We start from the raw sequence: 57,671 nt of genomic DNA, 5'->3' as shown, positions 1-57,671 counted from the left end.
AAAAAAAGTAATTACTTGTTCGTCTTTGGGATCTTTGGTTGGATCTGCCAATTGATCAATCATTTTGATAAAAACTTCTGCTGTGGCAGTGGCATCCGCAAGTGCACGGTGATGGTCTTCTAATTTGACTTTGAAAAAAGTTGCCAATCTTTTTAAAGAAAAATATTTTAAAAGATTACTGAAATAACGTTGAGACAATGCCATGGTATCAATAATGGGTTTTGGTTCCAAAGATATTTTGAGTTCTTTTGCTTTTTCTTTTAAAAAATTAATATCAAAAGAAGCGTTGTGAGCCACTAAAACACAGTCTTTGGCAAAAGCTAAAAATTGTGGTAAAACTTGGTCAATTGTTTGTTGTCCTTGAAGCATTTCATCCGTAATATTGGTAATATCGGTGATAGTTTTGGTTAATTTTTGTTGCGGGTCGATAAATTTTCGAAACTCGCCTATTTTGTTTCCGTTTTTAATTTTTACTCCAGCGATTTCAATAATTTTGTCACGAACATTAGATAATCCAGTAGTTTCCAAGTCAAAAACCACATAAGTAGCTTCTTTTAAAACAAAATCCTTTTCTAAATTATCTTCTTTTTGATTGGTGATATAAATAGGTTTTTCTTCAATAAAATCAACTTCCACTCCATAAATAGGTTTAATTTTTTTATTTTTGGCATGTTCGTTAATTTCAGGGTAAGCATAAATGCCGTCATGATCCGTAAAAGCAATCGCTTCGTGTCCCCATGATTCTGCTATTTGTAAATATTCTTTGGAACTGTTAATGGCGTCTAAATTAGACATTTTAGTGTGAGTGTGAAATTCAATTCTTTTTTTGCCTTGAAAACCGAAGTCTTGGCGGATTAATGAAGTCGAAATTGAATCTGATTCTAGGGTTTCGTATTGTGTCATCATTAAATGAACATCGTCCCAAGCACTATAATTAATTCGAGCTGTGATTCTAAATAATTGTCCAGTTTGGTAATTGGATTTTAAAAATTGTTCTTTTTCATCTTTGGACACTTTTTTTTGAATCAAAATAGCATCTTTATTTTCGATAGAAAAATCATTGTCGTTTTCTTCTATAACAAATTTTAAATAAGAATACTGAAAATTAGCTTCTTTGATAGGATGAGCCAAAAAACCTTCAACAATTACATAAGTATTGGGATTTTGACGGTTGAATTCTTCCAGCTCTTGTTTATTTTTAGGAAGATCTTTTATTTTTGTATCTTTAGTTGTCATTTGAGAATTGCTATTATAAGCTCCTTTATTATGATTATATGCTTTTGTTTGGGGTGTTGTTTTTGCTTGTTTTGTTTGATCGGTTTGAGAAGTTGGATTTGATTTGTTATTTGGATTTTTTTCTTGATTTTGTTCGTTGGAGTTGGTTTGATTATTCGGATTTTGTTGCAATTCTTCGATTTCAATATTTGTGGATTTTTTTCTATTGATATAAATTTTTCTATCTGTTGATAAGATAAATTCATTTTTAAAACCATAAAATTTAGAAAAAAAATCTTGAAGAATCCCCATTTTTTTATTTAAACATTTAAATGCATTAGGATTTACAAAAATGATAAATTTGCCGTTTTGAAAATTTACTTGGTGATTTTGAATTGCAAAATAATCTAAATCATGATATTTTTTTATTAAACTGGCTTGGGTTATAATATAATTAAAATAACTTTCTGCCAAAGATTCTAGATAATCCCAATTTTCAAAATCGATGTGGTATTCAATTTGGGGCAAATTAGGCTTGGTTTGCGCTTGGTTTTTCCATAAAATAGTTAATTCTTGGAGTAATTGTTCTAAAAAAAATGCTAAATCACAAACTAAAGGTAAATGTTTAAATGTGATTTGTAAAACCCATTTTAGGCTTTTTTGGCAAACTGATATTTTTTTTACTTGAGGATTTTGAAAATATTTTTTGCAAAAACCTTTTTGTTCGATAAATTGTTTAAATGAATGAGTAGACACAATAAATACCACCTAATAGTTGATTGGGAAAAGAGGCAAGAAAGAGGCAAGAAATCAAAATTGTTGTTTCAAATCATTTTTTAAAAAATAAAACAAATAAAAAAACACATGAAATTCATGCAATTTTTTATTTGTTATTTCTTTTCATAGATGCAATTATAAATAAAAATAAATTAATGGTACTGATGGTCGGACTCGAACCGACATGAGTATTGCTCGCTTAATTTTGAGTCAAGTGCGTCTACCATTCCGCCACATCAGCTTTTTGTTTTAAATGATAAAAACATCATACTTATATATTATATCATTTTTATTTTGATTTTTGTTTTTTTTCCTCAAAATCATAAACCAAAATAATATTTACATTCCCGCCACCCAAAAAAGACCACATTAGCTAATGGCCTTTTATCAGGTTTCTGTGTTAAAACTTTGAAAAATTATTTATTTATGAAGGATATTTTTAGTAAATATTTTGTTTAATAAATTAGTAATGCTGATAATGATTAAGTAAAAACAAGATATTGTAACAAAAGGTAGAATCGGATTAAAGGTAGAGCCCATATTGCTTTGTGCTTGCCAAGAAAGTTCGGCAATTCCTATAATGGCAAAAAAAGAACTATCCTTAATGTTTGTGATGAATTGTTGGATAATAAAAGGAACTGATCTTTTTAAAGCTTGGGGGAAGATAATAGAGAAAAAAACTTGCTTTTGGTTCATCCCTAAAGAATGAGCGGCTTCAATTTGTCCTTTATTTAAGAATTTAATATTTTGCATTAAAATTACAGTAATGTTTGCTAAAGAATTAAGTACTAAAACAAAAAGACCTGCATACAAACGTTTAATTTCAAAAAGATCTTTGCAAAGATAACCAATACCATAAAAAACAAGCATTGCTTGGGCAGCTACAGGAATTCCTTTTAAAATAAAAAATAAAGTATCTAAAAAATAAGTTGTTCCTTTGTTAATATTTAATATTATTTTATTATGGGATTGAGAGTTTTTAATTAAAGTATATGAAGTTGCAAATAAAAAACCAATAATAAGACCATCAATAGCTAAAATTAAAGTGGTTTTGAGTCCTTCTAGATAAGATGGAAAACTTTCTTTTATTTGATGCCAAGTAGTGCTTTTAGAAAGCATGTCTTTGTGGTTGTCAAAAACTGTTTTTAATCTTGTTTCTGATTCGCTTTCTATTTTTTTTATTTGATTGTCTATTTGTTTGTATTTATCGTTGTCTTTTGTTAAATTTTTACCTTTTTCCTTTAAATCTATAATGTCTTGTAAACTTTGGTTTTCATCTTTTGTAACTAATTTTAAATCGCATAAAATTTTATCCATTTTTTCTTTTAATTCTAGGCTTCGGATTTCTTTTTCTCCTTTAGGCAAAAATATCCCTAAACCTTGAGGACAAACAGAATATTTTGAATCATCTGAGGTCATATCAAAATATACTAAGTCATCTTCTTTTTGACAAGCACATCTAGCCAAATAATTATCTATTACAAAAATATCTGATTTTCCTTGTAAAACATCTTGAAAACATGCAGGAGGACTAGTTAATTCGTTGTTTTTTTTAACATGTGATTTGATATCATCTTTATTTGTTATTTCATCTTCAATCATTTTGATTGCAGCAGTGCTAGTAACTGTTACAAATTTAATTGGTTTTTGAGGTGCACCTTTTTCTTTTAATTTTTGGCAAAATTCCTTATATTCTATTTTTTTATTTTCAACTATTTCTTTGAATCTGTCATCTTTTTTTCTTACTACCATGCTTGTTGCAGTTTGTGTGTAGGCTTTAGAAACTATGAAATTTTCTTTTCTTTGGTCTGTAATACTTAAAGTTGTAATTGCCAAATCTACAGTTCCTTGCTCTAATGAAGTTAGAACTCCTGCAAAATCAAAGACATGAATTTCTAAATTATACTCTAATCTTTCAGCTACATCCTTGATTAAATCTATATCGAATCCTGCTATATATTCGCCATTTGTAGCTTTTATAGCGTTTTTTTGATTTGTAGCTTTAAAAGTATTGGGAATAGAACTATTAGTCATTGCTACTTTTAAAGTTTTGGAATATTTTTGAAGATTTTGTTTTTTTGTTTTGGTTGAAAAATGCCATCCAAATACTGAAAAATGCAACCATACCAACAATATAGAGCTAATTGATAATGTAATAATTTTGAATATTTTTATATTATTTTTCTTTTGGAAAATATTTTTTAAAAATGAGTTTTTATTAATTAAATTAATGAAATTGTTCACTTCCTTTTCTATTCTTTTTCTTTTATTTTTTCAATTTAATATTTTTTTCTAACATTTTGCTTAAAAAACCAGTCATACTAATAATTATTAAATAAAAACAAGATATCATTACAAAAGGCAAGATTGGATTTAAGGTAGCTCCCATATTGCTTTGTGCTTTCCAAGAAAGTTCGGCAACTCCTATAATGGCAAAAAAAGAACTATCCTTAATGTTTGTGATTAATTGTTGCAAAATAAAAGGAACTGACCTTTTTAAAGTTTGAGGAAAGACAATAGAGAGAAAAACTTGCTTTTGGTTCATCCCCAAAGAATGAGCAGCTTCAATTTGTCCTTTATCTAAGAATTTAATATTTTGCATTAAAATCATTGTAATACTTGCTAAAGAATTAAGTATTAAAACAAAAATTCCTGCGTGTAAAGGATTAAAATTTCCTTTAAAAAGAAAAGTAATGCTGTAATAAATAAGCATTGCTTGAGCGGCTACAGGAATGCCCTTTAAGACAAAAAACAAAGCATTTATGGAAGTATTTAATATTTTTATTATAGCAACTATCAAGAAATTATTTTTGTGATAATCTAATTTTATATTTTTAATTAAAGTGCATATAATAGCTAATAAAAAGCCAACAATAAGACTGTCAATAGCTAAAATTAAAGTAGTTTTGAGTCCTTTTAGATAAGATGGAATGGTTTTTTGGGCTTGGATGAAAATCTTTTTTGTTGGTAGTTCAATTGTTTCTTTGTTTTCATTAAAGACTTCATCTAGTCGTTTTTTTACTTTTTTTTCTATTTCTTCTATTTTATTTTTATCTTCTGAACTAACTTCTTCTTTGCTAGTTTCTTTTAATTCATGATTTTTTTTCTTTAAGTCTATGATGTCTTGGAATTCGCCTTTTTCATCTTTTTTAATTAAATCCAATTTTACCAACGCTGCATTTATCTTTTCTTGTAAATTTGGTATTCTTCTATCTTCATCATTTTTTTTAGGAAAAAATATTCCTAAACCTTGGGGACAAGTAGAATGTTCTAAGTTATCAGAATGCACATCAAAATATGTCAAATCTTGATTTATTTCACAAGCCCATCTAGCTAAACAATTATCTGTTATAAACATATCTGATTTTCCTTGTAAAATATCAGTAAAACATGCAGATGAACTTGTTAATTCGTTATTTTTGATGACATATTCTTTTTCTTTATTAGTATCTGATTTGATTTTTTCAATTACTGGGATTGCAACAGTATTTAGAAATGTTATAAATTTAATGGGTTTTTCTTTTTCTAAATCTTTTAATTTTTGGCAAAATTCATTATAATTTATTTTTATTTCTTTGTTATTGTTTGGCTCTTGTTGTTTTCTTAAATTATCCAATAAATCATCAAATCTTTTGTTTCTTACTACTATGCTGGTTCCAGTTTGCATATAGGCTTTAGAAACATCGTATTTTTCTTTTCTTTTGTCTGTAATACTCAAAGACGCAACTGCGATGTCAATTGTTTCTTGTTCTAAGGCATTAAGAAGTCCTGCAAAATCAAAGACATGAAATTCTAATTCTAAATCTAGTTTATCAGCTATATTATTGATTAAATCAATATCAAAACCCGCTATATATTCACTGTTTACAGCTTTTTTGGCCTTCTTTCCCTCATTTTGTTCTAAAACTTTAAAAACATTAGGAGCAGAATTGTTGTTAACTCCTACTTTTAAAATGGTTTTCTTTTTGGAATTATTTTTTATATGGAAATATCCAAATATGGATAAATTCAGCCATATTAAAAATAAAAAACTAATTAATAATGCAGTAATTTTTAACATTTGGGTTTTATTGGTATTTTGGAAAATGTTTTTAAAAAAATGTTTTTTATCAATGAAAATAATCACTTCCTTCTTTTAATTATTGGGTAGTTGTTTGGGTTTTCTTTTTTTAGTTTTTTAGTTTTGGATTTGTGGATTTGATTTTTCAATCCAAAATAAAAAAAGTCTTTGCAGACTTTTCTTTGGGATTTAATTGTTTTATGAAAAATAAGGTATTTTTTAAAAATTACTACATATTTTCTAAAAAAGGAACCCCTAAAATTCTTAAACTTTCTTTAAGAGTGATAAAAACTGCTTGGATTAATAAAAGATTAGTGTTTGTAGTGGTTTTATCATCTGTTAAAATCTTTTCTTGTGAATATAAAAAGTTAACATTTTGAGTTATTTTTAACATATATCTTGCCAAAATACTTGGCATATTGTCTTTTTGGGCTTTTTGCAAAATTAAAGGAAACTGGTCTAATAATTTTACTAAAATAAAATAATGGTCTTTTTGATAAATGGTTTTGTCAATTAAGTTTGTGTCTAGTTTTTCTTTGTTTAAAAGGGAATTTAGACGTGCTGCTGTGTATTGAAGATAAGGTCCTGTTTGTCCTTTAAATTGTAAAATAGTTTCTAAATTAAAATCAATATCTAGATGTCTATCGTTTTTAAGGTCGTTAAAAATGATGGCTCCTACAGCGATTTTGCGTGCAGTTTGGTTAAGATTTGATAAATGAGGATTTTTTTCTTCAATGATTTTTTGGGCTAAAATAGTAGCTTGATTAATTACTTCAATTAAGGTAGTAAATTTGTGATGTCTAGTAGAAATTTTTTTGCCATCCATCAAAACTAAACCAAAATTAATGTGTTTTATTTTAGTGTCACAGTATCCCATTTTTTCAATTATTTGGGCTAATTGTTTAAAGTAAAGTTTTTGTTCGTTGCCTACAACATATAAAACATTTTGACAATTAAAAGTGTTAAAACGATATTTAAAAGTAGTTAGATCTCTTGTTAAATACAAGGTGCTGCCATTAGTTTTTTTCACTAAACCAGGAGGTAAATTATCAAGTTCTATAAGCAAAACTTGGTCTTCTTCTTTTAAAAGTTTTTTTTGTTCTAATTCTTCAAAAAGAGGAGCGATTTTGTCATTATAAAAAGATTCTCCCAAGAAAAAATCAAATGAAATCCCCAAAATATCATAAATTTTGCAAAATTCTTGTAAAGACACTTCGCGGAACCATTTCCACAAATCGAGATATTTTTGGTTTTGTTGTTCTAATTGTAAAAAAGCAAAATTGGCTTGTTCGTTTAATTCAGGATTGGTTTTGGCTTGTTGATGGAAAAAAACATATAATTTTTGTAGTTCGTTAATTGGGTCTTTTAGTATTTTTTCTTTGTTGCCCCATTTTTGATAAGCTACAATCATTTTACCAAATTGGGTTCCCCAATCTCCTAAGTGATTGATTCCTACTACCTCAAAACCTAATTTTTGATAAATATTTTTGAGAGCGTTTCCAATAACAGTAGAACGCAGATGACCAACAGAAAAGTTTTTAGCAATATTAGGAGAAGAATAATCAATAACTATGATTTGATTTTGATTGGGAAAATTGCCATAATTAGCTTGTAATTCGTTGATTTTGAGTAATATTTCGTAAGCTAATGAAGCTCTTTTGATTTTGATATTTATAAAACCGTTTAAAAACATTAATTCTTGGATTTCGTTTATTTTGACAAGGTTTTTTTTGATATTTTCAAAAATAATATGAGGGTTAGTTTTGGTTTTTTTGGCATAAGCAAACAAAGGTAAAGAAAAATCAAATTTGTCATTTTCCAGTTGTTCTTGTAAAATTAATTCTTCTAATAAAACTTTTTGGATTGCATTTTGGATTTTGCTTTTGATGGTTTGTAAATTCATGATTGCAGTTCCTTTCTTTTTGGATTGTAAAATAAAAAATGATTCCTGAATGATGACAATAAATGATAAAATAATGAAATTATTAAAAACTTTTTACCTAAAATTTGTCTCGTTAATTTTTTGATAAACATTTTTGATATTTTAAGATATATAAACATATTTTATAAAACTATTATAGCATTTTTTATAATTTTTGTTTGAAAAAAGTTAAGATACTTATTTTGGCATTTGTAAATTAGATAGAAAAATATTAAGAATTGCAAAAAAATTTTTGTTGTTGGGTTTGGTTTGGTTTAATTTTATTAATAAAATGTTTTTAAATTCATTTATGCATTTTTTTATTCATAACATTTTATTAAATAATATTAAAAAATAGCCTAAATGTTAAAAAGTACTCTTTTTATATTTTGGTATTCCTAATTAAAATTAAAAAAACAACTCTTTAATTTGCAAAAGAGTTGTTAAATAATAAATTATTTTTTTAATTAGAAAGTAAATATTTTATCTAGTTTGGTAAGGTTAGTTAATATTTCTTAAAAAATCAACTTTTAAACCAAATTTTAATATTAAAATTAATAAAATAATACCAATAATTATTTTGATGATACTATGTAAAAAGAAAAAAAATAATCCGATGATAAAAGCAATAATTATCATTTGATAATTGGGATTTAATGTGTTCCAAAAAGAAAATATATTGCTTATAATTTGTTTTTTATCGATGATTTTAAAACCTTACTAATAATTGTATTTTTCGATGTTCAACATTATTAAAATGCTATATTAAAAGTCTAAAATAGTTTTAGAAAATATTTTAATAAAAAATAAACACCAATATTAATTATAAGTGATTTTGGATTTTTTCAAACTTGTTTTAATAATTAGTTTGTTTTTAAAATAATTTTTTTAATTCGGGGTTAAAAACTTTGGCTTTAATCATTTCAATTTCGCGTTTATAAGGTGCTTTGTCATTGATATAGGGAGTTTCTAAAATTTTAGGGATACAAGCAAAAGCACGATGATAGATAATTTTGAGTAAAGTTTCAAAACCGATTTTGCCAAAACCGATGTTTTCATGGCGGTCTTTGTGACTATTACATTCGTTTTTAGAGTCGTTAATATGAATTACAGAGATATTTTGAAATCCTAAAATGGAATCTATCTTTTGGATAATTTCTTCTAAGTTTTCTTTTAAATCATAGCCAGCATCAAAAAGATGACAAGTATCAAGACAAAAAGAAACTCTTGTGTTGTTTTTAACTTGGGTTCTTATTTGTTGCAATTCTTCTAGGTTTTTCCCAATTTCAGTTCCCTTGCCTGCCATAGTTTCTAAGGCAACTTGAGTTTTTAAATGTTTAGTTTTTTCAAAAATTAAATCAAGGCTTTGAGCAATTAAACTAATTCCTTCTTGGAGGTTTGTTTTGAGATAGTTTCCTGGATGTAAAACCATTTTATTAATTTTCATTGCTGCAAAACGTTCTAATTCTTGGGATAAAAAATCAATTGCAAAATTCCTTTTAGTCTCGTCGGGATTAGCAAGATTGATAATATAAGGAGCGTGCCCTACCAAATTATTTAAAGATAAATTGTTGTTTTGGACAATTTCTAAGGCTTCTTTAATTTTTAATTCTTCGGTTTTGGTTCTTATCGTATTTTGTGGAGCACCGCTATAAACCATCAAAGCATTAGCACCATAAGAAATGGCAGTTTGGATGGCTCCTTGAAAATTATGTGGTTTTTTCATAGCAACATGGCTTCCCAAAAATAACATGATAAAAGCTCCTTTATTGTTTTGTTTTTTGATTTATTAGTTATAAATTAGTTTAGTTTTTTCTTGATAATTAGTTTTGTAATTCGTTAATTTATTTTTTTGATGGTTTTTGTGATTTGTATTTGGCTTTTGGTTTGAATTTTGTTTGTAAAAAAGTACTTTTGCTTTTGGGGGATTGGTTTTCTTTTTGGTTCTTTTTCTTATAATTGGGTTTTACTTGTTTGCTTTTAGTTTTTTTGTTGTTGTTTGTTTCTTGGACTGTGTTTTGAGTTTTATTTGGTGTTTCCAAAGTAGAATCTTTATTATTTTCTTTTTTAGGAAGTTTGGATTCTTTGGTAAATTTGTTTTGTTTGAAAAATTGTTTTTGGCTAGATTGGTTGTAATTGTTTTTTTGGTTAGTTTGATTGTTTTGATTTTTTTGAATGTTTTTGGTATTTTTATTTTTTTTATTTGGCTTATCAGTTTTGGTAGTTGTAATAGTTTTGTAATTTTGAGTTCTTATAAAACCATCTTTATTTAAAGAGGCTTGATGAAAAGTAATTCCTAATTGAATTAATTTATTAATTTTGTCTTTTTGTTTAATGTCTTGGGGGTCGTACAAAACAATGATTTCACCTTTTTTGCCCATTCTTGATGTTCTACCACTTCTGTGGAAAAAAAATTCAAGGTGTGAAGGTAAGTTGTAGTGAATAACACAAGAAGCATCAAAATCAATTCCTCTAGCTGCAAGATCTGATGCAATTACGTACTGATATTTTAATTTATGGATAGCTTTAAGGCTTTGTTTTCTTTGTTTAACTGATAAAGCAGAGTTGTAATTAAGCAATTTGAGACTGTCATTTTGTAAAGTTTGAAATACTAATTCTTGTTCTTTTTTTTCATTGACAAATACGAGTGCTAAATAAGGATTAAGGACTTTGGTAAGATGAATTAAGGTCTGCATTCTGCTTGTAGTTGTTTCTAATAAATAAAAAGTACGATTAAGATTACTTTGTTTATAAACATCAATAAAAGTAGATTTACCAAAATAACGATTAATAAAAGGTTTTAATTGTTCGGTAATGGTAGCTGAAAATAATAAAATTTTGGCTTTAAGATGATTAATTAAAGGGTCTAGAGAAGTTAAAAATACCTCATCAAACATCATATCAGCTTCATCAAGGACTAAATAAGATACATATTTTAAGTTAATTTTTTTGAGTTTAAACGCGTATTCTAATAACTTATCGGGAGTTGCAATAATTAATGGAGGTTGTTTTTTTTCAAAAGTAGCAATTGTTTTTTGTTTATCCATTCCTCCGTAAAGAATTTTGGTAAAATTAGTTTTTTCAATTTGTTTAAACATTTCCCATACTTGAAATACTAAATCATTGGTAGGGACTAAAATAATTGCTTGAGTAAATGGTTTTTGGAAATCAATTTTACTTAATATCGGTAAAAGATAAGCATGGGTTTTGCCTGTTCCTGTAGGAGCAATTCCTACTAGATTACCTGGTTTTTCAAATTGTGAAAAGACTTCTTTTTGGATGGGAGTTAAAGTTTGGAATTGAAGTTGTAATATTTTTTTTGGAATATAGTTTTGCAAGTTAGAAACCTCCTTAAATCATATATATTATACCAGTATTTTGGTAATTTGGAAGTATTTTAGTAATAAATTAATTTTGTTGCAATAAATTGTTGAAAAAAACTTATTTCCAGTTAAAATATAAGTAAGTCTTTGACTTGATTATAAATTATAATGACATATATTAAGGAAAGAAAATAGGGTAATGAAAACAAATAAAAATAATAAGAATAATAATAAGAAAAAGAAAAAACAAAACAATAATGATTTAAAACAAAGTAATAAATATAATAATAAAACTAAATTAACCAAAGATAATAAAAATGTTAAATCAAATAAAAAAGGTTTTAACTTTAGTTTTTCTAATTTATTAGCTTGGGGTGTTGTTGTTTGTTTGTGTTCAATTCCTTTATATTATATATCTGCTACTGTTTGGGAACAAATAAAGAAATAATTAAAATTTAATCTAAGATATAAAAAAACTATTTTCTTAATGAAAATAGTTTTTATCTTTATATATGGATTGTTTAGTTAATCAATTGTTATTTAGTATTTTTGTCTAATTCTTCTTTTCCTTTGGGAGATAATTCTTTGTATATTACATTATAAAGATTTTGTTGTTCTTTTAAGGCATAATCTAATTTTATCTTGTCTCTTTTAATTTCAGTTTCTAGATTATTTTTTGCCTTAATTGCTTTTTGTTTTGCAGCTAACTTGGCTTCGATTTTAGTTTGTAATTCCTTTTCTGGTGTTATTCCCCTCATTTGTTGCTGATATAAATTAAAATTTTAATATGTTCATCATATTCCTTTTGATATTGTTCTATTTTGGGGTCTTTTTCTTTAGTAGCAATTTTTCTTTGTAATTCTTCAATTTTTCTTTGATAATCTTCAATCTCTTTTTTTATTTCTTTTAATTCATTAATTTTGTTGCGGTCCAAGCTTGTTTAGTTATTTTCTGATTCATTTTTTCCTTTATCAATGAATGATTTATCTTTATCTATGTTGTTAATTAAGTCGTTATTGTGTTTAATTTCATCATCTATTTTAATCATTTCTGGTAATTGTTGGTTTTGAAAAGTTGCAGCTTTAATGCGTTCTAAGGCTTCATCAATCTGTTGTTTATATTCGTTATATGCTTTTGGTGATAATTTATTTTTTTAGTTTAGGTAGTAAAAAAGATTGCATTATGTGTTTCACGAAGTTTAAACCGTCTTCTTGGGTTGGTTCAATTTCTTTTCTTTCGATTTCTTGTTTTATGTCATCCATTTTATTTTTAATATCTAAAGGTGCATTTGCCATATAGTATTCAAATTCAAATTTAGAATTAAGTTATCTAAATAAATGAAACAGTTAGTTATTACTTCCTGTTGTGCTTGTAGTTGTTTTGCTTGTGTCTTCTTTGGCAGGTTCTTGTTTAGATTTTAAAACCCAACAAATACCTAAAATTAATCCTAACATTAATACTGTAAATTCTACTGTTAATATTATAAAATTTTTATTATTTTTTTGTTGTAAATGCATTTTCAATTCCTTTTTATTTAATTTATTAGTTATATTTAATTAAGTAATTGCTCTTTTTCTCTAAGTTTTTCCAATTCTTCTAAAATATCATTAACTTCTTTTATTAATCTTTCTTGAACTTCTTTTATTTCTTTTGTTTTTTTACCGTCTGAATTTGATATTGCAGTTTCTAAATCATTTTCAGAATCTTTTAATGGTTTTTTAATTTGTGATAATCTTAGTTTTAATGATATTTGTTGGGAATTAATTTGTTCTAGCATAAGTTGTTTTTTTTGTCATTTTCGGTCTGCCTGATATCATTTCATTATTGTTTTCAATTTCATCATCTATTTTACCTATTATTTTTTTTGCGTATTCATTTGACTCCTCTACTTTTTTACTTTGTGTTTTGTTTTTTTTGAAACTCTTCGATTGATGTGAATATAAAACAAATAACAAAAAATACAATTGCAATTACAACTACAGGTTTATTTAGTTTTTTTATCTTTAATAAATGGATTCCAAAAAAACATTCCTTTACTCTCCTTTTAGTTTTCAGGGAATAAAAAAACTCCCTTACCTTTATTTTACTCTTTTTTTTGCAAGTTTTTTGCTCATTTTCCATTAATTTTCTCATCTTTTATATCATTTTTCTTATCTTTTCTTACTTTTTACTAATCTTTTTTGTTATAATTAACAAAGAAATTATTATTTATAAATAATATATATAAGCCGATATAAATATAAAGGAATATATTAAAGGAATTAAAATGAAAACCAATAAACATCAATTTATTAAAGTTCGCGGAGCTCGTCAAAATAATTTAAAAAATATTAATATTGATATTCCCAAAAATAAATTAGTTATTATAACAGGATTATCAGGTTCTGGCAAATCTTCTTTAGCTTTTGATACTTTATATCAAGAAGGAAAAAGAAGATATGTAGAATCATTAAGTGCTTATGCTAGACAATTTTTAGGTAGTTTTGAAAAACCTGATGTAGATAGTATTGAAGGCTTGAGTCCTTCTATTAGTATTGACCAAAAAACAACTTCTAATAATCCTCGTTCTACTGTGGGAACTATTACAGAAATATATGATTATTTAAGATTAATTTATGCCAATATTGCAGTTCCTTTTCATCCTGAAAAAAATATTGTCTTAGAAAAACAAACCAAAGAACAAATGATTACTAAAACTAATCAAATATTTTCCAAGCAACTAATATTAATTCTTGCTCCTATAATTGAAAGAAAAAAAGGTACCCATCAAAAAACCTTAGAAGCTCTTGCCAAAGATGGTTTTAATAGAGTAATGATTAATGATACTATTTATTTAATGGATGATATTCCTTCTTTATCAAAAAATCAATATCATAATATTTATGTAGTAATTGATCGTTTTGAAGTTAATTCAGATAATCAAACTCGTCTTTTTGAAGCCTTAGAACAAGCTCTAAATTTAGCTCAAGGAAAAGTTTTTATTATGAATTATCAAAGTAAAAATAGTAATGATAGTAATAAGAATGAAAACAACAATAAAAACCATCAAATATTAAAACTAAATTGCAATTATCATTTAGAAGGTATTAATTTTGATATTCCCTTGCGCGAATCAAGACTTTTTTCATTTAATACTCCTTTAGGAGCTTGCCAAATTTGTAAAGGGATTGGAAAAACAGCAGAAATTGATTGCGATATGATTCTAGATTATGAAAAACCATTAAATAAAGGTGCAATTTTAATTTTTAAAAGTAATAATGAATATAATAATTTTGCTAGCAAAGAACAAGAATTAAAAGTTGTATGCAATCATTATCAAATTGATATGACTGTTCCTTTAAAAAAAATAGATCCCCAAAAACTAAATATTATTCTTTATGGTTCACCTAACCAAATTCCTTTAACGCCTCCTTTGCGTTTTTCTCGTTTTTCCAAAAATACCACCACCAAAACTCCTAAATATGATTTTTTTGAAGGTATAGCTTCTATGCTTAAAAGACGTTTTGAAGAAACAACCAGCGAATGGCTCAAAAAATTGCTTTCTAATTATATGATGGAAAAAAAATGCAAAACATGCCAAGGACAAAGACTTAATCAAGGGGCTTTACTTTTTAAAATTAATAATAAAAATATTTATGAAATAACTGATTTATCAATTGAACAAACCCTTGCTTTTTTCCAAAATTTAGAATTGTCCAACGAAGAGACAAAAATTATTAATTTAGCTCTCAAAGAAGTTATTAATCGTCTTACTTTTTTACAAGAAATTGGGTTAGGATATCTTTCTTTATCGCGCAGTGGAGCAACTCTTTCGGGAGGAGAAGCACAAAGAATTAGACTTGCTACTCAAATTGGCTCCCAACTTTCAGGAGTACTTTATGTCCTTGATGAACCTTCTATTGGATTGCACCAAAAAGACAACGATCTTTTAATTAAATCACTTCAAAAAATGCGAGATTTAGGCAATTCTTTAATTGTAGTAGAACACGATCATGATACAATGCTTGCCTCTGATTATTTAATTGATATTGGTCCTCAAGCAGGCATTTTGGGAGGGAAAGTACAAGCTTTTGGCACACCCCAAGAAGTAATGCAAAACAAAAATAGCCTTACAGGAAAATACTTATCTAAACAAATCCAAATTACAGTTCCCAAAACTAGAAGAAAAGGCAATAAAGATCATATTTTAGTTACCAAAGCTTCTAAAAATAATCTTAAATCAATTGATGTTTGCTTTCCTATGCAACAATTAATTGTAGTTACAGGCGTTTCTGGTTCGGGAAAATCTACTTTAGTAAATGATGTTTTACTTGATTGTTTACAACAAAAATACAGCAAAAAAAACAAAACTCAACAAAAAGATTTTAGTCATTTAGTAAACGATTTTAACAAAGTCAAAAAAATAGTTGAAATTTCACAAGACCCAATTGGTAAAACTCCTCGCAGTAATCCCCTTACTTATACTGGTGTTTTTGATGAAATTAGAGAACTTTACTCCAAAACTAAAGAAGCCCAAATGAAAGGTTATAAAAAAGGGCGTTTTTCTTTTAACGTTAAAGGCGGTAGATGTGAGGCTTGTAGTGGCGATGGAGTTAAAAAAATATCTATGCATTTTTTACCAGATGTCTATGTTATGTGCGAAGCTTGTAAAGGAACTCGTTATCAAAAAGAAACTTTAAGCATCAAATACAAAGATAAAACTATTGCAGATATTCTTGCTATGAGTGTCGAAGAAGGGGTTTTATTTTTCCAAAATCATCCTAAAATTAAACATCAATTAGAAATTTTACAAAATGTAGGGCTTGGCTACATTAAATTAGGACAGTCCTCGCCAACTTTATCCGGAGGAGAAGCCCAACGAGTTAAATTAGCAAGCGAACTACAAAAAAAAGTTATTCCAGGTGCTTTGTATATTTTAGATGAACCTACCACAGGACTTCATTCAGAAGATGTTAGACAATTGCTTAAAGTTCTTCATCAAATGACAGATCAAAAAGCTACTATTATTGTAATTGAACATAATTTAGATGTAATTAAAAATGCTGATTATATCATTGATTTGGGTCCTGAAGGAGGAGTTTGTGGCGGATATGTAGTTGCAACAGGAACCCCAGAACAAGTAAGCCAAAATGAAAAAAGTTATACTGGTAAATATTTAAAAAAGATTCTTAACGAAGAAAAATAAATCCAAAATTTAAAGATGCAATCAAACTTTTAATTTAGACAAATCCCAACTAACTACATCCTAAACATTGGACTAATTAAAATCAATTTAACAATTTAAAAAACTAATATTTAAAAAAATTGCAAAATGGGCAAAAACAAAAACCACTTTTAAACTCACACCAACCAAACAATTTTAGGAAATATTTTATCCTTCTACAAAAAATATTTTAATTGCAACCTCACCAAAAAACCATTTAATCAGAAAGCAAAAATTACTAATAATTTCAAGAAATATTTAGTTATTATGGTATAATAAATAGTAGGAAGGAAAAGTAATTTACACAATTACAAAATTTATAAATGACAATTATTTTTCTACCACAAAATATTTATAAAAAAGATTAAATGAATTAAAAAAAGCTAAAAAATTAAACTAAATAAACCCGCGAACCTAAAAAACAACTTTTAATTTAGTTAAAAAAACTTAATTATAAATTAGTTGCCAAATTGTAAAACAAAAATGCAAAAACACAACTTGTTTCCCCAAAAAACAATTAACACTAATTTAATTGGAATTTGCTTATATAATCAATATATAAATGAAAAAACTCATAATTATTTGCAACTATTTGCACCAATCAAACCAAATAACCCCCCCCCAACAACAATATTTTTTAGTTTTTATTGATGCTTCATAATCAAAATAAATAACACCCCAAAACATAAAACAAACCCCAACAAACTAAAAAGGAAAAGGTATTAAAAATGGAAATTAAAAAAATCAACGATCAAAAAGTACAATATTTTTTTGAAGTTTCTTCAAAGGAATTAGAAACCCAACTGGCTAGTGCTTATGAAAAAATTAAACCAAAAGTAGAAATTAAAGGTTTTAGAAAGGGGCACGTTCCAAGAAAAATTTTTGAAAATCGTTTCGGTAAAGACAATTTATACTCCGATGCATTAGAAAATATCGTGCAAACCAAATATCAAGAAGTCCTACAAAAAAAAGATTTCGAAAGTATGGGAATGCCTCAAGTAATTGATTTAGACGAAAAAAAACTTAAAGATAATCAAAATTTTACTTTCGGACTGGAATTTATCGTTAAACCTAAAGTTACTTTAAAAAAATATTTAGGATTAGAAATTACAAAAGACGATCTTGAAGTAACAGATTGTGAAGTGGAAGAAAAAATAAATTCCTTATTAGAAAAACAGACAACTTTGGAACCCAAAACCCAAAATGACTTTTTGGAATTAACAGACACTGCTATTTTTGATTTTGAAGGCTTTGTTGATGACAAACCTTTTGAAGGTGGCAATGCTAAAGATTTTAGTTTAAAAATTGGCTCTGGTCAATTTGTACCTGGTTTTGAAGACCAAATGTTAGGGATGAAACAAGGACAAACCAAAGACATTAATATCACTTTTCCAAGCGATTACCACCAAAAAAGTTTAACTAATCAAAAAGCTGTCTTTAAAGTAACTCTACACCAAATCAAAACTAAAAAAATACCTCAACTAACAGATAATTTGGTAAAATCACTTAAACTTGCCAATGCTTCAACCGTAGAAGAATTAAAAAACAACACTAAACAAACTCTTTTAGCTCAAAAAAAACACAAAGACAAAGAAAACGTTGAAAAACAAGTAATAGAACAATTAGTTAAAAATTCCGAATTAGAAATTCCTCAAGAAATTGTTTTCCAAGAACAAATCCGCCTCCAAAAAGAATTTGAAGCACAATTAAAACAACAAAATTTAACTTTGGAACAATACAAACAATATTTAGGTATTGATGATGAAAAAATGGAAAAAGAATTCAGCCAACAAGCACAAAAAAACCTCCAATATCAACTTATTATGGAACAAGTTGCAGCCCAAGAAAAACTAACTATTTCCCAAGAAAAAATCGAACAACAATACCAAAACTTAAGTAACCATTACAAAGTTCCAGTTAATCAAATCAAACAAAAACTTCCTGAAAAAAACCTAAAACATTCTCTTTTGATGGATGAAGCCTTAGAACTTGTTATTAATAAAGTTGTTGTTGCTAAATAAAATTTATCACCCCACCAAAAAAATCACTCCACAACTTAAAAATGAAAAAGTTTAAAAGTTAAAAAAATATCGAAAGGATGAAAATATATGAAAACCAAAAGCAAAAAATTAAAATCCGATCTTTCTATGGATACATTTGAAGATATTTTTCAAGAAATTCATGAACAACTTCCAGTTGTAGTTATCAGCGAAGTAATGCCTATTCCAAATATTGATTTTCGTATTGAATTATCAGACAATTCTTATTTAAAAGCTTTAAAAGAGTCAGAAACTAACGCAAATTCTTTTGTTATTCTTTTAACTCAAAAAGATTTATCACCCAACAAACCCAAACTAACTAACCTTCAACGTTACGGTGTATTGGCACAAATAATTACTAAAGTAAAAATCCCTCACGGCGATTTTAAAGTGAGATTTCGCATTTTAAAAAGAGTAAAAATTGATAAATTTTTGCAAAAAGAACCTTTTTTAAAAGCCTCATATGAAAAAGTCAATACCATTTATGGAAACGTTGAAGAAGAAAAAGCCTTAATCAAGCTAGTTATAGAAAAAATTATGGACAAACCTTTTCAACTGCTTGTTCAAAACACCAATAATTTTTTAGATATCATCAAAACAGAACCAGAAACAGAAAATATCACTGATATCATTGTTTTTAATTTAAAAATCGATGATTTAGATAAATATAAATACCTTAAAGAAGCTCACCTTAATAAAAGAATTTTTTATATTCTTCAAGACATCCAAAGTTTACTTATAGGACTTGATTTAGAACAAAAAATCAATGAAAAAGTAAAACAAAGTATTGATGAAAACCAAAAAGAATTTTATTTAAGAGAAAAAATGAAAGCGATTCAACTAGAATTAGGGGACAAAGCCAAAAAGGAAGAAGAAATTGCAGAATTGCGCAATAAAATCAAAAAAACTCCTTTACCTTCCGAAATCAAAAAAAAAGCTTTACAAGAATTATCACGTTACCAATCATCATCATCTTTAATAGCAGAATCTTTTGTAATTAAAAATTATCTTGATTTTTTACTGGAATTACCTTGGGGCAAAACCAGCCAAGATGAAAACGATTTAGTTGCCATTGAAAAATCCTTAAATAACCAACATTACGGACTTGAAAAAGTCAAAGAACGTATTTTAGAATATGCAGCAGTCAAAATAATGACTAGGAAAAACCCTCAAAATATTTTATGTCTTGTAGGTCCTCCAGGAGTGGGGAAAACCTCACTTGCTTCTTCTATTGCCAAAGCTTTAGGACGCCAATTTGTCAGACAATCCTTAGGCGGTTTAAAAGAAGAATCAGAAATTAGAGGCCACAGAAGAACTTATATTGGAGCTATGCCTGGACGCATTCTTGCAAGCATTAGAGACGCCAAAACAGTTAATCCTGTCTTTTTATTAGACGAAATTGACAAACTAGTAGCCAATTATAACTTTGATCCTGCATCAGCTTTATTAGAAGTCCTTGACCCACAACAAAATATTAATTTTATGGATCATTTTTTATCCGAACCATTTGATTTATCCCAAGTATTATTTATCACCACTGCCAATTACCTTGACAATATTCCCGAAGCTTTAAAAGACCGTATGGAAATTATCGAAGTAAATTCTTACACTGAAAAAGATAAAATTAACATCGCTTCTAAATTTCTTTTAAAAAAACAACTCAAAAATCACGGAATCACTGACACAAATTTAGTTATTGACAATGATACTATCCTTTATTTAATTAGACATTACACCAAAGAAGCAGGAGTAAGAGAGTTAGATAGAATCCTTGCAGAACTAGCTAGAAAAACAGTTAAAGAATTTTTAATTACCAAAAAAGAACAAGTAATTATTACTCCTCAAAACGTTACTAAATACTTAGGTAAAGAAAAATACCTACATCTTTTAGATGAACAAAAAGAAAAAATAGGCTCCACTAACGGACTTGCCTATACTTATTTTGGAGGCGATTTGCTTCCAGTAGAAGTTACTTATTACAAAGGTAAAGGACAATTAATCCTTACAGGTAAATTAGGAGAAGTCCTTAAAGAAAGTGCTTATACTGCTTTAAGTTTCATCAAAGCTAACTGTCAAAATTTAGGAATTGATGCCAATATTTTTGCAGAAAACGATTTTCACATTCATCTTCCAGAAACAGCCATTCCTAAAGATGGTCCTTCAGCTGGAATTACTATTGCTACTTCCCTTGTCTCTGCAATTACCCAAAAATATGTTAAAAAAGGTTTGGGAATGACAGGAGAAATTACTTTACGAGGCAATATTTTAGCTATCGGAGGCTTAAAAGAAAAAGCTATTGCTGCTAATCGTAGCGGTCTTGACACTATTTTTATTCCTCAAGAAAATATCAAAGATATTGAAGATATTCCTGAAGAAGTAAGAACTAAATTAAATATTATTCCTGTATCAAAAATTTCTGATGTTTTTTCGCAAGTATTTGTTTGATTAAGATATAAAAAAAACACCATCTTAAAGATGGTGTTTTTTGTTTTTATACATAATTAAAAAGTTTTCAAAACTTCAATTATTATTTTAATATTTATTTTTTTCGATAAAAATTACAAAAGAATAAAGGGGGAAAAAATCATTTACAAAGAAAAATTTACTTTCCTCCAATATTTAAATCCCCTACATAAACGCTAGAACTACCAAATCCTGAAGTTTGAAATTCAAAATCATTAGCAATGGTGTCTACATTTTTAAGAATATCAAAAAAATTACCAGAAACAACAATCATTTTAACAGGAGTTGTAACTTTACCTTTTTCAATTCTAAAACCACTAGCTTGTAGGCTAAAATCTCCACTAACAGTTTTAATTCCTGCATGCATCCCTACTAAATCAGTAATATAAATACCATTTTGAATAGGTTCAATCATTTTTGAAAAACTTTTTTTGCCAGGCACCAAATAACAATTAATCATAGAAGTACTGCCATCAAAACCGTTTCCAGTTGGAGCTTGTTTAAAAATGCGAGCAGTTTTTAAGTTGTGGATAAATCCTTGAAAAAATCCTTTAGTAATAATGGGTTTGGTTTGGCAAGCTACTCCTTCATCATCAAATTTTTCTTTAAAATAAGCCCCATCGTTTAAAGGATCATCAATAATACTAACTTTTTCAGAAGCAATTAAACAATTAACTTTATCTTTTAATTTAGTTAAGTTGCGATAAGCACTTATACCAGTAAAAATATCGCTGAAACTTTCCAAAAGGTCTGCAAACATTTCATTAGAAAAAACAACTGGATATTTTTGAGATACCAAAGATTTAGCTCCTAATTTTTTTTCGCCCATCTCAACAATTTCAGTACCTAATTTAACAGGATTGAAGGTTACAAAATCCTTAGCTAAAATACTTTTGCCATAACTTTCAATTTCGCCTTCTTTTTGAAAAACCGCAGAAGCATACAAATAAGCAAAGCTGTTTTGGTGCGATAAATTGAGCCCTTTGGAATTTAATAATGTTTTTTTATGACAAACTTCTTGGTAAATAATGCCATTAGTAGCTTGCAAATGGGAACTTTGCAACATTGTTTTTTCTAACTGCAACAACAAATTTTGTTTTTGTTCTAATGGAACTTGTCCAAAATCAAAGTTATTTTCCAATAATTCAGGATAACTGGAAGATCCTTCAAAAATAAGAGCAGGTTCTTTAGAAGTAATTGTTTGGCAATTTTCTTTGAGGGTTTCAAAAGCATTATCAAAAGCGCTGTCAGTTAATTGTTCTAAAGCAATAGAAGTTTTTTTATTGGAAAAAATACCTCTTATAACTGCAGAAGCAACATCGCTCCAAACACAAGCATCTATTTTGCCTTTATCCAAAGATAGTTTAAAAGTTTGACTTTCATGAATTGCAATTTCTAATGCTTCAAAACCTTGTTGCATTCCTTTTTCTAACCATTTTTGATAATTGTTAGGAGTGGGGTTTGTGTGAGTGGTTTGGCTTTGGGGTTTTGGGGTTTTTGTTACGTTGTTTATCATTTTTGATTTCCTCCTACAATCATTTCTTTTACTCTAATAGTGGGTTGTCCTACATCAACTGGTAGAGAACCAGAACAAGAACCACACATTCCTTGACCTAAAACTAAATCATTGGCAACACGGTCAATTTTAAATAAAATATCTGCTCCATGACCAATTAACATCACTCCTTTAACATGGGTTGTTAATTTACCATTTTCGATTAAATAGCCTTCATTAACTACAAAATTAAATTCTCCAGTAGCAGGAACAACTGTTCCACCACCTAGACTTTTAGCATAAAGACCGTAAGGAGTATCTGCAATAATTTGTTCGGGCGTTTCTGTGCCTTTTTCGATGTAGGTGGAATTCATGCGCGAAGTAGGAGAGTATTTATAAGATTGTCTACGTGAAGAACCGGTAGATTGCATCTTCATTTTGCGTCCGTTTCTAAAATCAATTAAATAACCTTTAAGGATACCTTTTTCAATTAAAAGATTTTTTTGAGTGAGATTTCCCTCGTCATCAAAATTAAGACTGCCCCAAGACTCTTTAATAGTTCCATCATCATAAGCAGTTACAACTTCAGAAGCAACTTTTTGATTTAATTTATTACAAAAAGGAGAAAGGCCTTTAGCAACTGCAGTAGCTTCAAGGGGGTGCCCGCAAGCCTCATGGAAAATAACGCCTCCAAAACCATGATTAATTACAACTGGCATAGTTTGAGGTTTTAAAGATTTAGCATCTAATAAAGCAACTGCTTGTTTTGCTACTTGTTTGGCAATTGTTTCTAAATCAATTGCATCCAAGAATTCCAATCCCATTGCGCGTCCAGGACCTTCAAAGGCTTCTTGCATTTCTTGTCCTCTTTGTGCAACTCCTACAAGCCCACATCTAATATAATTGCGTGTGTCATTTTGATAAACTCCTAAAGTATTAGCAATTAAAACATGTTGTTCTTTTTGGCTTAAAGAGGTGATGGATTGAATAATTTGAGGATCATAATTTTGAATAATAGCCGATAATTTAAGTAATTTTTGGGCTTTTTGTTCTTGAGTCATACTATTATAAGGTTTTTGGATAGTATTTTTTAGGGGTTTTTCGGTTTTCAAGACAATAACTTTATTTGCTTTTCCTTGAAAAGATTTTTTTAATTTTAAAAGCAAGGATAAAACATTTTGATAATCAGTTTTATTGGTATATCCATAAACTTCATCAAAGCCTTTTAATAAGCGAATTCCTACTCCAAAAGTATTAGAAGTATCAGCAGAAACTACATCTTTGCCAATTACTTTAAGGGTATGAGAATAAGCATTTTCAAAAAATAATTCTGCAAAATCAGCTCCCTTATCTAAAGATAAATTTAGAATTTTTTGAATATCTTCTTTATTTAACATCAAATAATATTCTCCTTTATGTTGTTTGTAAATCTCTTTTATTTTATCATTTTTTTAAGCTTTTTAAGCATATTATATAAAAGTTTTCCAAATGAATTTATTATTGTTTTGTTAATTTTTTTGTTTTTATCAAAAATATGTTATAATAAAATACACAATTAAAGAGGAGCATATAAAACCATAAAAACGTTGAAATAAGTATTTTTAATTCGTTTATTGCATTTCATCATCAAAATATTAACTTAAAAAACTTGATATAATATAAATATTTATTTTTAAAATCATTATAATATTATAAAAAGAAAAGAGGCAAGTAAATGTTTAGAATCAAATTTATTATTTTTAAACCAGAATTAGATAAACAAGGAAGAAAGCAAATAGATTTTTGGAAAACTCAAATTAAAAATATTTTTAATTTCCTTTTCTTTTTGGTAATTTTGTTATCTTCGGGGGGTTTATTTCATTTCATATAGATAGTATTTTAAAACAAAATACCACATTACACCCTTTAATGAAAAATTTTCTTATTATGGTGAAATTATTTTTTTGGATATGTGCACTTTTATCCCTTCCATTTGTTTTTTGCTCGTTTTTTTTGATGGGTGTAGATAGTATGAAAGGAAGAACATTTAGCCAATTCATTTTAAGTAAAATATATTCAAAACCACAAATTGATCCTAATGGTAAAAATAATCAATCCAAAAATAATACAAATACCCCCAAAAAATAACAAAAATAAATATAAATGTCAACAATAAATAAAACAAAAACTCCTTATATATTATAAGAAGTTTTTTCAATATTCTTTTAAATCTTTGAAACAAATAATTATTTAGTAGCAAGAATAGCAAGAAAGGCTTTTTGAGGTAATTGCACTTTTCCTAATGTTTTCATTTTCTTTTTACCCTTTTTTTGTTTCTCTAATAATTTCTTTTTACGAGTAACATCGCCTCCATAAAGTTTAGCTGTTACATCTTTACGCATAGCTTTGATAGTTTGTCTGGCAATAATTTTTTTACCCAAAGCTGCTTGAATAGGAATTTCAAACATTTGTTTAGGAATAAACTCTTTTAAAGTCTCACAAATAGCCTTTCCTCTTTCATAGGCAAAATCATGATGAACAATTAAAGATAGAGCATCAACAATTTCTCCATTTAATAAAATATCCATTTTTTGTAATTTAGAAACACGATATTTATCTATTTCATAATCAAAAGAAGCATAGCCTTTGGTTAATGATTTTAACTTATCAAAATAACTATAAATAATTTCTGAAAAAGGCAGCAAATAATTAATCATTACTCTTTGACTATCAATATATTCAATATTTTGAAGGGCTCCTCTTTTGTTTTGGGAAAGCTCCATTACTTTACCAATATATATTTCAGGACACATAATAGTAGCTTTAATGAAGGGTTCTTCAATGCGGTCAATTATTTGAGTGGATGGAAGTTTGGAAGGATTATCAACTAAAAGTTTTTCTCCTTTGATAGAATAAACATGATAAATAACAGAAGGAGCAGTAGCAATTACTTCTACTCCAAATTCGCGACTAATTCTTTCTTGAATAATTTCCATATGCAAAAGTCCCAAAAACCCAGTTCTAAAACCAAGTCCCAAAGCATTAGAACTTTCAGGTTCAAAAATTAAGGAAGAATCGTTGAGTTTTAGTTTTTCCAAAGCTTCTTTAAGGATGTCATATTTATTTGTTTCTACAGGATAAAGTCCACAAAAAACTACTGAATTCATTTGTTTGTATCCCGGTAAAGGTAGCAAAGCTTGATTGTTTTGCGAAGTAATGGTGTCTCCAACTCTTACATGATTAATACTTTTAATAGCAGCAGTAAGATAACCTACATCACCTGGTGCCAAAAAATCTTTTACAATTTGTTTGGGATTATAAACTCCTACTTCAACTACTTCATAAACACTATTACTTGCCATAAAACGAATTTGATCGCCTTTTTTAACTGTTCCATTGACGATTCTAATGGAAGGCACAACTCCTTTATAAGAATCAAAATAAGAATCAAAAATTAAGGCTTGCAAGGGCTTTTGAATGTCTCCTTGAGGAGGTGATATTCTAGTTACTATTTGTTCCAAAATATCAATGACTCCAAGCCCTGTTTTTCCACTTGCAATTAAGGATTGTTCAGGGTCAAGTCCCAAAGTTTCTTTAATTTCTTCCTTAACTTTAGGAACATCTGCGCTTGGCAAATCCACTTTATTCAAAACAGGAATAAGGGTTAAATTGTTATCAACAGCTAAATAAACGTTGGCAAGAGTTTGGGCTTGAATGCCTTGGGTAGCATCAATAATTAAAAGAGCACCTTCGCAAGCTGCCAAAGAACGCGATACTTCATAACTAAAATCAACGTGTCCCGGTGTGTCAATCAAATGCATAATATAATTTTTGCCATCTTTGGACTTGTAGTTAATTTCTACAGCATTTAATTTAATAGTAATTCCGCGCTCGCGTTCTAAGTCCATGGAATCCAAAATTTGTTCCTTCATTATTCTTTTGTCAATTGTGCCTGTAAATTCTAAAATACGGTCGGCCAAAGTTGATTTACCGTGGTCAATGTGGGCGATAATGGAAAAATTACGGATGCGTTTTTGCCTTTCTTTTAATTGTTCTATTTTCATTTTTTGTTTATTTCCTTTATATTTTGGTTGGTTGGTTTTAGTTTGTTTTTGTGGGTTTTAATGTGGTTTGTGCTTGGTAGAATTAATTTTTATGATTTTTATTGGTTTTTAATTGTGAAATGATATTTTATAGTTATTATTTTTTTGGTTATTGGGTTTGGTAGTTTGTTAAGGTTGTTTTATTCTTTTTTAAGTTTTTTAAAATAACTATTATAAATCATTGTAAAGTTAAATTATTTAATATCTAATTCAAAAGTTATTATAACAAAAAAATAGTTTCTAGGTGCAAAATTAGTGTTTTTTTGTAATTTTAAAGTTATTAAAGTTATAAATTATGTTAAAATCCAATTAAATCACATTTTTATTTTGACAAAAAAATTATAAAATAAGAATAAATAAGTAGTATAGCAAGCAAAATTATAATAAATAATTAGCAAAAAAAGACCAACTTAAAGTTGATCTTAATTTGTTTTTAATTTGAAAATATGGCAAGTTTTAAATATTTTGAAAAGCATTGGAACTAACTAAATAATTTATTGTTCAGTTTCTTTGGAATTTTTTGAAGGTGAATTGGGGATGAATTTATCTATAAATTCTTCGGTAAGCATTAAGGCATTTTGAGGACTTATAGGTTTGTTAAGTGTAGGATGGTATTTTTCCTTACCTGGTTTAAATAAATGATATTTTTTGTAAATGTTAGTCATTTTTGGGCTTCTCCAAAAAAAATAAATATTTTGGCTTTCATTTTTCATTTGTAAAATATCATCTAAAGTGTATTTGTTCCAATCACTAATATCAAACTTATCAAAAGGAGATTCAAAATAAATCCCTACTAAATCTAAAGGAGGGGTTTTGATTCCTGTCATAACGCTATATAAAAAAGCGCCTGCAAGATCTTGTCCATTAAACGAAGGGAAACAAGCTACCCAACCATCATATTGAGGTTGTATTTTGTAGATAATTTTATGCATTAAAGTAGGTTTTAGATTTTCCATATAAACATGGGTTTCAGAATTTTTAAGTGTTCCATCTTGCATAAATTCACTATCAGGCACTATAAAATGATAATGTTTTTTGTCATTTACTGTTTGAATATAAAGAGGTAGTCTTTCTTTTTCTTGGTGTAATTCTTGTGTTTTTGGTTTTGTCAAATTGGGAGTTTTGACGAAATTTTGTTGATTGGGTTTTTGGGTTTGGTTATTAGTTAATTGTATTTTTTCTGATGATCTAAAGGTTGAATGTCTTTTTTGTAAACTTAATATTAATAACAATAATACTAATATTATTGATGAAATAACACATAAAAAAGACACTAATTTATATTTTTGATTAAATAATTTAATATTCAAAGTATTTGTTTCCTTAATAAAAAATAAAATAATAGGGTTAAATGAATATTAAATAATTATTTTATTGTAGTTTTTTTAACTGCTCAAGCTAAAGTTTTTTGAATGTTTCTGTAATTAAAAAGGTTTAAGGAGGATATCTATATTTTTTTAATTTGGCAAGTTTGTTTTTTGCTACTGTTATCAAATCAAAAAAATTATTATAAAAATGAGCCATTCATTATGCTTTCTAAAGAAAAAAGAATTTTTACTAAACTTGTTATTTTAAAAGTTTTTTAAAACGATCTAAAATTGGTGTTTTGTTTTTGCTGAGATGTTAATTATTTTATTGTTGTTGTTTTTATTTTTTTGGTATAGAATTATTGTAAATTTTTCATAATTATTTAAGGTATGCTATCAAATAAAATAAAAAAAAGACCTTTCAATTAGAAAAGTCTTTAAAAAATTATTTATTATTTGGGTAGTTTTTCAATTCAATTAGGTAATAAGTTTTTTTATACATTTGTAATTGTTGATATATTTGATCTAATAATTTATTGTTGAATTTATGTTGTTTTTCATCGTTTAAATTGCAGAATTGTTTGGTAATTTCTATTGCCTCGTCGATTATAATGGCATGAGAAATGTTTGTTTCTAACAATTCATAAGTAGCTAAGCGAATAATTGCTCTGTCTACTTTGTTAAGGCGATTTATTTTATAATCATATAAACTTTTTGTGATGATTTCATCAATAAATTTAAGATTGGTGATGATTTTTTGAAAAAAAGTAAAAATGGGATTGGGATTTTTTTGTGACAAAGTCAAATTATTTTGGTAAAAATCATATTGATATAATAATTTCATCACTTCAATTCGTAATAACCGTGATTCTTTTTTATTTTGAGGATGTTTCATGGTAAATTATTTTAATGTTTGAGTAAGGTTATTTTGTACTTTTTCCCAGTCTAAGACACTAAAAAAAGCTTCAATATAATCAACTCTACGATTTTGATAACTTAAATAATAAGCATGTTCCCAAACATCTAGACCCAAAAGAGGAGTTCCTTGGTTTAGAACTACATCTTGATTAGGAGTAAAAGTAATTGCAAGTTTTTGTTGTGGAGTTAATACAAGCCAAGCCCAACCGCTTCCAAAAATGGTTTTAGCAGCATGAGCAAATTTGTCTTTGAAAGAATCTATAGAACCAAATTCGTAGTCAATCATTTCTTTTAATAATCCTTGAGGAGTATTGCCATTATTTACTTTTAGAATGTTCCAAAAAAAAGAATGATTAAAATGTCCGCCACCATTATTTCTAACTGTTTGTCTAATATCTTGTGGTACTAACGATAAATCAGTTAGCATTTGTTCCAAAGATAAATTTAGTTGAGGGTGTTTTTTGAGAGCATCATTAAGGTTATTAATGTATGTTTGATGGTGTTTGAGATGATGTAATTGCATAGTTTGAGTATCAAAAAAAGGTTCTAAAGCATCATATTGATAAGGAAGAGAAAGTAGAGTAAAGTTCATTTGTTTGCTCCTTTAATGGTTAATGAAAAGATTTTTTTGGGGGGTAGTGTTGGAATGAGGGGTTAATTGTGATAAAATGGAATAAAAAAACACTATTTGTAATTATAACAAACAATGTTTTATTGTGTTTTTGTCTTTTGTGTTTTTTTATCTAATTTATTTTGTCGCGCATTTGGTAGTTTGCAAATATTTATTGAGATTTAACTTCTAAAGCTTTAAGCCCTGCTAAATTGAGTAACCCCCAAGGTTTGTTGAAATGGGGTTGGAAGAAAAAGTCAACAAAAGCAAGTTGTTCTACTGTCATTTGGTTTTGCATACAAACACTTAAAGTATTCATTTTTTCAGTTAAATCAACGCGAGAAACAATTTGTCCTCCCAAAATTTTACGAGTTTCTTTGTCAAAAACAAGCTTTAACATTACAGCATCATAATCAGGCATAAATTCAGGTCTATTAGCATCTTTGATTGTAACAGTACCATAGTTTTTACCTAAAGCTTTGGCTACATTTTCAGTAAGTCCTGTTGAAGAAATACTCAAATCAATAATTTTAATGCCGCTTGTTCCTTGAGTTCCTAAATATTTTACGCAAGGTTTTTCAATGTTAAGTCCTACAAGTGTTCCCATTCTAATAGCATTAGTTGCTAAAGGCATGTATTTTACTTCTTGGGTAGGGTTGTAATAAACGTTAACACAATCGCCACAAGCATAAACATCAGGGTCTGAAGTTTGCATATATTCGTTAACAACTAAAGCACCATTAAAGGATGTTTCGAGATGATGAGCAAATAATTGAGTGTTGGGTTTAAAGCTGATACACATAATTACCATTTCGGTCTCAAAGGTGTTTTTATCAGTTTTTACATGAGTCACTAAGCCGTCCTTAGTTTCGAATCCTGCTATTTTTTGTCCTAATGCTAGTTTAACTCTGTGGTCAGTTAAGGTTTTTTGAGCTACATCTGTAAATTCTTTGTCTAAATATTTAGACATAATTCTATCTTCTTTGTCTACTAAAACTACTTCTTTTTTTTGTACCGCAAATGCTTCAGCTAACTCAATTCCAATATAGCCAGCGCCTACTACTGTGATTTTATTAACGTTTTTGCTGTAATTAATAATATCTTTGGCATGATCAAAGTTTTTAGACATTAAAACATTTTTGCAATCAATTCCTTTAATAGGAGGAATAACAGGCCAAGAACCAGTTGCAATTACTAATTTATCGTAGTTGTCTTTAAACTGTTTGCCAGTTTCTAAACTTTGAACTAAAACTTCTTTTTTGTCAAAATCTAGTTTTAATACTTCATGTTTAAGTTTGGTACAAACATCCATACTTACCAGTTCATCAGGATTTGAATAAAAAAGTCCTAGACTGTCTTTGATAACTCCTCCAACATACAAGGCAATTCCACAAGAAAGAAAAGAGATATTATCGTTTCTTTCATATACAACAACATCAGCTTGGGGATTGTTTTTTTTAATTGTTTTTACTGCAGCAGTTCCTGCATGAGTACAACCAACAACGATAACTTTCATATTTTTGTTATTAACTCCTTTGGATTTTTTCTTTGTTTTTTTTATTTAATTTTATTTTTGCTATACACTTTTAATTATACCTAAAAAACACTTGACAAAATAAATAAAATTGTAGAATAATCAAAAAAAATAAAACGAATTTGATTATGACGTGCTTTGTGGCAACTTTTTTAAAATAACAAGGGCTAAGGCGTAATTATCGGTGTGAGTGATAGAAATTAAAATGGGGTTGAAAAAAGTGGTGCATGTGTTGTTTTTCACATAAGGAGCGCCGTTTTTGTCGTTAAGAATAGACCATTTGCAATAGTTTTGGCAAGTGGGGTCGATTTTTTGGGGCGTTTGAAAAGCTTTAAAAAGAGCTTCTTTAGAAGCCCACCTTCCTGCTAAAAAGGTAAGTTGGCTTTGGGGATTTTGAATGATTTGATAAATTTGGTATTCTTCTGAGGATAAAATCCTTGCTGCTAAAATGTCTTTGCCTATTTTTTTAATTTTTTTAATTTCAACTAAATCTATGCCGATATTTTCCATATTTATTTTTTTCCTTAGATGGTGCCAAAATTTGGGGAGTTTCAATTTCACAAGCTAGTTTTTTGATTTTTTGAAAATAATAATTTAGTCCTGATTTAGTGATTTGTTGCTTGTGTTTGTGGTAATATTTTTGAGTTAATTCTTGTAAACTTGCATCAGGGTTTTTTTTTCTTAATAACATAATTTGCAATAATTTAGGTTCAAGGTTGGGAAGTTTTTTTTGGGATTTTTCATTTTTGGGATTTTTCATTTTTAAGTTCGTGTTTTGGGGCTTGAGATTTGGGGTTTGAAAGTGTTTTTCAATCAAATTAATTTGTTGTAATTGTAAATTGGCAGAAGTAAGAATTTTTTTTTCATTTGAAATTTCAAAATTAATAGAGGATTTAATAATGTGGTTTAAGTCTTTTTGAATTATTGTTTTTTCGTATTGAAAAACTATTTCCAAAGCGCCGATTAACCTTAAAAAATCAATAATCATTTGAGATTCTTTCAAATAAACTAAAAAACCTTTTTTGTGATTAATTTGTTTGGCGTTAAGGCTGAAATGAAGCATCAAAGTTTTAATTAATTCAATTTTGTGGCGGTCTTTGTGAAAAAATTCTAGATGATAATTAGTTTTTTTTGGGTCGTTTACAAAACCTATGCATAAAAAAATACCTCTTAAAAATGCTTTTTTGGCTTTTTGGCTTTTGAGCAAAGGTAAAAAATCGCTTGGAGTTTGAGTAAAAAAATGATGTTTTTCTAAAATTAAGGGAATGCCTTTTTCAATTCCTACATGAATGCTTTTTAAATGTGGTAAATTATATTCTTTGCTAGTCATCAAAAAAGAGTTGGTATTAGGATAAAAAGTTTTGATTAAAATAAGGAAACGCCTAGCAATTTTGATATTTTTGGTTTGGAACCACAATAAAGTTTTTTGGTGGTTTTTTTCTAATTCACAGCCAAAATGTAATAAAGCTGTCAATTCAAAAAAATTTTCTATGGGTAAGAATTTTTGACAAGCAATTTCTTCTTTAATTTTAATGTTAAAAGACATTGGCACCTTCTTGGATTTTTTTATTTGTTTTGGGGGTTTAGGGTTCAGTGAGGAGTTTTAGGCAAAATAACGGTGATTTTTTATAATTTAATTTGGCTATTTTCTATAATTTGTTGTAATTCTTTTTCTTCGATAATAGGAATTTGGAGTTTTTGGGCTTTGGTTAGTTTAGAACCAGCATTGATGCCAACTATTAAATAATTGGTTTGTAAAGATAAACTGTTAGTTATAATTGCTCCCATTTGTTCTAAGATTTGTTGGATTTGAAGACGGGAATATTTTTGGAGAGTTCCTGTTAAAACAATTTTTTTGTTGGTAAAAATAGTTTGGGTAGTTGGATTTTGGGGGTTAGTGCTTTGAAAAGAAACTCCTAGTGTTTTGAGTTTGAAAACCTCTTCTAAATTACAAGAATTGGAAAAGTATTGTTGGATGCTTTGGGCAATTTTTATTCCTACTTCTCTTATTTGAGTAATTAATTCTGGTGTGGCTTGTTGGAGGTTTTCGATAGTTTGAAAATGTTTTGCCAAAACTTGAGATACTTTTTTGCCAATATGTTTGATCCCCAAAGCAAATAAAACATCTTCAAATCCTTTTTGCTTGCTTGCTTCGATAGCATCCAAAATGTTAGTAATTTTTTTAGCGCCAAAGCCTGGCATTTCTTGCAAAATATGCTTGTGTTTTTTTAATAAATAAAGGTCAGAAGGTTTGGCAATTAGGTTTTTATCAAAAAAAGCAATGATGGTCTGTTCTCCTAAAACGTTGATATCCATAGCATTTTTGGATACAAAATGAATGAGTTTTTGGATTTTTTGCTCGCGACAATTTGGGTTGAGGCAAAAATAATCAACTTCACCTGGTTGTTTTTCTAAAATTGTTTGACAAGCAGGACATTTTTCAATCATTAAAGTGGGTTTTTGCAAATCAGTTCTTTTGCTTTTTATAACTTCTAAAATTTCAGGAATAACCGAGCCTGCTTTATGAACTATGACATGGTCCTTTATTCTGATATCTTTTTTGCAAATGTAGTCATAATTATGTAAAACCACTTTTGAGACCAAACTTCCATCTACCATAACAGGCATAATTTTGCAAACTGGAGTTATAACACCAGTGCGTCCCACTTGAAAAATGATGTTTTTAACTATGCTTTGGCTTGTAATAGTTGCAAATTTGTAAGCAGTTGCCCATCTGGGAGCTTTGGCAGTGGCACCAATTAAAGAATGAAAGGCAAGCTCGTTAATTTTAATGACAATTCCATCAGTATCGTAGGTAAGTTGTTCCTTAATGGTTTTGTATTTTTCAATTATACTAAGCAAATTTTCAAAATTAGAGACGCAATAATAATGGGAATTTGTGGTAAATCCTAAAGAAGTTAAAAAATCCAAAGTCTCTTTTTGGGTAGGTTTAGTCAAATAAGGATCTGAAATGCCATAGACAAAAATAGACAAATTTCTTTGAGCAACAATTGCTGAATTAAGTTGTCTTAAAGTTCCTGAAGCAGCATTTCTGGGATTGGAAAAAAGGGGTTTGTTTTCTTGTTTTCTTTGGGCGTTGAGTTTTTCAAAAGCGGGATGGGATAAATAAATTTCTCCCCTAACTTCTAAATCAAGATCTTCTTTTAATCTTAAAGGAATGGTTTTAATGGTCTGGGCATTTTTGGTAATGTCTTCTCCCCAAATGCCGTTTCCTCTTGTTAAAGCTTGCATTAAAATGCCTTTTTGATATTTTAAACTTATCGCTACGCCGTCAATTTTTAATTCAGTTAACAAAGAAAAAGTAGGAATTTTTTTGACAATACGGTCATAAAAAGCTTTGAGTTCTTTAAGATTAAAAACATTTCCCAAAGACATCATTGGAGTTTTGTGCTTAATGGTGCTAAATTTTTTTTCTACAAAACCACCAATTTTTAAAGTGGGGCTATAAGGAAGTTTGAACTGGGGATAGCGGGTTTCTAAATTGATTAGTTCTTTGAGTAAAGCATCGTATTGTTGGTCGCTTAGATCGGGATTGCTTAGATTATAGTATTGGTAATTGGCTTTGGTGAGTTGTTTTACCAAGGATTTAATTTTTTGTTTAATTAGATCAAAATTTTGCATTGCTTTGCACCTTTTTTATAAATAAAAATGTTTTTTGGGTTGAGAGTTTTTGATTTAGTATTTTTGAGTTTAGGTTTGATTTTTTTAGGTTTTGGTGTTTGTTTTTTAAAATATTTTGTGTTGATGCTGTTTATTTTTCTTTTTTGAAATTAAATTTATTTTCTGTTCCATTAATAAGGCGCAAAATATTAGAATAATGTTTAGCTATAATAATTAAGGTAGCAAAATTGATCGAAAAGTAAAATAATTCTGTTTTTGAAATCTGGTTTTTAATTGGTCCCAAAGTTCCAAAATTGCCACAATACAAATAATTTAGCCATAAAAAAACATTAACTAAAGTGCTTGCAATAATTGAAGCTAACGAAGCATAACCAAAAAGTCTTAAAAAAATAGCAAAAAAAATGATACCAGAAATACCAATCAAAGGATTAAAAGCAGTGATAATACCTACCGAAGTTGCAATTGCCTTGCCGCCTTTGAATTTATTGAATAAAGAAAACATGTGTCCTAAAATAGGAGATATTGCCAAAAGGGAGATTTTTATTGTGGGGTTTGGTTGTAAAAAAGTTTTTGTGGATGGTTCTGTTAGCCAAAATTTTGATAAATGCAAACAAATTGTAAGTGGCACAAATCCTTTGCAAAAATCTAAAAAAAATACTAATATTCCCCATTTTTTCCCCAAAATTCTCAAAGCATTAGTTGCTCCAATATTTCCAGAACCTGTGTTGCGTAAATCTTTTTGTTGCACCAATTTGCCAATAAATAAGCCTGTAGGAATTGACCCCAAAATATAAAAAAACAAGAATAAGAATAAAAACGATAAGTTTTCCATTTTGCACCTTCATTTCATTTATTGTTTCAAAACTTTATCATTTATTTAATGAATTGTTAAGTTGTGATTATTGTTGTAATTATTAGTTGTGTTTGTTGTTAATTTAGTTTTTTTGTTTCATAAAAAATTTAATAATTATGCGTTTATAAAATAAATAATTTACTATATAATTTTACCACAAACCTTACTTTTCTTTTAATATAATGAGGTTTTTGATTGTCAAAATTAAATAAAATGGTCAGATAAACAAAAAAACCAAACTGCATAAATAGTTTGAGACTCAAATTATTCATTCTTTACTGGGGGCAAATTATTGGAGCGTTTCAGTTAAGTTGGTCTTAAATGTTATATTAAAATATTAAGTTGTCTAAATAAATGAAACAGTTAGTATTTTGATAATAAAAAATGTTATAATATATTTGATAATTTTGATAAATTGGATTAGAGGAGTTTTTTGAAAACAAAAACAAAATAAGAAACACAAATGCAAACTTTGAAAAAATAATTTTTTGCTGTTTAAATTGTTGTCTTTCCAAAATTACAAATACTAACTTAAAAAAATTTTAAAACGATGCAATATTAAAATTATTTTAACTAAATATAATAATCAAATTGAAATTAACAAAATCTTAGGAGCTTTTTATGGATTTTTTAAAAATTAAAAGTGTGCGCCAATTTTGCGCCAATCATGAAATACCAAATGATATTTTAGAAGCAATTTTGGCTACAGTTTTCCAAGCGCCCTCTGCTTTTAATTTGCAACCATGGCGTTTTTTTGTTTTTAAAGGCGAAAAGAGCAAACAAAAAATAGCTCCTTTTTTATATGGCAACAAAACTCAATTAGAAACTTGTTCTACTATGATTTTGTTGTGTTGCGATGCTCAAAAAAGTGCCTTAGCTGAAAAAATTTATCAACAAGAAGTTTTACAAAAACAAATATCTGATGCAACCAAATTACAAGTAATTACAAAAATTGATGATTATTACAAACAAATTTCCCAAGTAAAACTGCAAAATGAGTTATTTTTAGAAGGTGGCATCGGAGCGTTGCAATTGATGTTAGCTGCTAAAAAATATGATTATGATGTTTGCCCTATGGGAGGATTTAACGCAAAAAAAATCAATGAAGGATTAAATATTGATGTTCGATATTTGCCTGTATTATTAGTTGCTATTGGGAAATCAAAAGAAAAACCCAAAAATAAAGCTTTTCGAATGGATTGCAAAGATTTTACTTTTTGGATGTAGTTGAAGTTGTAAAAAATAACTGCGTTCAAATACTAAAAAAATAAAATATTTCCAAAAATAACATTATGACTGACTTAAAAAGTTGGTCTTTTTTATTAAAAAGGCATTTTTTAATCAATAATTTAATCGTTAATTTCCATGACTTGAGGCAATTTTGCTAAATTAACTTGTTTGTATAAAACAGATAAACATTGCAATTCTTTTTGTTGTGATAACAAAGTATTTTGAACAACTTTATTAAGATAAAAAACAGCATGAGCCAAAGCATTTTTAATATTTCTTTCATATTTCAAATAAAAACCCAGAAAAAGACTAGCAAATAAATCTCCTGTACCTGCAATATCAATGTTTTTTTCTTTGTTGTGAGCCTGCACCAAATATTTTTTTGTAGCATTTGATGCAAACACTTGAAAATATTTTTCATCTTGAAAATTAATACCTGTAATAATTACAATTTTAACTCCTAAATTATGGAAATGCTTTGCTACTTTAATAGCATCCGAGACATTATTTATTTTAATACCAGACAAAAATTCAGCTTCAAATTGATTAGGAGTAATAATATCTGCTTGCGAATTATTTTTAAAAAAAGAAGTTATTTCAGGCTTAACAAAACATCTGTTATTGCCCATTACAGGGTCACATAAATATAAAATATCAGGGTTCGTTCGTTTAAATCTTGCAAAAATTTCCAAAACAGCTTCGCAAATATCTAAAGATCCCATATATCCTGTTAAAATAGCTTGACACCGTTTTTCTACTCCAAGAGCAAAAAGACCTTCTACCAAATCAACTATATTTTGTTTGTTAAAAATTTGTCCTTGCCACTTTTGATAACCTGTATGATTCGAAAATTGAACTGTATTGATAGGCCAAACATCGAAATTCATATTTTGCAAAGGATAAACTGCTGCTTTATTTCCAACATAGCCATATACTACATGAGATTGGATAGAAAGAATACTTTTGGGTTTGGTGGGTATATTCATTTTGGAACTCTCCTTTATTTGGTTGGTATTTGGTTATTTTTCAAGTCTTTTAGTTTTGATTTTTTCATTTTACTATTTTATAATCTAAAACTATACTTCTATTCTAAATCAAAAATAAACTTATTTTGCAATTTATTTATGAATTATTATTTTAGTTTGGGAAAAATCAGTTTATTATCAAAAATACTTCAATTTTTTTAATCATTTCAAAAAAAGAATGGTAATTTTGATATAATAAAGTTAATGAAAACAAACGAAAAATAAATAAAAAAGAAGTAAAATAAAAATAAGTAAAATAAAAAAACGCCAAAACCAAACCAGAAAACAAAACCACCCTTAAATTGGGTAAAAAATCAAAAAAACAATTCAATAAACGGAAGTAATTTAAAATGTCAATTCTTTTAGAAAAAATAAAAACTTTACCGCCCAATCCTGGTTGTTATCTTTTCCAAAACAAAAATGATACCATCATTTATGTTGGCAAAGCCAAAAATTTAAAAAAACGCGTCCAAAGTTATTTTACCAAAAGCAACAACTTAAAAACAACGATGCTAATTGAAGAAACCCAAGATTTTTTCTACATTATTACTAACAACGAACAAGAAGCCTTAATTTTGGAAGCTAACTTAATCAAAAAACACACTCCTAAATATAATTTCAAACTTTTGGATGACAAAACTTACCCTTATATTGAAATTACTAAAGAAAAGCACCCACAATTAAAAATTTCGCGATTCAAACAAATTCCTCCAGGAAAAATAATTTTTGGTCCTTATCCCAATCTTAAAAACACCAAAGAAACCTTAAAATTGTTGCATCTTTTGTATCCTTTAAGAAGATGTCCGTTAGCATCAAAAAAACCGTGTCTTCATTTTCACATCAATCAATGCCTCGGTGCTTGCGCAGGAGAAACAATTAATTATAAACCCAACATTGAGGCAATTACTAAATTTTTAAAAGGAAATATCAAAGATATTTTAAAAAAATTACACCATTTAATGAAAACAGCTAGCGAAAAAATGTTTTATGAAAAAGCCCAAGAATACCGAGATATTATCTATTCAATCAAACAGACTACCAAAAAACAACTTATCAGCAATCAAAAACTCAAAAATTGCGATATTTTTGCCTATGCATTTAATCAAGACCAAATATCAATTCAAATTTTAAAAATGCGCCAAGGAAATATCGTTGATTCTTATAATAGCGTTTTTTCATATGTGGGCTTTGTGTGGGAAAACATTTTAACTTATCTTAATTGTTATTATCAAAAAAACCTTAAACCAGACATAATTATTACAGGCAAAAGCCAAGATGAAACTATTTTGCAACAAATGATAACTAACCAAACTTTATTGGAACAAATCTTGCAAATCAAAGTAAATATTGCTCATAAAGGAGACAAAAAGAAACTTTATTTGCTAGCCTTAAAAAACGCCCAAAATGATTTAGCTAACAATAATTTAATCTATCAATCCAAAGACCAAAAAATCCAAGAATCCTTAGACAAATTGGCAATTATTTTTAATAAAGATATTAAAAGAATTGATGTTTTTGATAATTCTCAACTATTTGGACAAGCCTTTGTGGCAGCAAGAATTGTATTTAATCATTTTGAATTTGACAAAAAACTTTATCGAACTTTTCACATTAAAGGCAAATTTCCTAACGAATATCAAGCTTTTGAAGAAACACTTACACGTTGTTATAACAAAGATAAGGAAGTTAAAAATGATTCACCAGATTTAATTTTGGTTGATGGCAGTTTAGGACAGTTAAGACAAAGCCAAAAAACTTTAAAGAAACTAGGATATGAAATTCCTTTAGGAGCATTGCAAAAAAATAACAAACATCAATTAACTCATCTTGTAACTTTGCAAGAAAAATTAATATTGGAACAAAGCCCTAATTTATTTTATTTTTTAAAAAGTTTAAGCGAAGAAGTCCATCGTTTCACTGTTGCTTTTCACCGCAAAACCAAAAACAAACTAGATTATAAAACTACTTTATCAAATATAAAAGGAGTTGGCGCTGTTAGAAAAAAAGCCATCTTAAATCATTTTGAAAGTTTAGAAGCCATCAAAAAAGCCACTTTGCAAGATTTTCAAAAAATAGGAATTAATCAAAAGTTGTTTTTGTTAATTAAAAAGAGTTTATAAAAGTGGGCAAATAGACATTTATTAAAAATATTGATAAAAACATGGACAAAAATTTTGGAACACAGAAAAACAACCATCTAAATATTTTGAAATTAAAAACCAAAAAATCACCAAAATAAAAAAGCAAATGCAAGGAGCAACAAATGAGTTTAACAAATTTATTTAAATTGCAAAGTTCTTTAAAACCAAGTGGCGACCAACCCCAAGCAATTCAAAAATTGGTTAATAATTTTAAACAAGGTTTACAAGAACAAATTCTTTTGGGAGCTACTGGCACTGGAAAAACTTTTACCATTGCAAATATTATTCAACATTTACAACAAAAAACTTTGGTTATTGCTCACAACAAAACATTAGCAGGACAACTCTACAACGAATTAAAAGCCATGTTTCCCAACAATCGCGTAGAATATTTTATTTCTTATTATGATTACTACCAACCAGAAGCATATGTAGCATCAAGCGACACTTACATTGAAAAAGACTCCAAAATCAACGATGAAATTGATCAGTTGCGTCATAGTGCCGCAGGTTCATTACTTAACCGCGATGATGTAATTGTAGTTGCTTCGGTTTCGTGCATTTATGGAGTAGGCGACCTTAAAGATTATCAAAAATCAACACTACATTTACAAATTGGAGATAAGTACGAAAGGCAAGCATTAATTAACAAGTTAATAGAATTAAAATATCAAAGAAATGAAATTAATTTTCAAAGAGGAACTTTTCGAGTAAGAGGTGACATTATAGAAATTATTGCCTCATCTAGCAAAGAAATTGGTATCCGCATTATTTTTTTTGGCAATGAAATTGAAAATATTCAAAATTTTGATGTTTTAAATGGCAAAGCAATTACGAATCTTAAATTAATTACTCTTTTTCCTGCTAGTCTATATGCTACAAATACCCAAAAATTACAAGAAAGTATCAAAAGAATTCGCCAAGAATTAAAGGAACAAATTAATCATTTTGAAAAAACTAACCAACTTTTAGCAGCCCAAAAAATTAAAATTCGCACTTTACATGATTTAGAAATGTTAGAACAAATAGGCAATTGCAATGGTGTTGAAAATTATTCAAGACATTTAGCACTCAAAGAAAAAGGCGAGGCACCATCAACTTTAATTGATTTTTTTGGAAATGAATTTTTAACCATTATTGATGAATCTCATGTAACTATTCCCCAAATTAAAGGAATGTATTTTGGTGATTTTTCTCGTAAAACCAACTTAGTAAATTTCGGTTTCAGACTACCAAGTGCCCTTGATAACAGACCTTTAAAATTCCATGAATTCCAAGCCAAAATGAATAAAGTTATCTATCTTTCAGCTACTCCTGGCAACTATGAATTAACTAAAAAAATCCCCATTGTAGAACAAATTATAAGACCTACTTTTGTCCTTGATCCAGAAATTGAAATAAGACCAACCCACAACCAAATGGATGACCTTTACTTTGAAATTAAACACCAAACTAAAAATAATCAAAGAATTTTGATAACTACTTTAACTATTAATATGAGCGAGGACCTAACTGCTTATTTAAAAAATTTATGCATCAAAGTAGCTTATTTACACAGTGAAATTAAATCTTTACAAAGACTTGAAATTTTAAAAGATCTAAGGTTGGGAAAATACGATTGTTTGGTGGGAGTTAATCTTTTGAGGGAAGGACTTGACTTACCTGAAGTAGCTTTAGTAGCTATTTTGGATGCTGACAAACAAGGTTTTTTAAGAAACGAAAGAAGCCTTATCCAAACTATTGGAAGAGCAGCTAGAAACATTACAGGCAAAGCTATTATGTATGCTGATTGTATTTCTCCTGCTATGCAAATTGCTATTGAAGAAACTTATCGTAGAAGAAAAATCCAACAACAATACAACGAAACAATGAAAGTAACACCAACTACTCTTAAAAAAACTATTTTAGAAACAATTTCAATCAAACAAAAAGAAAGTGCCCAAAATGAAAATGAAAATGGTAAAGTTAAGGGACAAAAAAAGTTGCAAACACATACAAATATTACAGCTAAAAATAAAGAAATTAAACGTTTACAAAAAATGATGAAAGAAGCTGCCAAAACCCTTGATTTTGAAAAAGCAGCTACATTAAGAGATTTGATTTTGGAGTTAGAGAAAAAAGGCAAAAAAGATTAATATGAGTCTACATAACTGATAAATGATATAATATTAATGAAAAAAACATTTATAATACTTTAATAATACTTTAAAAGGGGATTTTATTATGATTTTGATTCAAATTAATCGCATCTGCGACCTTAAACCTTATTTTTATTACGCCCTAGAACAATACGCCCTTAATCATTTATTAAAGCAAAACCATGAAAAAAGCTTCTTTTTTATTTGGAAAATCAAAGGAGTTGTAGTTGGGAAAAATCAAATAATTGAAAACGAAGTTAATTTAGATTACCTCAAAGAACATAAAATTCCTTTATTTAGAAGACCTACTGGCGGAGGATGTGTTTATAATGATCCTCAAACTCCTCTTTTTAGCATTATTGCCAAAAAAGAAAAAAATTTCAATTTTAAACCTTTTTTAGCTAAAATTGTCGTTGCATTACAAAAATTAGGACTTAATGTTGAATTTAGTGGCAGAAACGACATTTTACTAGAAGGCAAAAAAATTTCTGGAAATGCCTTTATGCAAAACCAAAACGGCATGGTAACTCATGGAACACTTCTTTATAATTGCGATTTCCAAACTATGATAAACACAATTACTCCAAACGACCAAAAATTAATTTCTAAAGGAATTGAAAGTGTACGTTCCCGAGTAACTAACCTCAAAGGCTATCTTCCAGATATGTCACAAGAAAAGTTAATGCAGTATTTAACTGGGGCTTTAACTGACCAAACTTATGTACTTAGTGACCAAGAAATAAAATCAATAGAAAAAGATTCTCTCCAATTTGCTTCCAATGAATTTTTATTCTTAACCCAACCCCATCACACCAAAATACTTAAAAAACGTTTTTCTTGGGGAGGGTTAGAAATTTTTTTAGATATTAGATTTGGTTTAATTGAAAAAATGACTTTGATTGGAGATTTTTTTCACAAAGAAGATAATTTAGAACAATTTAGCAAACTTTTTGAAGGAATAACTTATCAAACTGAAAAAATACAAGAAGTTTTGGAAAAAACAAACATCGGTTTTTATATTTTGGATGCTACTAATGATGATTTTTTAAGCTTACTTAAAGAAGGTATTTTAGAAGAAAAACTTAAAAATTTAAATTATTAGCAATTACTAAAATAGTTCTAAATTGAAAAATTTTTATATAGACTATCAAAAAAAAGATAAACAACGAAAAAACTACACAAAAAACTAGCAAAATAAAATATGAAAATAAAATCGAAGGTATATTTATGTTAAATAATCAAAAAAATGTTTTAAGAAAAATCATTGCCATTTCTTTCTTATTATTTTTGGCTTTTGGTTTGGAACTTCTTTCTCGTTATACTATTAATGCAACAATCCCTTGCAATTATGCTTTTTTTCGCATTGAATTAATTTTTATCATTTTAATAGGTTATCTTTTTGGACCTAAACACGGATTTTGGTCTAGTTTATTTTATCTTTTAATTCATTATGTTTTGGAATTTTCTTTTATGGAAGTGTTATTACACCATACACACGAAAATCATAATCACAGTTATGAACACGAAAACAAACACGCAAGCAAAGCCCTTATTTTCCTTTACAGATTTTTTCTTCCCTATATTGTCTGCTCTTTTTCGGGCTTATTTTATCAAAAAAACTTAAATCATCTCACCAAAAAAACACCTATTATAATAACTTTAGTATTAATTAGTGTAGTTCAAATTATTTCAAGCATTTTATTTATTAATTTATTACAAGAAAACTTTGCCAAAAAAACTTTTTTAAAGTGGTTCATCCCAAGTCCTTCTTATTCTTGGTCGCTTAATCTTATTTATAGTTTTTCATCAGTTATTGTAAGTAATACCATCATAGGAGCTTTATTTTATTTAATTAATTTACGTCTTAAAGATAATATGGAATTTTTATATGGTTTTTCCAAAGAAAATTAAATTTTGGAAAATCTTTTTTCAAACCCAAACAACATAAATTTTTGTGCGCTATTCACTTTTATTAATTTAATTACACACAAATTTAATTAAAATAATTTTTTTATAACCTTTTCTTTTATAAATTTCATCATGGAGACTTACTTAGTGTTTTTCAAACTTTTTAAAAAAAACAAAATTATTATCTGCTTTATTTTGCCATTATCTTTAATTTTATTATTTTTAATTAGTCTAGAATTATCATATTTTTGGATAGAAAAAAATCAATTAAAAAACGCTTCTTTAATAAATATATACGAACTATTTGCAAAATTTAAAGCTAACGAAATTAAAAAAATTCATTATACTTATAAAAGCCAATACAGCATTTGGAACAAAGAACATTATTTAATCCAAGCAGAAAGTTTTGATAATCAAAAATATTATTGTAAAATGGCAGCCTCCAATTATAATTATTTAGTATATGCTTTTTATTTATATAAAGATGTTTTGGTAGAAGTCAAAGAAAATATCCAATTTAATTTTTTAGAATTATATTTCAAATTTATAAGTTATCTTATTTCTTTTATTTTTGGATTTTATATTTTAATTCACCTTAAACAAATGTTATCAAACAAAATAAATAAATTTAATACAAACGTTGATTCTTCCAAAGACAAAATAACTTTTGCAGATGTAGCAGGTCTTGAAGAAGAAAAAAAAGAAATCCAAGAATTAATAGATTTCTTAAAACATCCTCAAAAATATCATAAAATGGGCTTTGCAATTCCTAAAGGAGTATTATTAGAAGGACCTCCAGGAACAGGAAAAACCTTACTTGCAAAAGCATTAGCTAATGAGGTCAAAATTCCTTTTTATGCTGTTTCTGGTTCTGAATTTGTCGAAGTTTATGTAGGTGTTGGAGCTTCTAGAATAAGAGATTTATTTCAAAAAGCCAAAAGAACTACTCCTTGCATTATTTTTATTGATGAAATAGATGCTTTAGGAGCCAAAAGAAAAAACAACTCCATCATAGAATCACGAGAACACGACCAATCCCTAAACCAACTTTTATTAGAAATGGATGGTTTTTTTAAACTTTCACAAATCATCATTATTGCTGCTACTAATAGAATAGATATGCTAGATCCTGCTTTGATTCGTCCAGGTAGATTTGACCGTAAAATCAAAATTAATTTACCTAATCTAAAAGCTAGAGAAGCTATTCTAAAAATTCATGCTAAAAATAAAAATATTTCTTTGGATGTTGATTTTTACAAATTAGCTTTAATTACTGAAGGTGCATCAGGTGCCCAACTTGCAGCCATTCTCAATGAGGCTTTAATTTTGGCTATCAGAAATAACAAAGACCAAATAGATAAACATTTTTTAGAACAAGCAATTAAACGCATATTAAATTAATATTGCCAAATCCCTAAAATATAAAAAAGTTAACTTAAAATAAGTTAACTTTTTATTTTATAAAATGATATTATTTTGTAACATCAGTAGCAGCAAAAATAAAAACTTTGGTTGGTAAAATTGCACTAGAAACAAAAATTTGATTTTTAGTATCTTGAATTTCTTCTACACCATCTCCAATAATGTGTTTTTCACGTAAAAATAGCAAAAAGCGATATTCAACAAACCTAATCTTATTTTGTTTAATTACTGTGGCAAGGTTTTTATTTAGTTCTTGCAATTGTTCTTGAGAAAAAATACTCAAAGGCAAAGTAGATACTATCCCTTTTATTTGTTTTATTTGAGTTTCATCAATTTGATTCTTTAACAATTCAATAAAATTACAAGCATCTCCTTCGATAACTGTTAAACCTGGAAATTTATTTCTCAAAACATTACATAATTCTTTATCATATTCCAAAGCAATAACATTTTGGGCTCCAAACTTTTGTACTAAATATTTAGTAACATTACCACTGCCTGCTCCTAGTTCCAAAATTTTTTCACCTGTTTTTAAACCTGTGTCTTGTTTTCCTTCAAATTCAAGCACTAAATTACTTAATTGTTTAGCAATATCTTGTGATTCAGGAAAAAGAGAAGAACCCATTTGTTGAGGGTAAAACACCAATTCTTTGGCATGATTCCAATCACTTGTTTCCCTAGGAATAACACAAATCAAAAATGATCCTAGTACTAAAAGTGCACCTTTATAAAAAGGATGAATTTTTATTTTTTGCACTCCGATTAAACCCATTGCCAAAAGCAAAAAAGAGACAAAAAGTTTAAAATAAGCTACTGTTAAATTGTTTTGGTAATAAGGATTAATAAAATGCGATTTCAAATCCGCTTTAAAACCAAAAATAATAGCAGATAACAAAAAATAGCAAAAAGGATGAACAAAAACTATCCATACTTTTTTCCAACCCAAAAAAGTAATTGGTCGTTTCCACACATAAAAACAATAAATCAAAGGGGCAAAAACATATTGCAAATAATAAGGAATTAGCTGCATTTGCCAATTTGCAGAAATAAAATGCTGTTTGTGGTCTTCAATAAAATCACAAAAAACCAAACTTATAATTAAAATATTTACCAAAGCAACAAAACTTAATATTTGATAAAATTTAGTAGTTCTATATTTAGTTAAAGCAATTATTGCAACTACCAAAATTAAAAAAATACTTTGTCTTGTATAATGAAAAATATTTTTACAATAAGCAAATGAGTCTAGATGCGTTTGAAAACAACTATCAAAAAGCCCCCAAATTAAAATTATTGAAGAAAAAATCACTAACAATAACGAGCTTAAATTTTTTTTAATTTTAATAAAATAAATTGAAAAAAATGAAGAATTAAAAAATTTGTAAAAAGATGTTATTTTCACTTTTGATACTTTCACTTTTTGTTTTTTTGTATGATTATAATTATTTGTTTTTGACTCAAAAAAAGAAAAAAATTAAATTAATAAAAAATCGAAATAAATTAATAAAAAATGTTAAATTAAAATTATTTTGTTATTTTAAAACAACAATTAAATTATATCATTTTTTAAAACAATCCTTTTTATAATTATCAACAATTAAAAAATAATGTTTTTAGCTTTTGCAAAACCAAAATAAGTCAAAAAAATAACGAAAAAATGCAAAAAAATAATGAAAAGCAATAAAAAAATGTTAAAATTAAGTTTGATCGGTTTTTTAATTTTATACACATGTTAGATATCAATTATATATCACAAATCAAAATTAATTCAAAACGCATTTTAATAAACTAATTATTATTTGTATCACAAAAGAACAAATCAAAGACCAAATTAATATCAAATATTACCCCAAATTTCCCCCAATTAAAGGAGTTTTTATAATGACATCTTTTGAAATTAGACAAATGTGGCTCAAATTTTTTGCAAGCAAAAACCATCACATCGCAAAATCATCTTCTTTGATACCACGAAACGAAGCTAACTTATTATGGGTTAATGCAGGCATTACCCCTTTAAAAAAATATTTTGATGGCACACAAACACCTCCTTTTAGACGCATTACTAACGTGCAAAAATGTATTCGTACCAACGACATCAAAAACGTAGGGAAAACCTCGCGCCATCATACTTTTTTTGAAATGTTAGGCAATTTTTCTATCGGAAATTATTTTAAAAAAGAAGCTATCCACTACGCCTTTGAGTTGTTAACTTCGCCTAAATGGTTTGCTTTTCCCTTAGAAAAACTCTACATTACTTATTTTTTTCAAGACCAAGATACTTATCAATATTGGCTTGACTTAGGAGTAGAAAAAAACCACCTTATTCCTTTAAAGAGCAATTTTTGGCAAATAGGTCCTGGTCCTTCTGGTCCTTGCACCGAGATTTTTTTTGACAGAGGGAAAACTTTTGACCCTCGCAACAAAGAACTAATTATCCAAGATTTAGAAAACGATCGCTTTATCGAAATTTGGAATATTGTTTTTTCTCAATATAATTGCGACCCTAAATTACCTATCGAAAAATATCAAGAACTACCAAGCAAAAACATTGATACTGGGGCTGGTTTAGAACGTTTAGCCTGTATTTTGCAAAACACCAAAACCAATTTTGAAACAGACCTTTTCTTTCCTTTAATAAAATCTTTGGAAAAAATGACACAAATCAAATACACAGGACAAGAAAGTTTTAAAATTATTGCAGATCACTTAAAAACTTTGGTTTTTGCAATCAATGACGGAGCAGTCCTCACTAACGAAAAAAGGGGCTATGTATTAAAAAAATTATTACGAAGAGCTGCTAATGAAGGCAAAAAACTAGGTTTATACAAACCTTTTTTACATCAATTAGTGCCTCCAACATTTGCAATGATGAAAGATTTTTACAAAGAACTATGCACCAACCAAGAAATGATTGCCAAAGTGCTATTGCAACAAGAAAATATTTTTGAACAAACTCTCAAAACTGCCGAAAAAACTTTTTTACAACATCTCACCCAAAACACTTTATCAGGACAAAACTTTTTCAAATTATACGACACTTACGGCATTCCTGAAGATTTAATTTTGGATTATGCTAAAAAGAAAAACATTACAACAGACTACCAAAAATTCCAAGAATTACTCCACGACCACCAAAATTTAAGTAAACAAAATCAAACATCGCAAACACACATGAATAAACAAGAAGAAGCATTTCTCCAATTTTTAACTCCCAGCGAATTTATAGGTTATACAAATTTTACTTGCAAAACCAAAGTAATCAAAGTTTTTGACAAAGGAATAGTGCTTGAAAAAACACCTTTTTATGCTAATATGGGAGGACAAATAGAAGATGAAGGTTGGATTGACAACACCAAAGTTACCAAAATAAATAAACTACCAAACGGACAAATTTTGCACGAAGTTCAAGGCAACTTTTGCGAAGGTCAAGAAGTTTATGCCTGCATTGAAAAGACTAAACGCAATCAAATTTCTTATCATCACACAGCAACACACCTTTTAGAAGCGGTTTTGCAAAAACAATTAGGCAGCCACCTCAAAAAACAAGGTTCATCAGTGGGATTTAGCTCTTTACGTTATGATTTTAATCATTTTGAAAAAATTACTCCCCAAACTTTATTACAAATAGAAAAAGAAGTAAACCAACTAATTCAAAAAAGTGTTCCAGTCAAAATTGAACAACTTTCAATCCCAGACGCCCAAAAAAAATACGCCACTCTTCTAGAACAAAATCAAAAAGCCAAATACAAAGACAAAGTAAGAATCGTAAGTATTGATACTTTTTCAGTGGATTTATGCGGAGGAACACATGCCACAAATACTAAAGATTTAGAACATTTTACTATTTTGTCATGCGAAAGCATTAGCTCTGGTATCTACCGCATTGAGGCAGTTTGTAATAACAATTGCCAAGAAAGTCTCAACGCCAAATTAGTTCCTTACCAAAACGACTTGCACCAACTAACCCAAAAAGCAAAATCCTTACAAACGCAAAACCTCATTTTTGATGTTAAAAATTTTCCTCCAATAACCCAAAGTTATCAAGATATTCTCAATTATCAAAAACATATCAAAGCACAACAACAAGCCTTAGTTCTTTTTGAAAAAAAAGTTTTAGAATATCATCAAAAAAATATGGTACAAGCAGAATCTAATTTTTTACCACCACAAATTACCAAAAAAATGATGTTAACCATTGAAGAAGAAAAACCTTTAGAAGTTCTCAAATTTTTTATGAATCATATTTTTGATAAATACCATTTAGAAGTTTTATTTTTATCTTATGTGCAACCTGAAAAAATTGTTTTTTTATGCAAAAGCAAAACTCTACATGCAGGTAATTTGATTAAAGAAGCTTTATCCTTGGTTTGTGGTTCTGGTGGTGGCAATGCTAGTTTAGCTCAAGGGGGCACCAAAAAAACTAAAAATTTAGAACAAGTACTTAATTTTGTAAAAACCAAATTAGAAATAAATTAAACTGTTTAAAAAATTTATAATAAAAAAATCCTCAAGGAAAAAATTCCTAAAATTGTTAAAAATAATCAAAATTCCTAAAAATTCCTAAAAATTGTTAAAAGGTGTTCGAAATGACAAAAAAAAACAAAATAAAAAAGAAAAAAATAATCAAAGCGGAAGAAAAATTAAAATTAAACCCTTTTAAAACCCCAAACCCACTATTTTTCAAATCTTTTAAACAATTATTAATAAAATTATTTGCCCAAAAACACAAAAAAATTGATAAAATGAAGTTTAACCAAAACCAAGAAAAAAAGAATAATTTTTATCATTCAAACAATTTTTTGACAAATGAGAATGTTTTATTATGTTAAACTGCCAAAATAATGCATCTTTGGGGTTGGATTTAGGTGAAAAAACTTTAGGAATCGCTTTATCACAAACAGGAATTATTGCCCAAAACCTCAAAACTATTTTTTTTGCCACCCACAAATACGATCGATTGATTACACCTTTACAAGAAATCATTTCTCAATATCAAATTAAAACAATTGTTTTGGGATACCCCAAACACATGAACAACGACATAGGAATTAAAGCCAAAATAAGTAGTGATTTTAAAAAAACGCTAGAAAACAAGTTTGAGCAAGTAAAAGTAATTTTATGGGATGAACGTTTATCTACCGTACAAGCAATCCAAATGTTAAAAACCAATAACAAAAAAAAGGGCAAAATTTTACAAATGAAAGACGAAATTGCAGCAACCATCATTTTACAAAATTATCTCGATTATATCAAATTAAACCCAAACAAAGAGCATTGAAATGTTTGATTTTAACAAAGAAAAAAACTTACAAAAATTAAAAAAATACGCACAAGAAAACAAAATCCCCATTATCCAAGACCAAGGATTAGCTTTGTTACTTGATGTAATTTCACAAAACAAAATCACAAATATTTTAGAAATCGGAACTGCCATTGGATATAGCGCTTTGGCTATGAGCTCTCTTAGCACTAAAATTGATACTTTAGAAAGAGATTTTATAAATTATAATTTAGCTAAAAACTTTTTAAAAGAAACTCCCTATCACATAAATGTCATTTGGGCAGAGGCGTTAATTTATCCTACTTGCAATTTAAAAAAATATGATTTAATTTTTATTGATGCTGCCAAAGCCCAATATCAAAAGTTATTTTGCAAATATGCTCCTTTACTCAAAAAACAAGGCATTATCATTTTTGATAACCTTAATTTAAGTTGTTTTAAAAAAGCCAAAACGACTAAAAATAATCAAGTAATTTTCAAAAAAATGCATAATTTTCAAACTTTTTTAACAAATCACCCAGATTTTTTCACCACTTTTCAAGATGTAGGTGATGGGTTGATTATTTCTTATCTCAAAAAATAATTTAGGAATTTTGAAAAACCATCAAAAAATAAAAAAAGAAGGTCTTTTATTTATGAATAATAAAATTTATGAACTTACCCAATCAGGAATAGAAAAATTAAAAAAAGAATTAACTTTTTTAAAAGAAGTTAAAAGAAAAGAAAATTTAGAAGCTTTAAAAGAAGCGCGCGAACAAGGAGATTTATCCGAAAACGCTGATTATGATGCTGCTAGAAACGAACAAGCTTTAATAGAACATCGCATCTCAGAAATCCAAAATATTTTAAAAAATGTCCGCGTAGTTAAAGTTTCCAAAGAAAGAGAAGTAAGTATTGGCAAAAAAGTATCTTTGGAGCTTTTACACACCAAACAACAACAAGAAATTGAATTAGTAAGCACCTTGGAAGCAGATCCTTTTAACAACAAAATTTCGATTGAATCTCCTTTAGGACAAAATATCAAAGGGCACCAAATAGGAGATGTTGTTTTTGTTACCGGCGAAACTGGAAACACTTTTAGAGTCAAAATTGTAGATGTCCAATAAAATGACTTGCCCCAACAAACTTTTCATCCCTCAACACTATTTTCCTTGTGTCTTGCAAATTCCTTTTGAGTTGTTTCAAAAACAAGGCATTAAAGCGTTAATTTTTGATCTAGACAATACTTTAATTGAATGCAACAAAGATATTTTAGATGAACAAATTAAAAACCTTTTAACTAAATTATCTCTTATTTTCAAAGTCGTTATTCTTTCTAATGCCTCTAAAAAACGCCTCCACAAAGTTTTAAAAAATGATTTTATTTTTATATATTTAAATTTATTAAACAAAAAACCATCCCCTACAGCTTTTCAAAAAGCATGCCAACTTCTCAAATTGGAACCCACACAAATGTTGATGATAGGAGACCAACTTCAAACAGATATCAAAGGAGCTAATCAAGCAGGTTTTTGTTCTTTATTGGTAAAACCCCTAAATCGCTTTCAAGAAAGCGCGTTTACCAAATTCAATCGTTTTTATCGTGAAAAAAAGTTTTTAACCAATCTCAAAAAACAAGATTATCACCTTTGGAAAGAAAAATTTCAAGACTTTGAAAAAAAATGAAAATAATATGTTGTTACACAAAATTCGTCAAGCTGTCGAAACTAAATTAAAAAACTATCCTTTGCGGTTAGAACACACTATAAGAGTTTATCGCACTGCTACCAAAATGGCAAGACATTATAACAAACCTTTGTTGCCTATTCAAATTGCAGCTTTATTTCATGATTACACCAAAAACGACACCTTAGAACAACAAAAACCCTATCTTACTCAAGCCAATATCCAAAAATACAGCAAAACGCCTGCTATTTTTCACGCTCTATCTGCTGCAAACATCTTAAAAAAAGAATTTGGCATAACAAATGTCACTATTCTTAATGCCATCAAAAAACATGTTTGGGGTGATAAAAAAATGAATTATTGCGATAAAATTGTATTGTTAAGTGACAAATTAGAACCTCAACGAAATTTTTCCCAAATAAAATATTTTCAAAAGCTAGCCTACTTTAACATCAATCAAGCTGTATATGAACTTCTTAAAAGTAATTTTGATTATTTCAGCCAAAAAGGATCCCCTTTGCCTTACAATTACCAAGAAATTTTATCCTCTTTGAAAAACTCCATCAAAAGAAAAATATTTTCATGACAAAGACAACAATTATCATCGGAGGAAAATTCAAAGGACACAAAATCAAACTAGTGCCATCACCTCACACCAAAGCCACTAGCTCTTTGGTCAAAGAAGCTCTTTTTAATACTTTGGGAGCCTCAGTCCAAAACAAAATCTTTTTAGATTTATTTGCAGGCAACGGTTCTTATGGTTTTGAGGCTTTAAGCAGAGATGCTAAACAAGCTTATTTTGTGGATGCTTCATTAAAAGCTTTTCAAACCTTAAAAGAAAACCACCAAAAATTAAAACTGGATTTAGAACAAAGCATTATTTTTTATGGTCATTTTATTCAAGCTTTAAAAAAATTCCAAAAAGCCAACTTGATTTTTGATTTTATTATTTTAGACCCTCCTTATTTTAAAGATTTTTATTTACCTGCTTTTCAATATTTAGACAAATTAACACATCAAAATAGCATTATTATTTGTGAATTACATCCCAAAATTGTTTTGCCTACACAAATTAAAGAATTTGTTTTACAAAAAGAAAAACAATACGGTAATAAAAAAATTCAATTTTATAAAAAAATTTAGACTTTCACCAAAGAAAGAAAAAACAAAAAAGAAAAAGAAAAAAGGAGTTCAAAATGAACAATATTTGGTTATATGTAAATCCAATTATAGGATTTTTATTAGGCGGGGTTTTAGGAGCTTTTTTAATGTTTCATTGGTTTAAAAAACATTTACAACAAAATCCTCCCATCAGTGAAAAACAAATCAAAGAAATGTTTCGCCAAATGGGTCGTACTCCTTCTGAAAAACAAATTCGTCAAATTATGAACAGCATGAAACAAGGCAAATAAAATAATGTTTGAAAGTATCTTTTTTAAATTTATTTTTATTGTTTTTATTTGTCTTTTAGTTATTTTTATAATGAATTATTTTTATCGCAAAAATGTTAAAAACAAAATTATAAATTATTTATTGTCTTGTAGCAATTTAGAACAAGAAATATTAAAAAGTTTTTTGCAAAATCCTCACAAAACTTTTCCCTTGACAAAAGATGCCAACATTACCAAAAATTTATTACAATTGAATATTATTTTTTTAAAAGAAATAGTTTCGGATGCTAAATATAATAATTATGTTTTTAACCCTTTAATAAAAAAAATTATTCACAAAAATAAAGATTTAAAAAAAATTTACCATTAATAATTTTGATCATTTAAACATTTATAATTTCAAAGTTATATAATAAAAAAACACCTTTAAAAGGTGTTTTTTTATTATATCATGAAAAATTTTATTCTGTAATCAATTCATTGTAATTTGCAACTTTAACAGAAACATTTTCATCAGCACTAATTAAACGAGAAATAGGGCATCTTTTATGAGTTGCATCTGCGATTATTTCAGTTTGTTCCAGCGTCATATCTTGAATTCCTAAAATAGCAGTAGGTTTAAAATAAAAACCTTTATCATCTCTTTGCATTTCTAAAGTTACTTTTACTTTTAAATCTTTATTTGTATAGTCTTGTTCTGCTAAAATCTTTTTAGAAGTTTTATAAAAACAAATTGCCCAAGAAAGACAAAATAAATCAACAGGTCCTGATTGTTTGTTACTTGGTTCTAAAGCTGAAACTAATTTTTTAGTGATTCCTTCTTTTTCTTCAAAAAAACATAAATCATCTAAATGGGGATTAAAATAAGCAGTTGTTTTAAAAATAATCATATTATAAAACCTTTCTTTATTAAAAAAATATTTCTTTTTTATGCATTTCTTTAAGCATCTATTTTATTATAACATCAAAATAAGTTAAAATATAATTATTTTAATTAAAACTAGAGTTGATAATATTTTGCACATCAATAGCTACTTGATGCATATTTGTATTGCAATAATGATCATATTTTAAAGGAGGATGAATAATTATTTCTACTACTTTTTTTTGCCAAAAACGCTTATTTTTGATTTGACTGGCTCCTTTGATAGTTAAAGGCAAAATAGAAGATTTACTTTTACAAGCAATTTTAAAAGCCCCTCCTAAAAGTGGCATTGCTTGTTCGTTATTTCTATCTTTAATGCCTCCCTCAGGAAAAACTACCATTGCCATACCATTTTTAACTTTAGGAACTGCCTTTATTAAATTTTGGGCAGTTTTTCTGATATCATCCCTTGAGATTACCATACAATCCAAAGATAAAAAAGCTAATTTTAAAAACCATGCAGTTCCAAAAAAACAATTAAAATTTTGTTTGGGAGCAAATGATAAAGTTCTTGGAATAACACTTGTAATAACAAAAGGATCGGTGTATGACTTGTGATTGGCATAAATAACAACGTTTTCTTTTGAAGGGATTAAATGAGGATTTTGAACTACTACTTTAATTCTTAAAAAACGGTTGACAAAACGCGACAAACTACGCGAAACAAATCCTTTAAAATAATGATTAGGGGGCAAAAAAGTCATTAAAACGAAGCAAAAAACCAAAATTATAAACGTTATTAAAAAAGCCAAGAACAAGCCCAAAATTAAATTAACTGGCAGTTTGTAGCAAAAAGAAAAATCAACTAGCATAGTTTTGGAAGTTTGCAAAAAAACAAATGTTAGCCAAACGACAACAAAAATAAAAGTTAACATTTGGGCGTATCTAATTTTTTTTGATAAATGGCAAAAATTAATTTTGGGTGAATTTCTTTTTGGATTAATTGGTATTGTGATAAGTCAATTTTGGGAAAAAAAACATTTCCTTGATGTCTTTGTAAAATGTGGGTGATGTATAAAGTTGTTACCCAAGGTAGGGTTTGTTGATAGATTTTTCCTCCACCAATAATAAAAATATCTTGGGCAGCATCACTTGCCATGAAGGATTGCAAATCAGAAACAACAGTACAATTAGGCAATTCCAAATCATGTTTTAAAGATGCTACATAAGTTTTTTTAAAATTAAAGGGCTTATTTTTGAAATAATTTTTTAAGGATTTATAAGTTTCATACCCCATTAAAACATTTTGATTAAGGGTAATTTTTTTAAAATATTGTAAATCTTGGAAATAATGCCAAGGTAGTTTGTTGTCTTTGCCAATCAAATAATTGCCGTCAAAGGCAGTAATTAAATTAATCATACAGCAATATCGCCTTTCAAAATGCCATCACATTGATAATTTTGCAAAGTAAAATCACTAAATTTAAAATCATCAATATTTTTGATGTCAGGATTTAAAATCATTTGAGGTAATTTTTTAGGAGTTCTTTGAATTTGGGTCTGAACTTGTGCAAGGTGATTGGAATAAATGTGGGCATCTCCTAAAGTATGGATAAATTCGTAAGGTTGTAAGTTAGTTACTTGTGCGACCATCATAAGTAATAAAGAATAAGAAGCGATATTAAAAGGTATTCCCAAAAAAACATCTCCACTACGTTGATATAGTTGCAAGGAGAGTTTGCCTTGATGAACGTAGAATTGAATTAAGACATGACAAGGTGGCAATGCCATTTGGTTTAATAAGGGCGGATTCCAAGAATTAAGAATCAAACGTCTGGAATTGGGATTGGTTTTGATTTCAGAAATTAAAAATTTGATTTGATCAACGCCATTAAAATCGCGCCATTGTTTACCATAAACAGGACCTAAATTACCGTGCTTTATGGCAAAAAGAGGATCATTTTTGATTTTTTCTACAAATTCTTTCAATGTTTCATTTTGAAAAAAAGCTGATTGTTGATATTTTTGATAAGGCCATTCATTCCAAATATTAACATTGTTTTGTACCAAATAACAAATATTAGTATCCCCTTTTAAAAACCATAAAAGTTCGTGGATAATTGATCTAAGATTCATTTTTTTAGTAGTTAACAAAGGAAACCCTTCTTCAAGATTAAAGCGCATTTGGTAGCCAAAAACACTTTTGGTACCTGTATTAGTGCGGTCGTTTCTAAAACTGCCTTTTTGCAAAATAAAACGACATAAATCTAAATAAGTATTCATAATTGTATAACTCCTTGTTTTTTAATTGAATAAATGTTTGATGTTTATCGGGACAAAAGATATAAAACTTCTGTGTAAATGGCAGTTAAGGTAATTAATTGGTCAATTGAAATAGATTCATCCACTTGATGAGCTAAAGACTTTTGATTGGGGAAAACAGGTCCGAAAGGAACTAAATTAGGGGCACATTTAGCATAAGTTCTACCACCACTACACAAAGGCGCAGTTAAAAAATCACGATTATGTTTTTGATAAATATTTACTAAAGTTGTTATTAATTCGCTATTGGGATTGATATACATAATAGGATAATGAAAATCAGTTTTTAAAAGAAATTGATTCTTTTTGGCTGCTTTTTCCAATTGAAAAAGGATTTTTTCAAATGTAATTCCTTTAGGATATCTTAAATTAAGAGTAAAAAAGCTTGTTGTTTTTTTAATATCAAAAAACCTGATTGACAAGTTAAATTTGTGGTTTTTTCATCCAAGTGAAAAATTCCTATTTTATGACCATCTAAGCTATCTACTAAATAATCGTTAAAAAAATTTACTAAATTATTAGTAATGCCTAACGCTTTGAGAACTTTCATCAAATCATAAAGGGCGTGTTTACCTCTTTCTGGAGTCGAACCGTGTACTGATTTTCCATAAACAGTTATTTTTAACAAATCTCCTTGCGGTTCTAAAGTGGCTTTAGTATCGTTTTTAGGCAAATAATTATTAAATAAAGTTTTATAAGAGGGATCAAATTTTAGAACTGCTTGTGCCAAATCAGGAACTACATTTGTTGCTTTACCACTTTTAATACTTATAATTCTGTCATCTAATACCACACCTTGCAAAGAAAAATCACAAAGACCTTTTTCGCAATAAATAGCAGG

49 protein-coding genes and 1 tRNA gene (1 of these 50 running past the window's edge) are annotated in these 57,671 nt (G+C 28.0%); 19 read left to right on the top strand and 31 right to left on the bottom strand.

Translation table 11 applies throughout. The features are described 5' to 3' along the window. The 7 genes from BHE82_RS02220 to BHE82_RS02190 all read right to left on the bottom strand — a co-directional run. A protein-coding gene (locus BHE82_RS02220; RefSeq protein WP_180365493.1) for a PolC-type DNA polymerase III crosses the window boundary here: on the bottom strand, positions 1-1,983 show its beginning. It extends 2,733 nt beyond the left edge of the window; 1,983 of the gene's 4,716 nt are visible here — the first part of the coding sequence; the start codon lies at positions 1,981-1,983; its stop codon lies beyond the left edge, outside the window. 165 nt (positions 1,984-2,148) lie between these two features. Beyond that, positions 2,149-2,233 (bottom strand) — tRNA-Leu (locus tag BHE82_RS02215). Positions 2,234-2,412: 179 nt separating this feature from the next. After that, positions 2,413-4,113: a transporter substrate-binding domain-containing protein gene (locus BHE82_RS02210; RefSeq protein ID WP_257608393.1), complete on the bottom strand. Its 1,701-nt coding sequence runs from the start codon at positions 4,111-4,113 to the stop codon at positions 2,413-2,415. Between the two features lie 145 nt (positions 4,114-4,258). Then, positions 4,259-6,118: a transporter substrate-binding domain-containing protein gene (locus BHE82_RS02205; protein ID WP_071345629.1), complete on the bottom strand. Its 1,860-nt coding sequence runs from the start codon at positions 6,116-6,118 to the stop codon at positions 4,259-4,261. Between the two features lie 163 nt (positions 6,119-6,281). After that, entirely contained in the window at positions 6,282-7,955 is a 1,674-nt protein-coding gene (gene argS, locus BHE82_RS02200) for an arginine--tRNA ligase (protein ID WP_071345628.1), read from the bottom strand. Positions 7,956-8,847: 892 nt separating this feature from the next. After that, entirely contained in the window at positions 8,848-9,726 is an 879-nt protein-coding gene (locus BHE82_RS02195) for a deoxyribonuclease IV (RefSeq protein WP_071345627.1), read from the bottom strand. Positions 9,727-9,817: 91 nt separating this feature from the next. Continuing rightward, complete coding sequence (locus BHE82_RS02190) at positions 9,818-11,311, bottom strand: DEAD/DEAH box helicase (protein WP_084024644.1); 1,494 nt, start codon at positions 11,309-11,311, stop codon at positions 9,818-9,820. A 184-nt stretch (positions 11,312-11,495) separates the two neighbouring features. Between BHE82_RS02190 and BHE82_RS03235 the strand changes: the two genes are divergently transcribed. Beyond that, positions 11,496-11,744, top strand: coding sequence for a hypothetical protein (locus tag BHE82_RS03235; protein WP_069028188.1), 249 nt, complete (start codon positions 11,496-11,498; stop codon positions 11,742-11,744). A gap of 88 nt (positions 11,745-11,832) precedes the next feature. Here BHE82_RS03235 and BHE82_RS02180 read toward each other — a convergent pair whose 3' ends face one another. From BHE82_RS02180 to BHE82_RS02170, 5 genes are all read right to left on the bottom strand, one after another. Next, entirely contained in the window at positions 11,833-12,054 is a 222-nt protein-coding gene (locus tag BHE82_RS02180; RefSeq protein WP_071345626.1) for a hypothetical protein, read from the bottom strand. Continuing rightward, positions 12,051-12,230 (bottom strand): hypothetical protein, encoded by a 180-nt coding sequence (locus tag BHE82_RS02175; RefSeq protein ID WP_071345625.1) that lies wholly within the window; start codon positions 12,228-12,230, stop codon positions 12,051-12,053. The genes BHE82_RS02180 and BHE82_RS02175 overlap by 4 nt, the downstream gene beginning before the upstream one ends. A 211-nt stretch (positions 12,231-12,441) precedes the next feature. Beyond that, complete coding sequence (locus tag BHE82_RS03230) at positions 12,442-12,591, bottom strand: hypothetical protein (protein ID WP_180365492.1); 150 nt, start codon at positions 12,589-12,591, stop codon at positions 12,442-12,444. A gap of 51 nt (positions 12,592-12,642) precedes the next feature. Further along, the gene (locus BHE82_RS03225; protein WP_165383244.1) at positions 12,643-12,813 is read right to left on the bottom strand and encodes a hypothetical protein; all 171 of its coding nucleotides are present in this window, start codon (positions 12,811-12,813) and stop codon (positions 12,643-12,645) included. Positions 12,814-12,848: 35 nt separating this feature from the next. Beyond that, positions 12,849-13,073, bottom strand: coding sequence for a hypothetical protein (locus tag BHE82_RS02170; RefSeq protein ID WP_071345624.1), 225 nt, complete (start codon positions 13,071-13,073; stop codon positions 12,849-12,851). 489 nt (positions 13,074-13,562) lie between these two features. On the opposite strand from BHE82_RS02170, the gene uvrA reads away from it, so the two are divergent. The 3 genes from uvrA to lon all read left to right on the top strand — a co-directional run bounded on the left by uvrA (position 13,563) and on the right by lon (position 20,983). After that, positions 13,563-16,481, top strand: coding sequence for an excinuclease ABC subunit UvrA (uvrA, locus tag BHE82_RS02160; RefSeq protein WP_071345622.1), 2,919 nt, complete (start codon positions 13,563-13,565; stop codon positions 16,479-16,481). Between the two features lie 746 nt (positions 16,482-17,227). Then, complete coding sequence (gene tig, locus BHE82_RS02155) at positions 17,228-18,520, top strand: trigger factor (RefSeq protein ID WP_071345621.1); 1,293 nt, start codon at positions 17,228-17,230, stop codon at positions 18,518-18,520. 87 nt (positions 18,521-18,607) lie between these two features. Next, positions 18,608-20,983: an endopeptidase La gene (lon, locus tag BHE82_RS02150; protein ID WP_071345620.1), complete on the top strand. Its 2,376-nt coding sequence runs from the start codon at positions 18,608-18,610 to the stop codon at positions 20,981-20,983. Between the two features lie 157 nt (positions 20,984-21,140). Here the strand turns inward: lon and BHE82_RS02145 are convergent, their stop codons facing one another. From BHE82_RS02145 to plsY, 11 genes are all read right to left on the bottom strand, one after another. Further along, a complete protein-coding gene (locus BHE82_RS02145; RefSeq protein ID WP_071345619.1) occupies positions 21,141-22,517 on the bottom strand; it encodes a TldD/PmbA family protein in 1,377 nt (458 codons plus the stop codon). Next, positions 22,514-23,893, bottom strand: coding sequence for a TldD/PmbA family protein (locus BHE82_RS02140; RefSeq protein WP_071345618.1), 1,380 nt, complete (start codon positions 23,891-23,893; stop codon positions 22,514-22,516). Before BHE82_RS02140 ends, BHE82_RS02145 begins: the two co-directional genes overlap by 4 nt. A gap of 828 nt (positions 23,894-24,721) precedes the next feature. Further along, positions 24,722-26,539 (bottom strand): translation elongation factor 4, encoded by a 1,818-nt coding sequence (gene lepA, locus BHE82_RS02135; protein WP_071345617.1) that lies wholly within the window; start codon positions 26,537-26,539, stop codon positions 24,722-24,724. A gap of 533 nt (positions 26,540-27,072) precedes the next feature. Continuing rightward, complete coding sequence (locus BHE82_RS02130; protein WP_071345616.1) at positions 27,073-27,888, bottom strand: hypothetical protein; 816 nt, start codon at positions 27,886-27,888, stop codon at positions 27,073-27,075. Between the two features lie 442 nt (positions 27,889-28,330). Next, a complete protein-coding gene (locus BHE82_RS02125; protein ID WP_071345615.1) occupies positions 28,331-28,780 on the bottom strand; it encodes a transcription antitermination factor NusB in 450 nt (149 codons plus the stop codon). 6 nt (positions 28,781-28,786) lie between these two features. After that, a complete protein-coding gene (locus tag BHE82_RS02120; protein ID WP_071345614.1) occupies positions 28,787-29,395 on the bottom strand; it encodes a superoxide dismutase in 609 nt (202 codons plus the stop codon). Positions 29,396-29,585: 190 nt separating this feature from the next. Then, entirely contained in the window at positions 29,586-30,929 is a 1,344-nt protein-coding gene (locus tag BHE82_RS02115; protein WP_071345613.1) for an FAD-dependent oxidoreductase, read from the bottom strand. A 144-nt stretch (positions 30,930-31,073) separates the two neighbouring features. Then, positions 31,074-31,457, bottom strand: a complete 384-nt coding sequence (gene acpS / locus BHE82_RS02110) for a holo-ACP synthase (protein WP_071345612.1) — start codon at positions 31,455-31,457, stop codon at positions 31,074-31,076. Further along, positions 31,429-32,493: a DNA-binding protein WhiA gene (whiA, locus tag BHE82_RS02105; RefSeq protein WP_071345611.1), complete on the bottom strand. Its 1,065-nt coding sequence runs from the start codon at positions 32,491-32,493 to the stop codon at positions 31,429-31,431. Before whiA ends, acpS begins: the two co-directional genes overlap by 29 nt. 80 nt (positions 32,494-32,573) lie before the next feature. Beyond that, the gene (ligA, locus tag BHE82_RS02100) at positions 32,574-34,589 is read right to left on the bottom strand and encodes an NAD-dependent DNA ligase LigA (protein WP_071345610.1); all 2,016 of its coding nucleotides are present in this window, start codon (positions 34,587-34,589) and stop codon (positions 32,574-32,576) included. Positions 34,590-34,719: 130 nt separating this feature from the next. Next, positions 34,720-35,421: a glycerol-3-phosphate 1-O-acyltransferase PlsY gene (plsY, locus tag BHE82_RS02095; RefSeq protein WP_071345609.1), complete on the bottom strand. Its 702-nt coding sequence runs from the start codon at positions 35,419-35,421 to the stop codon at positions 34,720-34,722. A gap of 642 nt (positions 35,422-36,063) precedes the next feature. On the opposite strand from plsY, the gene BHE82_RS02090 reads away from it, so the two are divergent. Beyond that, entirely contained in the window at positions 36,064-36,669 is a 606-nt protein-coding gene (locus BHE82_RS02090) for a nitroreductase family protein (RefSeq protein WP_042068371.1), read from the top strand. 122 nt (positions 36,670-36,791) lie between these two features. Here the strand turns inward: BHE82_RS02090 and pdxY are convergent, their stop codons facing one another. After that, a complete protein-coding gene (gene pdxY, locus BHE82_RS02085; RefSeq protein ID WP_071345608.1) occupies positions 36,792-37,658 on the bottom strand; it encodes a pyridoxal kinase in 867 nt (288 codons plus the stop codon). 389 nt (positions 37,659-38,047) lie between these two features. Between pdxY and uvrC the strand changes: the two genes are divergently transcribed. The 5 genes from uvrC to BHE82_RS02055 all read left to right on the top strand — a co-directional run bounded on the left by uvrC (position 38,048) and on the right by BHE82_RS02055 (position 45,285). Further along, entirely contained in the window at positions 38,048-39,817 is a 1,770-nt protein-coding gene (gene uvrC, locus BHE82_RS02075) for an excinuclease ABC subunit UvrC (protein ID WP_071345606.1), read from the top strand. 143 nt (positions 39,818-39,960) lie between these two features. After that, complete coding sequence (gene uvrB / locus BHE82_RS02070; RefSeq protein WP_071345605.1) at positions 39,961-41,973, top strand: excinuclease ABC subunit UvrB; 2,013 nt, start codon at positions 39,961-39,963, stop codon at positions 41,971-41,973. 88 nt (positions 41,974-42,061) lie between these two features. Then, on the top strand, positions 42,062-43,078 hold the full coding sequence (locus BHE82_RS02065) for a lipoate--protein ligase (RefSeq protein WP_071345604.1): 1,017 nt from the start codon (positions 42,062-42,064) through the stop codon (positions 43,076-43,078). Between the two features lie 125 nt (positions 43,079-43,203). Beyond that, the gene (locus BHE82_RS02060; protein WP_071345603.1) at positions 43,204-43,887 is read left to right on the top strand and encodes an ECF transporter S component; all 684 of its coding nucleotides are present in this window, start codon (positions 43,204-43,206) and stop codon (positions 43,885-43,887) included. Between the two features lie 144 nt (positions 43,888-44,031). Then, on the top strand, positions 44,032-45,285 hold the full coding sequence (locus tag BHE82_RS02055; RefSeq protein ID WP_071345602.1) for an AAA family ATPase: 1,254 nt from the start codon (positions 44,032-44,034) through the stop codon (positions 45,283-45,285). A 70-nt stretch (positions 45,286-45,355) separates the two neighbouring features. Here the strand turns inward: BHE82_RS02055 and BHE82_RS02050 are convergent, their stop codons facing one another. Next, entirely contained in the window at positions 45,356-46,615 is a 1,260-nt protein-coding gene (locus tag BHE82_RS02050; protein ID WP_257608391.1) for a methyltransferase domain-containing protein, read from the bottom strand. A gap of 572 nt (positions 46,616-47,187) precedes the next feature. On the opposite strand from BHE82_RS02050, the gene alaS reads away from it, so the two are divergent. The 9 genes from alaS (at position 47,188) to BHE82_RS01995 (ending at position 54,013) form a co-directional block, all read left to right on the top strand. Next, positions 47,188-49,782 (top strand): alanine--tRNA ligase, encoded by a 2,595-nt coding sequence (gene alaS / locus BHE82_RS02040; protein WP_071345599.1) that lies wholly within the window; start codon positions 47,188-47,190, stop codon positions 49,780-49,782. A gap of 346 nt (positions 49,783-50,128) precedes the next feature. Further along, positions 50,129-50,584, top strand: coding sequence for a Holliday junction resolvase RuvX (ruvX, locus tag BHE82_RS02030; protein WP_071345597.1), 456 nt, complete (start codon positions 50,129-50,131; stop codon positions 50,582-50,584). Between the two features lies 1 nt (position 50,585). Further along, complete coding sequence (locus tag BHE82_RS02025) at positions 50,586-51,170, top strand: O-methyltransferase (protein WP_071345596.1); 585 nt, start codon at positions 50,586-50,588, stop codon at positions 51,168-51,170. Between the two features lie 52 nt (positions 51,171-51,222). Continuing rightward, positions 51,223-51,693, top strand: a complete 471-nt coding sequence (gene greA / locus BHE82_RS02020; RefSeq protein ID WP_034172300.1) for a transcription elongation factor GreA — start codon at positions 51,223-51,225, stop codon at positions 51,691-51,693. Continuing rightward, entirely contained in the window at positions 51,683-52,252 is a 570-nt protein-coding gene (locus BHE82_RS02015) for a YqeG family HAD IIIA-type phosphatase (protein ID WP_071345595.1), read from the top strand. Before greA ends, BHE82_RS02015 begins: the two co-directional genes overlap by 11 nt. 7 nt (positions 52,253-52,259) lie before the next feature. After that, on the top strand, positions 52,260-52,838 hold the full coding sequence (yqeK, locus tag BHE82_RS02010) for a bis(5'-nucleosyl)-tetraphosphatase (symmetrical) YqeK (protein ID WP_071345640.1): 579 nt from the start codon (positions 52,260-52,262) through the stop codon (positions 52,836-52,838). Then, positions 52,835-53,395 carry a 16S rRNA (guanine(966)-N(2))-methyltransferase RsmD gene (rsmD, locus tag BHE82_RS02005; RefSeq protein WP_071345594.1) on the top strand — a complete coding sequence of 187 codons (561 nt, stop codon included), beginning with the start codon at positions 52,835-52,837 and terminating at the stop codon, positions 53,393-53,395. Before yqeK ends, rsmD begins: the two co-directional genes overlap by 4 nt. Positions 53,396-53,448: 53 nt before the next feature. Further along, positions 53,449-53,664, top strand: coding sequence for a YneF family protein (locus tag BHE82_RS02000; RefSeq protein WP_011160672.1), 216 nt, complete (start codon positions 53,449-53,451; stop codon positions 53,662-53,664). A gap of 4 nt (positions 53,665-53,668) precedes the next feature. Beyond that, entirely contained in the window at positions 53,669-54,013 is a 345-nt protein-coding gene (locus BHE82_RS01995; protein WP_071345593.1) for a super-infection exclusion protein B, read from the top strand. Between the two features lie 91 nt (positions 54,014-54,104). Here BHE82_RS01995 and BHE82_RS01990 read toward each other — a convergent pair whose 3' ends face one another. The 6 genes from BHE82_RS01990 to BHE82_RS03220 form a co-directional block, all read right to left on the bottom strand. Further along, entirely contained in the window at positions 54,105-54,533 is a 429-nt protein-coding gene (locus tag BHE82_RS01990; protein ID WP_071345592.1) for an OsmC family protein, read from the bottom strand. A 100-nt stretch (positions 54,534-54,633) separates the two neighbouring features. Next, the gene (locus tag BHE82_RS01985; RefSeq protein WP_071345591.1) at positions 54,634-55,443 is read right to left on the bottom strand and encodes a lysophospholipid acyltransferase family protein; all 810 of its coding nucleotides are present in this window, start codon (positions 55,441-55,443) and stop codon (positions 54,634-54,636) included. Next, positions 55,437-55,928: a dihydrofolate reductase gene (locus tag BHE82_RS01980; protein ID WP_071345590.1), complete on the bottom strand. Its 492-nt coding sequence runs from the start codon at positions 55,926-55,928 to the stop codon at positions 55,437-55,439. The genes BHE82_RS01985 and BHE82_RS01980 overlap by 7 nt, the downstream gene beginning before the upstream one ends. Beyond that, positions 55,925-56,791 (bottom strand): thymidylate synthase, encoded by an 867-nt coding sequence (locus BHE82_RS01975; RefSeq protein ID WP_034172298.1) that lies wholly within the window; start codon positions 56,789-56,791, stop codon positions 55,925-55,927. The genes BHE82_RS01980 and BHE82_RS01975 overlap by 4 nt, the downstream gene beginning before the upstream one ends. A 44-nt stretch (positions 56,792-56,835) precedes the next feature. Continuing rightward, positions 56,836-57,153 (bottom strand): hypothetical protein, encoded by a 318-nt coding sequence (locus BHE82_RS01970; protein ID WP_143549430.1) that lies wholly within the window; start codon positions 57,151-57,153, stop codon positions 56,836-56,838. Positions 57,154-57,194: 41 nt separating this feature from the next. Further along, on the bottom strand, positions 57,195-57,671 hold a 477-nt coding region (locus tag BHE82_RS03220), incomplete at its 5' end, for a peptidase dimerization domain-containing protein (RefSeq protein ID WP_334198921.1).

It is taken from the genome of Rice orange leaf phytoplasma (genome assembly GCF_001866375.1).
Classification (GTDB): Bacteria; Bacillota_I; Bacilli_A; order Acholeplasmatales; family Acholeplasmataceae; genus Phytoplasma; species Phytoplasma asteris.
The sequence above is the reverse complement of the archived record's forward strand: the minus strand, read 5'-3'. Positions and strand labels throughout refer to the sequence as shown.

Bases quoted from the DNA above. Each gene is read 5' to 3' on its own strand.
- argS (WP_071345628.1), bottom strand. From the start codon at position 7,955: ATGAATTTACAAACCATCAAAAGCAAAATCCAAAATGCAATCCAAAAA.
- BHE82_RS02195 (WP_071345627.1), bottom strand. From the start codon at position 9,726: ATGTTATTTTTGGGAAGCCATGTTGCTATGAAAAAACCACATAATTTT.
- BHE82_RS03235 (WP_069028188.1), top strand. From the start codon at position 11,496: ATGAAAACAAATAAAAATAATAAGAATAATAATAAGAAAAAGAAAAAA.
- BHE82_RS02180 (WP_071345626.1), bottom strand. From the start codon at position 12,054: ATGAGGGGAATAACACCAGAAAAGGAATTACAAACTAAAATCGAAGCC.
- BHE82_RS03230 (WP_180365492.1), bottom strand. From the start codon at position 12,591: ATGGCAAATGCACCTTTAGATATTAAAAATAAAATGGATGACATAAAA.
- BHE82_RS03225 (WP_165383244.1), bottom strand. From the start codon at position 12,813: ATGCATTTACAACAAAAAAATAATAAAAATTTTATAATATTAACAGTA.
- BHE82_RS02170 (WP_071345624.1), bottom strand. From the start codon at position 13,073: ATGCTAGAACAAATTAATTCCCAACAAATATCATTAAAACTAAGATTA.
- uvrA (WP_071345622.1), top strand. From the start codon at position 13,563: ATGAAAACCAATAAACATCAATTTATTAAAGTTCGCGGAGCTCGTCAA.
- tig (WP_071345621.1), top strand. From the start codon at position 17,228: ATGGAAATTAAAAAAATCAACGATCAAAAAGTACAATATTTTTTTGAA.
- lon (WP_071345620.1), top strand. From the start codon at position 18,608: ATGAAAACCAAAAGCAAAAAATTAAAATCCGATCTTTCTATGGATACA.
- BHE82_RS02145 (WP_071345619.1), bottom strand. From the start codon at position 22,517: ATGATAAACAACGTAACAAAAACCCCAAAACCCCAAAGCCAAACCACT.
- BHE82_RS02140 (WP_071345618.1), bottom strand. From the start codon at position 23,893: ATGTTAAATAAAGAAGATATTCAAAAAATTCTAAATTTATCTTTAGAT.
- lepA (WP_071345617.1), bottom strand. From the start codon at position 26,539: ATGAAAATAGAACAATTAAAAGAAAGGCAAAAACGCATCCGTAATTTT.
- BHE82_RS02125 (WP_071345615.1), bottom strand. From the start codon at position 28,780: ATGAAACATCCTCAAAATAAAAAAGAATCACGGTTATTACGAATTGAA.
- BHE82_RS02120 (WP_071345614.1), bottom strand. From the start codon at position 29,395: ATGAACTTTACTCTACTTTCTCTTCCTTATCAATATGATGCTTTAGAA.
- BHE82_RS02115 (WP_071345613.1), bottom strand. From the start codon at position 30,929: ATGAAAGTTATCGTTGTTGGTTGTACTCATGCAGGAACTGCTGCAGTA.
- acpS (WP_071345612.1), bottom strand. From the start codon at position 31,457: ATGGAAAATATCGGCATAGATTTAGTTGAAATTAAAAAAATTAAAAAA.
- whiA (WP_071345611.1), bottom strand. From the start codon at position 32,493: ATGTCTTTTAACATTAAAATTAAAGAAGAAATTGCTTGTCAAAAATTC.
- ligA (WP_071345610.1), bottom strand. From the start codon at position 34,589: ATGCAAAATTTTGATCTAATTAAACAAAAAATTAAATCCTTGGTAAAA.
- plsY (WP_071345609.1), bottom strand. From the start codon at position 35,421: ATGGAAAACTTATCGTTTTTATTCTTATTCTTGTTTTTTTATATTTTG.
- BHE82_RS02090 (WP_042068371.1), top strand. From the start codon at position 36,064: ATGGATTTTTTAAAAATTAAAAGTGTGCGCCAATTTTGCGCCAATCAT.
- pdxY (WP_071345608.1), bottom strand. From the start codon at position 37,658: ATGAATATACCCACCAAACCCAAAAGTATTCTTTCTATCCAATCTCAT.
- uvrC (WP_071345606.1), top strand. From the start codon at position 38,048: ATGTCAATTCTTTTAGAAAAAATAAAAACTTTACCGCCCAATCCTGGT.
- uvrB (WP_071345605.1), top strand. From the start codon at position 39,961: ATGAGTTTAACAAATTTATTTAAATTGCAAAGTTCTTTAAAACCAAGT.
- BHE82_RS02065 (WP_071345604.1), top strand. From the start codon at position 42,062: ATGATTTTGATTCAAATTAATCGCATCTGCGACCTTAAACCTTATTTT.
- BHE82_RS02060 (WP_071345603.1), top strand. From the start codon at position 43,204: ATGTTAAATAATCAAAAAAATGTTTTAAGAAAAATCATTGCCATTTCT.
- alaS (WP_071345599.1), top strand. From the start codon at position 47,188: ATGACATCTTTTGAAATTAGACAAATGTGGCTCAAATTTTTTGCAAGC.
- ruvX (WP_071345597.1), top strand. From the start codon at position 50,129: ATGTTAAACTGCCAAAATAATGCATCTTTGGGGTTGGATTTAGGTGAA.
- BHE82_RS02025 (WP_071345596.1), top strand. From the start codon at position 50,586: ATGTTTGATTTTAACAAAGAAAAAAACTTACAAAAATTAAAAAAATAC.
- greA (WP_034172300.1), top strand. From the start codon at position 51,223: ATGAATAATAAAATTTATGAACTTACCCAATCAGGAATAGAAAAATTA.
- BHE82_RS02015 (WP_071345595.1), top strand. From the start codon at position 51,683: ATGTCCAATAAAATGACTTGCCCCAACAAACTTTTCATCCCTCAACAC.
- yqeK (WP_071345640.1), top strand. From the start codon at position 52,260: ATGTTGTTACACAAAATTCGTCAAGCTGTCGAAACTAAATTAAAAAAC.
- rsmD (WP_071345594.1), top strand. From the start codon at position 52,835: ATGACAAAGACAACAATTATCATCGGAGGAAAATTCAAAGGACACAAA.
- BHE82_RS02000 (WP_011160672.1), top strand. From the start codon at position 53,449: ATGAACAATATTTGGTTATATGTAAATCCAATTATAGGATTTTTATTA.
- BHE82_RS01995 (WP_071345593.1), top strand. From the start codon at position 53,669: ATGTTTGAAAGTATCTTTTTTAAATTTATTTTTATTGTTTTTATTTGT.
- BHE82_RS01990 (WP_071345592.1), bottom strand. From the start codon at position 54,533: ATGATTATTTTTAAAACAACTGCTTATTTTAATCCCCATTTAGATGAT.
- BHE82_RS01985 (WP_071345591.1), bottom strand. From the start codon at position 55,443: ATGTTAACTTTTATTTTTGTTGTCGTTTGGCTAACATTTGTTTTTTTG.
- BHE82_RS01980 (WP_071345590.1), bottom strand. From the start codon at position 55,928: ATGATTAATTTAATTACTGCCTTTGACGGCAATTATTTGATTGGCAAA.
- BHE82_RS01975 (WP_034172298.1), bottom strand. From the start codon at position 56,791: ATGAATACTTATTTAGATTTATGTCGTTTTATTTTGCAAAAAGGCAGT.